At 63.0% G+C, this 57,032-nt stretch carries 50 protein-coding genes; 22 read left to right on the forward strand and 28 right to left on the reverse strand.

Annotated features, from left to right (window positions below; genetic code table 11):
* The first annotated feature begins 157 nt into the window (after positions 1-157).
* From P9250_RS27525 to lysS, 4 genes are all read left to right on the forward strand, one after another.
* On the forward strand, positions 158-1,246 hold the full coding sequence (locus tag P9250_RS27525) for a regulator (protein ID WP_244825610.1): 1,089 nt from the start codon (positions 158-160) through the stop codon (positions 1,244-1,246).
* Positions 1,247-1,258: 12 nt separating this feature from the next.
* Entirely contained in the window at positions 1,259-2,962 is a 1,704-nt protein-coding gene (recJ, locus tag P9250_RS27530) for a single-stranded-DNA-specific exonuclease RecJ (RefSeq protein ID WP_310396232.1), read from the forward strand.
* Positions 2,963-3,047: 85 nt separating this feature from the next.
* Positions 3,048-4,152 (forward strand): peptide chain release factor 2 gene (gene prfB, locus P9250_RS27535; protein WP_244825612.1). Its coding sequence is split into 2 segments (ribosomal slippage): positions 3,048-3,128 and positions 3,130-4,152, totalling 1,104 coding nucleotides; the frame shifts between segments, so codons are not numbered across the junction.
* 89 nt (positions 4,153-4,241) lie between these two features.
* On the forward strand, positions 4,242-5,768 hold the full coding sequence (lysS, locus tag P9250_RS27540) for a lysine--tRNA ligase (protein ID WP_244825614.1): 1,527 nt from the start codon (positions 4,242-4,244) through the stop codon (positions 5,766-5,768).
* Positions 5,769-5,820: 52 nt separating this feature from the next.
* On the opposite strand, the gene P9250_RS27545 is transcribed toward lysS, so the two are convergent.
* The 3 genes from P9250_RS27545 to P9250_RS27555 form a co-directional block, all read right to left on the reverse strand.
* Positions 5,821-7,413: a TrkA C-terminal domain-containing protein gene (locus P9250_RS27545; protein ID WP_310396235.1), complete on the reverse strand. Its 1,593-nt coding sequence runs from the start codon at positions 7,411-7,413 to the stop codon at positions 5,821-5,823.
* Positions 7,414-7,480: 67 nt separating this feature from the next.
* Positions 7,481-8,659: an acetate/propionate family kinase gene (locus tag P9250_RS27550; protein WP_310396238.1), complete on the reverse strand. Its 1,179-nt coding sequence runs from the start codon at positions 8,657-8,659 to the stop codon at positions 7,481-7,483.
* 8 nt (positions 8,660-8,667) lie between these two features.
* Positions 8,668-9,606, reverse strand: a complete 939-nt coding sequence (locus tag P9250_RS27555; protein ID WP_250465192.1) for a phosphate acetyltransferase — start codon at positions 9,604-9,606, stop codon at positions 8,668-8,670.
* A 795-nt stretch (positions 9,607-10,401) separates the two neighbouring features.
* On the opposite strand from P9250_RS27555, the gene P9250_RS27560 reads away from it, so the two are divergent.
* Positions 10,402-11,151 carry a glycine zipper 2TM domain-containing protein gene (locus tag P9250_RS27560; protein ID WP_244825622.1) on the forward strand — a complete coding sequence of 250 codons (750 nt, stop codon included), beginning with the start codon at positions 10,402-10,404 and terminating at the stop codon, positions 11,149-11,151.
* A gap of 146 nt (positions 11,152-11,297) precedes the next feature.
* Here the strand turns inward: P9250_RS27560 and pssA are convergent, their stop codons facing one another.
* From pssA to P9250_RS27585, 5 genes are all read right to left on the reverse strand, one after another.
* Positions 11,298-12,164: a CDP-diacylglycerol--serine O-phosphatidyltransferase gene (gene pssA / locus P9250_RS27565; protein WP_250465193.1), complete on the reverse strand. Its 867-nt coding sequence runs from the start codon at positions 12,162-12,164 to the stop codon at positions 11,298-11,300.
* 14 nt (positions 12,165-12,178) lie between these two features.
* Entirely contained in the window at positions 12,179-12,823 is a 645-nt protein-coding gene (locus tag P9250_RS27570) for a phosphatidylserine decarboxylase (protein ID WP_244825625.1), read from the reverse strand.
* A 213-nt stretch (positions 12,824-13,036) separates the two neighbouring features.
* Positions 13,037-14,053 carry a ketol-acid reductoisomerase gene (ilvC, locus tag P9250_RS27575; protein WP_244825627.1) on the reverse strand — a complete coding sequence of 339 codons (1,017 nt, stop codon included), beginning with the start codon at positions 14,051-14,053 and terminating at the stop codon, positions 13,037-13,039.
* 61 nt (positions 14,054-14,114) lie between these two features.
* Positions 14,115-14,606 carry an acetolactate synthase small subunit gene (ilvN, locus tag P9250_RS27580; protein WP_035939651.1) on the reverse strand — a complete coding sequence of 164 codons (492 nt, stop codon included), beginning with the start codon at positions 14,604-14,606 and terminating at the stop codon, positions 14,115-14,117.
* 107 nt (positions 14,607-14,713) lie between these two features.
* Positions 14,714-16,477, reverse strand: a complete 1,764-nt coding sequence (locus tag P9250_RS27585; protein WP_250465194.1) for an acetolactate synthase 3 catalytic subunit — start codon at positions 16,475-16,477, stop codon at positions 14,714-14,716.
* Positions 16,478-16,865: 388 nt separating this feature from the next.
* On the opposite strand from P9250_RS27585, the gene P9250_RS27590 reads away from it, so the two are divergent.
* The 10 genes from P9250_RS27590 (at position 16,866) to P9250_RS27635 (ending at position 24,070) form a co-directional block, all read left to right on the forward strand.
* Positions 16,866-17,429: an RNA polymerase sigma factor gene (locus tag P9250_RS27590; protein ID WP_244825631.1), complete on the forward strand. Its 564-nt coding sequence runs from the start codon at positions 16,866-16,868 to the stop codon at positions 17,427-17,429.
* Positions 17,426-17,884: a DUF3619 family protein gene (locus P9250_RS27595; protein WP_244825633.1), complete on the forward strand. Its 459-nt coding sequence runs from the start codon at positions 17,426-17,428 to the stop codon at positions 17,882-17,884. Before P9250_RS27590 ends, P9250_RS27595 begins: the two co-directional genes overlap by 4 nt.
* 52 nt (positions 17,885-17,936) lie before the next feature.
* Positions 17,937-18,704 (forward strand): DUF3106 domain-containing protein, encoded by a 768-nt coding sequence (locus P9250_RS27600; RefSeq protein ID WP_244825634.1) that lies wholly within the window; start codon positions 17,937-17,939, stop codon positions 18,702-18,704.
* The gene (locus P9250_RS27605) at positions 18,701-19,225 is read left to right on the forward strand and encodes an RDD family protein (protein ID WP_250465195.1); all 525 of its coding nucleotides are present in this window, start codon (positions 18,701-18,703) and stop codon (positions 19,223-19,225) included. The genes P9250_RS27600 and P9250_RS27605 overlap by 4 nt, the downstream gene beginning before the upstream one ends.
* Positions 19,226-19,304: 79 nt before the next feature.
* Entirely contained in the window at positions 19,305-20,231 is a 927-nt protein-coding gene (locus P9250_RS27610) for a UDP-2,3-diacylglucosamine diphosphatase (protein WP_250465196.1), read from the forward strand.
* 28 nt (positions 20,232-20,259) lie between these two features.
* Positions 20,260-21,291, forward strand: coding sequence for a glycosyltransferase family 1 protein (locus tag P9250_RS27615; protein WP_250465197.1), 1,032 nt, complete (start codon positions 20,260-20,262; stop codon positions 21,289-21,291).
* Positions 21,288-21,830, forward strand: coding sequence for a diacylglycerol kinase (locus P9250_RS27620; protein WP_244825638.1), 543 nt, complete (start codon positions 21,288-21,290; stop codon positions 21,828-21,830). Before P9250_RS27615 ends, P9250_RS27620 begins: the two co-directional genes overlap by 4 nt.
* A gap of 146 nt (positions 21,831-21,976) precedes the next feature.
* Positions 21,977-22,717, forward strand: a complete 741-nt coding sequence (locus tag P9250_RS27625; RefSeq protein ID WP_250465198.1) for a TetR/AcrR family transcriptional regulator — start codon at positions 21,977-21,979, stop codon at positions 22,715-22,717.
* Complete coding sequence (locus tag P9250_RS27630; RefSeq protein ID WP_250465199.1) at positions 22,717-23,301, forward strand: TIGR00730 family Rossman fold protein; 585 nt, start codon at positions 22,717-22,719, stop codon at positions 23,299-23,301. Before P9250_RS27625 ends, P9250_RS27630 begins: the two co-directional genes overlap by 1 nt.
* Before the next feature lie 22 nt (positions 23,302-23,323).
* Positions 23,324-24,070 (forward strand): SDR family oxidoreductase, encoded by a 747-nt coding sequence (locus P9250_RS27635; protein ID WP_250465200.1) that lies wholly within the window; start codon positions 23,324-23,326, stop codon positions 24,068-24,070.
* 421 nt (positions 24,071-24,491) lie between these two features.
* Here P9250_RS27635 and P9250_RS27640 read toward each other — a convergent pair whose 3' ends face one another.
* The 6 genes from P9250_RS27640 to sugE all read right to left on the reverse strand — a co-directional run bounded on the left by P9250_RS27640 (position 24,492) and on the right by sugE (position 30,242).
* The gene (locus P9250_RS27640) at positions 24,492-25,091 is read right to left on the reverse strand and encodes a DUF924 family protein (RefSeq protein ID WP_250465201.1); all 600 of its coding nucleotides are present in this window, start codon (positions 25,089-25,091) and stop codon (positions 24,492-24,494) included.
* Complete coding sequence (locus P9250_RS27645; RefSeq protein ID WP_250465202.1) at positions 25,088-25,819, reverse strand: alanyl-tRNA editing protein; 732 nt, start codon at positions 25,817-25,819, stop codon at positions 25,088-25,090. Before P9250_RS27645 ends, P9250_RS27640 begins: the two co-directional genes overlap by 4 nt.
* Positions 25,820-25,915: 96 nt before the next feature.
* Positions 25,916-26,338, reverse strand: coding sequence for a group II truncated hemoglobin (locus P9250_RS27650; protein ID WP_244825648.1), 423 nt, complete (start codon positions 26,336-26,338; stop codon positions 25,916-25,918).
* A gap of 21 nt (positions 26,339-26,359) precedes the next feature.
* Positions 26,360-28,849: an ABC transporter permease gene (locus P9250_RS27655; RefSeq protein ID WP_250465304.1), complete on the reverse strand. Its 2,490-nt coding sequence runs from the start codon at positions 28,847-28,849 to the stop codon at positions 26,360-26,362.
* Positions 28,850-28,959: 110 nt separating this feature from the next.
* Positions 28,960-29,598 carry a DUF4126 domain-containing protein gene (locus P9250_RS27660; RefSeq protein WP_310396250.1) on the reverse strand — a complete coding sequence of 213 codons (639 nt, stop codon included), beginning with the start codon at positions 29,596-29,598 and terminating at the stop codon, positions 28,960-28,962.
* A gap of 323 nt (positions 29,599-29,921) precedes the next feature.
* Positions 29,922-30,242, reverse strand: coding sequence for a quaternary ammonium compound efflux SMR transporter SugE (gene sugE, locus P9250_RS27665; RefSeq protein WP_250465203.1), 321 nt, complete (start codon positions 30,240-30,242; stop codon positions 29,922-29,924).
* Between the two features lie 222 nt (positions 30,243-30,464).
* On the opposite strand from sugE, the gene P9250_RS27670 reads away from it, so the two are divergent.
* Both P9250_RS27670 and cydB read left to right on the forward strand, forming a co-directional pair.
* Complete coding sequence (locus tag P9250_RS27670; protein WP_250465204.1) at positions 30,465-31,925, forward strand: cytochrome ubiquinol oxidase subunit I; 1,461 nt, start codon at positions 30,465-30,467, stop codon at positions 31,923-31,925.
* Between the two features lie 20 nt (positions 31,926-31,945).
* Entirely contained in the window at positions 31,946-32,953 is a 1,008-nt protein-coding gene (gene cydB, locus P9250_RS27675) for a cytochrome d ubiquinol oxidase subunit II (RefSeq protein WP_250465205.1), read from the forward strand.
* Between the two features lie 14 nt (positions 32,954-32,967).
* On the opposite strand, the gene P9250_RS27680 is transcribed toward cydB, so the two are convergent.
* The 3 genes from P9250_RS27680 to P9250_RS27690 are packed head-to-tail and all read right to left on the reverse strand — an operon-like array spanning position 32,968 to position 35,400.
* Positions 32,968-33,432, reverse strand: coding sequence for a hypothetical protein (locus tag P9250_RS27680; protein ID WP_250465206.1), 465 nt, complete (start codon positions 33,430-33,432; stop codon positions 32,968-32,970).
* Positions 33,433-33,479: 47 nt separating this feature from the next.
* Positions 33,480-34,052, reverse strand: coding sequence for a peroxiredoxin (locus P9250_RS27685; RefSeq protein ID WP_250465207.1), 573 nt, complete (start codon positions 34,050-34,052; stop codon positions 33,480-33,482).
* 52 nt (positions 34,053-34,104) lie between these two features.
* On the reverse strand, positions 34,105-35,400 hold the full coding sequence (locus P9250_RS27690; RefSeq protein ID WP_244825657.1) for an EAL and HDOD domain-containing protein: 1,296 nt from the start codon (positions 35,398-35,400) through the stop codon (positions 34,105-34,107).
* Positions 35,401-35,819: 419 nt separating this feature from the next.
* Between P9250_RS27690 and P9250_RS27695 the strand changes: the two genes are divergently transcribed.
* Both P9250_RS27695 and P9250_RS27700 read left to right on the forward strand, forming a co-directional pair.
* A complete protein-coding gene (locus P9250_RS27695) occupies positions 35,820-37,766 on the forward strand; it encodes a bifunctional diguanylate cyclase/phosphodiesterase (protein WP_310396255.1) in 1,947 nt (648 codons plus the stop codon).
* A gap of 103 nt (positions 37,767-37,869) precedes the next feature.
* Complete coding sequence (locus tag P9250_RS27700; RefSeq protein WP_310396257.1) at positions 37,870-39,339, forward strand: HDOD domain-containing protein; 1,470 nt, start codon at positions 37,870-37,872, stop codon at positions 39,337-39,339.
* Between the two features lie 10 nt (positions 39,340-39,349).
* Here P9250_RS27700 and P9250_RS27705 read toward each other — a convergent pair whose 3' ends face one another.
* Together P9250_RS27705 and P9250_RS27710 are read right to left on the reverse strand one after the other, a co-directional pair.
* A complete protein-coding gene (locus tag P9250_RS27705; protein ID WP_250465209.1) occupies positions 39,350-39,793 on the reverse strand; it encodes a hypothetical protein in 444 nt (147 codons plus the stop codon).
* Positions 39,794-40,070: 277 nt separating this feature from the next.
* Complete coding sequence (locus P9250_RS27710; RefSeq protein ID WP_250465210.1) at positions 40,071-41,735, reverse strand: methyl-accepting chemotaxis protein; 1,665 nt, start codon at positions 41,733-41,735, stop codon at positions 40,071-40,073.
* 288 nt (positions 41,736-42,023) lie between these two features.
* On the opposite strand from P9250_RS27710, the gene P9250_RS27715 reads away from it, so the two are divergent.
* A complete protein-coding gene (locus P9250_RS27715; protein WP_250465211.1) occupies positions 42,024-43,295 on the forward strand; it encodes an MFS transporter in 1,272 nt (423 codons plus the stop codon).
* Positions 43,296-43,440: 145 nt separating this feature from the next.
* On the opposite strand, the gene P9250_RS27720 is transcribed toward P9250_RS27715, so the two are convergent.
* The 5 genes from P9250_RS27720 to P9250_RS27740 form a co-directional block, all read right to left on the reverse strand.
* Positions 43,441-45,396, reverse strand: a complete 1,956-nt coding sequence (locus P9250_RS27720) for a propionate--CoA ligase (protein ID WP_284507734.1) — start codon at positions 45,394-45,396, stop codon at positions 43,441-43,443.
* Between the two features lie 145 nt (positions 45,397-45,541).
* The gene (locus P9250_RS27725; protein ID WP_284503157.1) at positions 45,542-45,952 is read right to left on the reverse strand and encodes a hypothetical protein; all 411 of its coding nucleotides are present in this window, start codon (positions 45,950-45,952) and stop codon (positions 45,542-45,544) included.
* Between the two features lie 77 nt (positions 45,953-46,029).
* Positions 46,030-46,317 (reverse strand): hypothetical protein, encoded by a 288-nt coding sequence (locus P9250_RS27730; protein ID WP_310396262.1) that lies wholly within the window; start codon positions 46,315-46,317, stop codon positions 46,030-46,032.
* Positions 46,318-46,571: 254 nt separating this feature from the next.
* Positions 46,572-47,324, reverse strand: a complete 753-nt coding sequence (locus P9250_RS27735) for a 5'-methylthioadenosine/adenosylhomocysteine nucleosidase (protein WP_310396264.1) — start codon at positions 47,322-47,324, stop codon at positions 46,572-46,574.
* Positions 47,321-49,684 carry a UvrD-helicase domain-containing protein gene (locus tag P9250_RS27740; RefSeq protein WP_244825671.1) on the reverse strand — a complete coding sequence of 788 codons (2,364 nt, stop codon included), beginning with the start codon at positions 49,682-49,684 and terminating at the stop codon, positions 47,321-47,323. Before P9250_RS27740 ends, P9250_RS27735 begins: the two co-directional genes overlap by 4 nt.
* Before the next feature lie 198 nt (positions 49,685-49,882).
* Between P9250_RS27740 and P9250_RS27745 the strand changes: the two genes are divergently transcribed.
* Together P9250_RS27745 and galU are read left to right on the forward strand one after the other, a co-directional pair.
* On the forward strand, positions 49,883-52,750 hold the full coding sequence (locus P9250_RS27745; protein ID WP_310396266.1) for a valine--tRNA ligase: 2,868 nt from the start codon (positions 49,883-49,885) through the stop codon (positions 52,748-52,750).
* A 100-nt stretch (positions 52,751-52,850) separates the two neighbouring features.
* Entirely contained in the window at positions 52,851-53,732 is an 882-nt protein-coding gene (galU, locus tag P9250_RS27750) for a UTP--glucose-1-phosphate uridylyltransferase GalU (protein ID WP_244825674.1), read from the forward strand.
* Between the two features lie 79 nt (positions 53,733-53,811).
* Here galU and P9250_RS27755 read toward each other — a convergent pair whose 3' ends face one another.
* The 4 genes from P9250_RS27755 to P9250_RS27770 form a co-directional block, all read right to left on the reverse strand.
* Positions 53,812-54,039, reverse strand: a complete 228-nt coding sequence (locus tag P9250_RS27755; RefSeq protein ID WP_062601442.1) for a sulfurtransferase TusA family protein — start codon at positions 54,037-54,039, stop codon at positions 53,812-53,814.
* A 66-nt stretch (positions 54,040-54,105) separates the two neighbouring features.
* Positions 54,106-55,122 (reverse strand): Gfo/Idh/MocA family oxidoreductase, encoded by a 1,017-nt coding sequence (locus tag P9250_RS27760; RefSeq protein ID WP_310396269.1) that lies wholly within the window; start codon positions 55,120-55,122, stop codon positions 54,106-54,108.
* A complete protein-coding gene (iolG, locus tag P9250_RS27765; RefSeq protein ID WP_310396270.1) occupies positions 55,119-56,123 on the reverse strand; it encodes an inositol 2-dehydrogenase in 1,005 nt (334 codons plus the stop codon). The genes P9250_RS27760 and iolG overlap by 4 nt, the downstream gene beginning before the upstream one ends.
* Positions 56,113-56,994, reverse strand: a complete 882-nt coding sequence (locus tag P9250_RS27770) for a MurR/RpiR family transcriptional regulator (RefSeq protein WP_310396272.1) — start codon at positions 56,992-56,994, stop codon at positions 56,113-56,115. Before P9250_RS27770 ends, iolG begins: the two co-directional genes overlap by 11 nt.
* Between the last annotated feature and the right edge of the window lie 38 nt (positions 56,995-57,032).

Consider the following 57,032-nt stretch of genomic DNA (forward strand, 5'->3'; position numbering starts at 1 on the left):
GCGGATGCAGCGCGACGCGAGCGCGAAATTGGCGAAAGTTTGCCATATTAGGACAATTCAAAGGCGCGGCGCAGGTCCGATCGATGTCCGGCGACGAAGAAATCGCTTCTTCCAGGGCGATGGCGAGCACCGATGCCGCGTGCGCCTTTGCCCTACAATGCCGACCATCATGCCCGTTTCCGACCTCCATCTTCTGCTCCCCTTCGCGCTGCCTGCCGCAGCAGACGCCGCCACCGCGCTACACGGGCTGCAAAGCGCGGCGCTCGACAAACTCCTTGCGCGCGCGACGCTGGAAGAACGGGTGATCGGCGAAGACTTTCAGCGCACGCTGCCGCACGAGCGCTGGATCGCGCAACGTTTCGATGCCGCCGCGCCAAACTCCGACGAAGCGCCGCTCGCACCCTACATGCTGCTCGCCGATGGCGGCACGCCCGGCGATGCGCTCTGGGCCTGTATCGAGCCGGTTCACGTGCGCATCGCGCACGACCATCTCGTGCTCATCGATCCGGCCACGCTCGGCGTGCGCACGGAAGAAGCCCGCACGCTCTTCGATACGGCGCGGCCCGTGATCGAAGACCTCGGCATCACGCTGCAAGCGCCCACACCGTTGCGCTGGTATGTGTCTGGCGGCGCGCTGGGCGCGCTCGCGGGCGCGTCGCCGTTGCGCGCGACGGGACGCAACATCGAAATCTGGCTGCCGCACGAAGCCCGCACGGGCGAACGTTCGCGCGCGTGGATGAAGTTGCAGAACGAAATCCAGATGGCGTGGTTCGAACATCCGGTCAACGAAGAACGCGAGTCGCGCGGCCTGCCTGCGATCAACTCCATCTGGCTGCACGGACAAGGCACGCTGCGTCCGGTCAAGAGCCCGTTCGCCCGCATCATGTCCGACGCCGCCGCCACGCGCGGTCTCGCGCTCGCCTCGAACATCGCGCCCGAAGCGCCAGCCGACTCTTTCGCCGCGCTCGCCAACGGGCGAGAAGCGCAAGAAGGCACGACGCTCGTCGAACTCGATCCGTTCTCGGCGCCGTTCATCGAACAGGACTGGGCGCGCTGGAACGACTCGTTGCAGGCGCTCGAAACCGCGTGGTTCGCGCCCGCGCTCGACGCGCTCGCGAACGGCACGCTCAAGAAACTCGGTATCACGCTCTGCGGCGATACAGGCTCGGTGACGCTCGGCGTCACGCGCTCGGACTTGCGCAAGTTCTGGCGACGCCGGCCGATCGCGGCGCTTTTCATCGAATAGGTCACTGACAGCATGACGCGTATCGTTACCCGCGCCGCCTCCCCCGCCGATGCCGAAGCCCTCGCGCGCCACGGCCTGCATCCCGTCATCGCGAGGCTGTATGCGTCGCGCGGCGTCACGTCGCCCGACGAAATCGAAACCGAGTTCAAGCGCCTGCACGCGCCCGTCGGCCTGAAGGGTTGCGATGCCGCCGCCGTCGTTCTCGCCGATGCGCTCGCAGCGAACAAGCGCATGCTCGTCGTCGCCGATTACGACTGCGACGGCGCGACCGCCTGCGCCGTCGCCGTGCGCGGGCTGCGCATGTTCGGCGCGGACATCGACTATCTGGTTCCGAACCGCTTCGAATATGGCTACGGGCTCACGCCGGAGATCGTCGAACTGGCGGCGCGTTCGCCACGCGGCGTACCCGATCTTCTGATCACGGTCGATAACGGCATTGCCAGCGTGGATGGCGTCGCGGCCGCCAATGCGCTCGGCATGGAAGTCGTCGTCACCGACCATCACTTGCCCGGCGACGAGTTGCCCGCCGCGCGCGCGATCGTCAATCCGAATCAGCCGGGCTGCGCGTTTCCGAGCAAATGCATCGCGGGCGTGGGCGTGATGTTCTACGTGCTGCTCGCGCTGCGTGCCGAACTGCGGCGTCGCGACACCTATGGCGATGGCCGCCCCGAACCGCGTCTCGACGGCCTGCTCGATCTGGTCGCGCTCGGCACCGTCGCGGATGTCGTGAAGCTCGACGCCAACAATCGCATTCTCGTCGCGCAGGGTTTGAAGCGGATTCGCTCGGGCCGCATGCAGCCGGGCATCGCCGCGCTTTTCCGGGCCGCGAGCCGCGATGCGCGCACCGCTTCCGGCTTCGATCTGGGCTTCGCGCTCGGACCGCGTCTGAACGCGGCGGGACGGCTGTCGGACATGTCGCTCGGCATCGAATGCCTGACGACCGACGATATCGGCCGCGCGTGGGAACTCGCGCAACAACTCGACGGCATGAACCGCGAGCGCCGCGAGATCGAAGCGGGCATGCAGCAGCAGGCGCTCGCCGAGTTGCAGACGCTCGACGCCGGCGAGCGCGCCACGCTCACGCTCTACGACGCGAGCTGGCATCAGGGCGTGATCGGCATCGTCGCGGGGCGGCTGAAGGAGCGGTTTCATCGGCCGTCGTTCACCTTCGCGCACGCCGACGACAGCGGCGTGCTCTGCAAAGGCTCCGGCCGCTCGATTCCGGGCTTTCATCTGCGCGACGCCGTCGATCTCATTTCGAAGCGCGAACCCGGTCTCATCCACAAATTTGGCGGTCACGCGATGGCGGCGGGCCTCACGCTCGCCACCGCAGACATTCCGCGCTTCACGGCCGCGTTCGAGGCCATCGGACGCGAATGGCTGACGGCCGACGCGCTTTCACGCACCATCGAAACCGATGGCGAACTGGAGGACGCGTATTTCACGCCGCAATTCGTCGAATTGATCGATGCAGCCGTGTGGGGACAAGGCTTTCCGGCGCCCACGTTCTCCGGCGAGTTCGAGGTCGCGTCGCAGGCGCTCGTCAAGGACAAGCATCTGAAGCTGCAACTTCTGCGCGGGCGCCAGCGCTTCAACGCGATCTGGTTCAACCATGTCGACCCGCTCCCGGCGCGCGCGACGGTCGCTTACCGGCTCGTCAGCGATTCATGGAACGGCGTGGCGCGCGTGCAGCTGATCGTCGAACACGCGGGCTGAAAACCCGCCGGAACGGCCCGCTCGAAGCGGGAAAACCCGGTCGATCGGCTATAATTGCACCTTTTTACGAAGCCGAAGATCGACAATGGAAGCGGAACGTCTCAACGCGATCGAAAGCCTTCTGGCCGACCTGCGCCGTCGCGCGGGCGAGCTACGGGGGTATCTTTGACTACGACGCCAAGTCAGCGCGTCTAGCCGAAGTCAACAAAGAACTCGAAGACCCGAACGTCTGGAACGACTCGAAGAACGCGCAAGCGCTCGGTCGTGAGAAGAAGCTGCTGGACGGCGTGGTGTCGAAACTCACCGCGCTCGACAACGACCTGCGCGACGCCAGCGATCTCTTCGAGATGGCGCACGAGGAAGGCGACGAAGAAACGCTCGTCGCCTGCGAAACCGACGCGGAAGCACTGCGAGTGCGCGTCGAAGACACGGAATTTCGCCGGATGTTCTCGAACCCGGCCGACCCGAACAATTGCTTCATCGACATCCAAGCGGGCGCGGGCGGCACCGAGGCGTGCGACTGGGCGTCCATGCTGCTGCGCCAGTATCTTCGCTATTGCGAACGCAAGGGCTTCAAGACCGAAGTGCTCGAGGAATCCGAAGGCGACGTCGCCGGCATCAAGAGCGCGACCATCAAGGTGGAAGGCGAATACGCCTACGGCTATCTGCGTACCGAGACGGGCATTCACCGCCTCGTGCGCAAATCGCCGTTCGACTCGTCGGGCGGGCGGCATACGTCGTTCTCGTCGGTGTTCGTGTATCCGGAAATCGACGATTCGATCGAGATCGAAATCAATCCCGCCGATATCCGCACGGACACGTATCGCGCTTCGGGCGCGGGTGGCCAGCACATCAACAAGACCGACTCCGCGGTGCGTCTCACGCACGCGCCGACTGGCATCGTCGTGCAGTGCCAGAACGACCGCTCGCAGCACCGCAACCGCGCGGAAGCCATGCAGATGCTGAAGGCGCGTCTCTACGAATTCGAGATGCGCAAGCGCCAGGCCGAACAGGACAAGCTCGAATCGAGCAAGACCGATGTGGGCTGGGGCCATCAGATCCGCTCCTACGTGCTCGACCAGAGCCGCGTGAAGGACCTGCGCACCAGCGTGGAAATGAGCAACACGCGCGCCGTGCTCGACGGCGACCTCGACGACTTCATCAGCGCGAGCCTGAAACAGGGCGTTTGAGTTTCGCGGCGCGGATCCCGGCTTTCGGTATCCGCGCTTTCGTCTGGCCCTCGCCGCGCCGCATCCCACCGTATCGAAAGCTACACATCATGACCGAACCGACTCAAGCGGGCGCCGCGCCCGAACTGGAAGAAAACCAGATCATCGGCGAGCGTCGCGACAAATTGCGCGCGCTGCGCGAGCAAGGCGTCGCTTATCCGAACGACTTTCGTCCGACGCATCAGGCCGCCGCGCTGCAAGGCGAATTCGCCAATACCGACAAGGAAGCACTCGAAGCCAATCCCCTGCCCGTGGCGCTTGCCGGCCGCATGATGCTCAAGCGCGTGATGGGCAAGGCCAGCTTCGCGACGGTCCAGGACGGCAGCGGCCAGATCCAGTTCTTCATCACGCCCGCGGACGTCGGCGCCGAGACTTACGACGCCTTCAAGAAGTGGGACCTGGGCGATATCGTCGCCGCGCGCGGCGTCCTGTTTCGCACGAACAAGGGCGAACTGTCGGTGCGCTGCACGGAACTGCGCCTGCTTTCGAAGGCGCTGCGTCCGCTGCCCGACAAGTTTCACGGCCTTGCCGATCAGGAAATGCGCTATCGCCAGCGTTATGTCGATCTGATCGTCACGCCGGAGTCGCGCAAGACCTTCATGGCGCGGACCAAGGCGGTCACTTCCATTCGCAATTTCATGGCGCAGGCGAGCTTCATGGAAGTCGAAACGCCAATGCTGCACCCCATTCCGGGCGGCGCGGCGGCCAAGCCTTTCGTTACGCACCACAACGCGCTCGACATGCAGATGTTCCTGCGCATCGCGCCGGAGCTGTATCTGAAGCGGCTGATCGTCGGCGGCTTCGAGCGTGTGTTCGAGATCAATCGTAATTTCCGGAACGAAGGCGTGTCGCCGCGACACAACCCGGAATTCACGATGATGGAGTTCTACGCCGCATACACGGATTATCACTGGCTCATGGACTTCGTCGAGCAACTGATCCGCCAGGCGGCAATCGATTCGCTCGGCACCGCGAGCATCACGTATCAGGGCCGCGAACTCGATTTTTCGAAGCCGTTTCATCGGCTGACGATCAATCAGGCTATTCAAAAATACGCGCCGCAATACACCGACGCGCAACTCGGCGACGCCGCGTTCCTGCGCACGGAATTGAAAAAGTTCGGCGTTGATACGACGCAACCGGCGTTTTTGAATGCGGGCATTGGCGCATTGCAATTGGCGCTTTTCGAAGAGACGGCCGAATCGCAACTGTGGGAGCCGACATATATCGTCGATTATCCAATCGAAGTGTCGCCGCTCGCGCGTGAGTCGGACAGCGTGGCGGGCATCACGGAGCGCTTCGAGTTGTTCATCACCGGCCGCGAGATCGCCAACGGCTTTTCCGAATTGAACGATCCGGAAGATCAGGCCGCGCGCTTTCAGAAGCAAGTCGATCAGAAAGACGCTGGCGACGAAGAAGCCATGTTTTTCGATGCCGACTATATTCGCGCGCTCGAATACGGCATGCCGCCGACAGGCGGCTGCGGAATCGGCATTGACCGGCTGGTGATGTTGCTGACCGACAGCCCGAGCATCCGCGACGTAATTTTGTTCCCGCATCTGCGTCGCGAGGACTGAGCTGAGTGGCGCTGACAGTGATGTCAGCGCTGTCTTGCAGCATCGCTTCTGATCAATGCCCCATCAACACGGCGGCAATCTGCGCGAACAGAATTTTCAGAATGGTCATCGACGGGAAAATCATGGCATAGCCGATATCCGGTTTATCCGTTGGCGTCACGCGATTGGCAAACGCGAGAATGGCGGGATTTCCCGTAGCGCCGCTGAGAACGCCAATGGTGGTATCGAACGGCAGCTTGAAAATCACCATGCAGAAAAACGCCGTCACGAGCACTAACGCAATCAGAATCGCCGCGCCGTAAAGCAGGAGCGAAACACCCGTCGCTCCTACTTCCGCAAAGAATTTCGGTCCGGAAGCAATCCCGACCTGCGCCAGAAAAATGGTCAACCCGAAGTTCCGCAGAACCAGATTCGCCGACAATGGCACGCTCCAGATAAATGGCCCCGAGCGACGAATCTTCCCGAGATAAAGCGCGGTCAAAAGCAGCGCCGCAAGCCCGAGCGTCAGTTTTCCCACGCCGGGCACGGGAATCGGAATCATGCCAATGAGCAAGCCAATCGCGGCGCCAACGCCAATCGAGATGAAGCTGAGTTCGGCCGTCCCTTTGATCGAGTCGCCGAACAGTTTGCGAACCGCTTTGGCATGCGTCCGATTCACCAGCAACCCGACCCTGTCTCCGGATTCCAAAATCAGATCGACGTGAGGCAACATATCGGCGTCGCCTCTGCGCACATGAGCAATCGAGCAGACGACGCCATCGGGAAATCGAATGTCCCCAATGCGCTGCCCGGTCATGACCCGGCTCGATACGAACACGCGCAGGTAATCCAGATCTTCCCGATGCCGCGTGATTCTGCCCGGCTGAACCTCGCCGATGAGTGTGGCCGCGTCCTCCAGCGCGGCCGGCTCCAATGCCGTTGCCAGCAGGACATCGCCGGTTTGCAGAACGAAATCCGCGGTCGGCAGCCGGTTGCGATGCGCGCGGCGAACGGCGGCAATGGTCACGCCATCCGGCAACTCCGCATGAAGTTCGACTGCGCTGAGACCGACGAGCGCGGGATTTTGCAGGGCGATCTCCGCCGTCTCGATGTTGCTTTCGGGCGGCGCCTCGATCTTCACTTTGAGCAACGCGCCGAGGGCGTAGATCATCAGTATCGGACCGGCGACGCCGAATGGATAAGTCACGCTGTAGCCCACGGCGGCGCCATCGCTATGCAAGGTTGAGATCACGGCTTGCAACGTCGCCGTACTGGTTCCCGAGCCCGCGAACAAGCCGAGCGTTTCGTCGAGCCTGAGACCGAACGCCGGCACCAGCGAAAGCGACACGAAACCCGCCGCGACGACGCCAAGCGCCGCTGCCGCGTTGGCCCGCAATCCTTCCGCGCTCGTCAGTCCCTTGAAGAATTGCGCGCCGTATTGAATGCCGATGCCGTACAGAAACAGCAACAAGCCGAGCGTGCCGAGCAGCGCGGGCGGCAAGGCTTTCGGCGCGAATCCGCCGATTGCCAAGCCGACGAAAAGCACGGCCCCCGATCCGAGCGAGACGCCTTTGAGGCTAATCTCGCCAATCACATAGCCGAGCGCGATCGTGAGGAACAACGTGAAGAGCGGCTGAGCTTCGAGCAGCGTCCTGATTGCGTTCATAACGTCCTCTTGTCGATGTCCGCCGCGCCACGCATCGTCTTTCCGCTGGCAATGCGCCCGCCGACGTTCAGCTTCCCAGCAGCCTTAACGCGTGACGGGCAATCATCAATTCTTCGTTCGTCGGGATGACACAGACATCGACTGCGCTCGTCGAATCGTCGATGCGCCGTTCGTGGCGTGCATTGGCCGCGTCGTCGAGCGACACGCCGAGCCATGCCGCCGCGCGCCCCACGCGCTCGCGCACGGGCGCCGCACGTTCGCCGATGCCGCCGGTAAACACGAGCGCATCGAGCCCGCCGAGCGCGGCCGCAAGCGAGCCGAGTTCGCGCGAGATTCGATAGCAAAACAGATCGACCGCTTCGGCGGCAGCGGGTGCATCGCTCGCGAGCAGCGTGCGCATATCGCTGGAAATACCCGACACGCCGAGCAGACCGGAGCGCTTGTAGAGCAGCGTCTCGATGGCATGGGCGTCCATGCGCGCTTCCTGCATCATCCATAGCAGCACGCCGGGATCGATGCTCCCGCAGCGCGTGCCCATGACGAGCCCTTCGACGGCCGTGAAGCCCATCGTATTGGCGATGCTCTTGCCTCGATCGAGCGCCGTCATGCTCGCGCCGTTGCCAAGATGAAGCACCACGCTCTTGCCATTGGCGGCCTTCGCGCTGTATTGCGGCAGAACGCTCGCGATGTACTCGTACGACAGCCCGTGAAACCCGTAGCGCCGCACGCCGCGTTGCGTGATCTCGGGCGGCAGCGCGAAGCGCGTCGCCGCTGCGGGCTGCGTATGGTGGAAGGCCGTATCGAAACATGCGATTTGTGGCACCTGCGGATTGCGCGCTCGTATCGCGCGGATCGCTGCGAGGTTATGCGGCTGATGGAGCGGTGCGAGCGGAACGAGCGCTTCCAGTTGCGCGAGCACGTCCGTATCGACGCGCACCGGCGCTGCAAATCGTTCACCGCCATGCACCACACGATGACCCACGGCAAGCAGTTTCGCGCCGGAAGAGCGTTCACGCAGCCAGTTCAGCAAGAACGTGATCGCATTGTCGTGCCCGAGTTGTTCGCCTTCGGGCCAATGCTTTTCGTCGATGAGTTCGCCGTTCGGCCGCCTGGCCTCGAAGTACGGCTTGCCGTAGATCTCTTCGAGCTTGCCGCCGGCGACAGGATCGAGGCTGCCTTCCGTCTCGACGTATGCATGAAACTTGATGCTGGACGACCCCGCGTTGATGACCAGAACGACGTCCATACATCCCTCTAGACGATCGCGGCCGAAGGATTCTCGCGCCGCGCGAGCGCCACGAGCGAGGCCACCGCGCATGATGCGAGCCGCGTCATGATCGAATCCGCACGGCTCGTCAGGATGATCGGCACCTTCGCGCCCAGCACGATGCCCGCTGCATCCGCGCCAGCGAGAAACGACAGGCTTTTTGCCAGCAGGTTTCCGGATTCGAGGTCCGGCACGACGAGCACGTTCGCGCGCCCCGCCACCGGTGATTCGATCCCCTTGATCCTTGCGGCTTCCTCGCTGATTGCGTTGTCGAGCGCGAGCGGGCCGTCGAGAATGCCGCCCGTGATCTGCTGGCGATCGGCCATCTTGCAGAGCGCGGCGGCATCTAGCGTCGAGGGCACCTTCGAATTGACGGTTTCCATCGCGGAAAGAATCGCTACCCGCGTCTCGGCAATGCGCAATGCGTGAGCGAGATCGATGGCGTTCTGCACGATGTCGCGCTTCTGGTCGAGCGTCGGTGAGATGTTGACGGCGGCGTCGGTGATGATCAGGGCGTTTTCGCGGCCGGGAACATCCATCACGAAACAGTGGCTCACGCGCCGCCCGGTGCGCAAGCCGTTACGCGTGACCACCGCGCCCATCAGTTCGTCGGTGTGCAGCGAGCCTTTCATCAGCGCTTCCGCGCGCCCTTCATGCACGAGTTGCACCGCGACTTCCGCCGCCGCGTGGCTGTGCGGAACGTCGATGATGGGTAGATCGCCGAGATCGAGATTGCACTCGCTGGCGACCGCTTCGAGTTTGCTGCGCGAGGCCACGAGAATCGGCGCGACGAGCCCGAGCCGCGCCGCTTCGATGATGGAAGACAGAGAGTCGTGGTCGCATGGGTGAGCGACCGCGGTCGGCAGCGGCGGCAAAGTGCTGGCGAAAGCGAGCAGCCGCTCGTATTTTTCGCGTTTGAATTCCATTTCATGCCCTCGATTGGCGTGAACTGCTGGCGCTTGGCGATGCACGATGAGTCGAGCACCGGCATCGATGCGCGTCGTGTGACTGCTTCGCGCCGCTGCCACGTTCGATCGCGCTGCCGCTTCTCGCCGTGCCGGATCGTGGCCACGGAGCGTCTCTCTGTGCGGGTCTCGTAATCAACGGGAGGCATCGATCCTCGCGTCTGCCTTCGCGCGGCTGGGTCAGCATACGCTGCGCGAATTCGCCGGAACACACTCGGTTAGAGAACGGCCGACGCGCATCTCTGAAACGATCAGCATGGCGAATAAACGCGAAACGGCATCGACGATTGGTTATGTCGATGGGGCTTCTTGCGTCGTTGTGTTGCAAGCGATTTAGCGTTTTGCCGGGCGGTTACGGCAATGGCATTCCACGCGTTACGCGAAGACTTTCTCTTTGTGTGAGGCGCAACGCGGGAACAAGAGACCGTTCAAGAAGTGGCGGCGCCTACGCGCGAGGAGCGCCCCGCTGACGATCAGCTAATTTCCAGCCGTTTTTGCCCGAGGCATCATCTTTTTGTAACTACTGGTAAAGGTTGAGCGGGTGTTCATAGCGTCAAATCGCCTTCGGACAGGGCGGATCACGTTTGGCATTATTTGTGCTTAACACTTTGTGCCTAGCGGCCGAGCATTTGTTACAACCGCTTAAGCACGAAATCCGGGTTTCCCCGAGAATCGTATTGCACAGACGGCATCGGCAGTATGCCGCTTATAGTCAGCGCATCTGCGCTTCCAAAGCCTCGGTACGGAGGTCCAAAAATGGATAACGGGAACAGTAAATTTACGCCGGCCACTTCGCCCTCGACAGGCAATGGTCAACCGCCACAACGGCGTCTGCATCCGCTCATCGCCACGGCGGCGGGCGCGGTGATCGTCGCGAGTCTCGTGGCCACGGCTGCGATGACGGGAATCTTCCCGCGCGCATCGAGCAATTCGGCGGATACAGCGCAGACACAGGCGGCAGCCGTCGCGCAGCAGCAACCCAGCGCTGCGCAACAAGCCGCACAGCAGCAAGCGGCGCAACAAGCACAACAGCAGGCAGCGCAGCAACAAGCCGCTCAACAGCAAGCCGCGGAACAAGCCGCGCAGCAACGGGCGGCCCAGCAGCAAGCTCAGCAACAGCCGCCTGTTCAGCAACCGTCGTATGCACAACAGCCTCCCGCGCATCCGGCTTATTGCTCGACCTGCGGGACGGTTGAAGCGATCTCCGCCGTTCGTCAGGAAGGACACGGTACCGGCATCGGTGCGGTGGGCGGCGCGGTGGCGGGTGGCGTCGTCGGCAACCAGTTCGGCCGTGGTGGCGGACGTACCGCAATGACGCTCCTGGGCGCGCTTGGCGGCGGTCTGGCAGGAAATTCGGTCGAGAAACACGTTCGCAGCGAGACGGACTATTCGGTGCGCGTGCGGATGGAAAACGGCAAGACGCGCTACTTCACGTATAAGCAGCAACCGCCGTTCGGCGAAGGTCAACGCGTACGGGTGCAGAACGGCACGTTAGTGGCGGGTTGAGCCGTCCGCGAACACCTGCACTAGTCGCGTCGACTCGCGACAATATCCGCGCGCGCTGTTTGTCCTTGGACACTGTCGGCAAGCAAAAAGGCGGCGATCTTTCAAATCGCCGCCTTTTCTTTTTCTCACGATGACAGTGATGCCCCTCAACCATCCCGCTGCGAGCTACGCGCCGGGTTCGGCCGCCCGCGTATCGCCATATATCCCCACCAGAAGTAGCCCGAAAAGCCGTACAGGACGAAGAGGCAAAACAGCATGACCGGCGGATCTGACGACACCAGCACGAACGCCACCACGACGAGCAACACGCCCGCGAATGGCACGCGATACCGCACATCCAGCGCCTTGCCGCTGTAGAACGGCGCGTTCGATACCATCGTCACGCCCGCATAGACAGTAAGTGCAAAGGCCACCCACGGCAGCCACACGAGCTTGAGCGGCACGCGGTTATCGGTCGCGAGCCACACGAAGCCCGCGATCAACGCAGCCGCGGCCGGACTCGGCAAGCCCTGGAAATAGCGCTTGTCGACCACGCCCACGTTCGTATTGAAGCGCGCAAGCCGCAACGCCGCGCCGGAGCAATACACGAAGGCCGCGAGCCAGCCCCAACGGCCGAGATCCTTCAAAACCCATTCATACATGACGAGCGCCGGCGCGACCCCGAACGACACCATGTCCGAAAGACTGTCGAATTGCTCGCCGAACGCGCTCTGCGTGTGCGTCATGCGCGCGACGCGTCCGTCCATGCCATCGAGCACCATCGCGACGAAAATGGCGATGGCCGCGATCTCGAAGCGAACGTTCATCGCCTGGACGACAGCGAAGAAGCCGCAAAAGAGCGCCGCCGTGGTGAACGCGTTAGGCAGGAGATAAATGCCGCGTTTGCGCAGGAACTGCTGCCGCTTGGCGCGCCGCGTTTCCAAGGCGCCGACGTCCTGCGCGGCCTTGTTGCGCCGGAAGGCACGCGGAGTCGCGCCGTTCATACGGTTACGGCGCGGTTTGAATGCCGCCATCGAAACCCCCGGCGTTATTCCGCGAACTCGGCGAGGATCGTCGACGATGCGGACACTTTCTCGCCAATCGAGACACGCGGACGGCTACCAATCGGCAGATACACGTCGACGCGCGAACCGAAACGAATGAAGCCATAGCGCTGACCGCGCGTGAGCGGCTCGCCCACATGCACATAACAGAGAATACGTCGCGCGATGAGGCCCGCGATCTGCACCGACGTCACGGTATGACCGCTCGCCGTCTGCAGGACGATGGCATTGCGCTCGTTCTCCGTCGATGCCTTCTCGACCGCCGCATTCAGATACGCGCCCGGGAAGTACTGAACCTTGCTGATGGCGCCATCGACCGGCGAACGCTGCGAATGCACGTTGAAAACGTTCATGAACACGCTGATCTTGAGCGCCTCACGGCCCGCATACGGATCATGCGCAGTTTCGACCGCGACAATGCGCCCGTCGGCCGGACACAGCACGGCGTTGGCCTGCGCGGGAATGGGACGCGGCGGGTCGCGAAAAAACTGGACGACGAAGATCACGATCAGCCAGAAAATCCAGGCGAAGCCGAAGCCGCCGAGCGCCTGCACGAGAATCGCAACGACGGCCGCGATGGCGATGAACGGCCAGCCTTCGCGGGCAATGATCGGATGAGGATAGTTCATGAACGAGTTCGATGTTTTATTAAAACCGTAGGATAGCAAAAGCCGCCCGGAGCACAGGGCATCCGGACGGCTTTAGTTTCAGCAAGAAACGTGCTGCAAACATCGATCTCCACGCATGCGGAGAAAATGGCGCAAGCAGCAGGCCCCTCGGAAACGCGGTCTATCTCCGCGCAAACGGAGAAGGGGCAAGTTACGAACCCCTCGAAGCAAGACTTAGTTCTTCGACTGATCGACCAGCTTGTTCTTCGCGATCCACGGCATCATGGCGCGCAGCTTCTCGCCGACCTGCTCGATCTGATGCTCGGCCGTCAGACGGCGACGCGATTGCAGCGTCGGCGCGCCAGCGCGGTTTTCGATGATGAAGCTCTTCGCGTATTCGCCGGTCTGGATGTCTTTCAGCACGGCCTTCATCGCCTTCTTCGTCTCTTCCGTGACGATGCGCGGACCCGTTACGTACTCGCCATACTCGGCGTTGTTCGAGATCGAGTAGTTCATGTTGGCGATACCGCCTTCATAGATCAGGTCGACGATCAGCTTCAGCTCGTGCAGGCACTCGAAGTACGCCATTTCCGGCGCGTAGCCCGCTTCCACCAGCGTTTCGAAGCCAGCCTTGATCAGGTCCACCGTGCCGCCGCACAGCACGGCCTGCTCGCCGAACAGGTCGGTTTCGGTTTCTTCGCGGAAGTTCGTTTCGATGATGCCGGCACGTCCGCCGCCGTTGGCCGCCGCATACGACAGCGCCACGTCGCGGGCCGAACCCGACTTGTCTTGTGCCACCGCGATCAGGTGCGGCACACCGCCGCCTTGCTGATACGTATTGCGCACGGTGTGGCCCGGCGCCTTCGGCGCGATCATGATGACGTCCAGATCCGCGCGCGGGATCACCTGGCCGTAATGCACGTTGAAGCCGTGCGCGAACGCCAGCGCCGCGCCTTCCTTGGCATTGGCGTGGACTTCGTTCTTGTAGACTTCGGCGATTTGCTCGTCGGGCAGCAGCATCATGACGACATCCGCGCCCTTCACGGCTTCGGCCACTTCCTTGACCTTCAGGCCCGCGTTCTCGGCCTTGCTCCACGAAGCACCGCCTTTACGCAGGCCGACCGTCACGTTCACGCCGCTTTCCTTCAGGTTCAGCGCGTGCGCATGGCCTTGCGAGCCATAACCGATGATGGTGACTTGCTTGCCCTTGATGAGGGAGAGGTCGGCGTCTTTGTCGTAGAAAACTTTCATGGTGGTTCCTTGAGGTCTGTCTCCGCGCAGGCAGAGAAAACTAGTCGAAATGAGTGTAGGTTTAAACCTTCAGAATGCGCTCGCCCCGGCCGATGCCGGAACTGCCCGTGCGAACCGTTTCCAGAATGGCCGTGGCGTCGAGCCCCTGAATGAACGCGTCGAGTTTGTCGGATGCGCCTGTCAGTTCCATCGTGTAGGTCTTTTCGGTCACGTCGATGATGCGGCCGCGGAAGATATCCGCCATGCGCTTCATCTCTTCGCGTTCCTTGCCGACAGCTCTTACCTTGATGAGCATCAGCTCGCGCTCGATGTGGGCGCCCTCTGTCAGGTCGACCACTTTCACCACCTCGATCAGGCGGTTCAGGTGCTTCGTGATCTGTTCGATCACGTCGTCCGAGCCAATCGAGACGATGGTCAGCCGCGACAGCGAACTGTCTTCGGTCGGCGCCACCGTCAGCGTTTCAATGTTGTAGCCGCGCGCGGAAAAGAGCCCGACGACACGCGATAACGCGCCCGGTTCGTTTTCCAGCAGTACGGAGATGATGTGTTTCATGTCTTTTCCCGAGGTTTATCCAGTTGGCGTCTGCTTCGAAAAACCCGTGCGCGGCGCTCGTCCTTTGTGAAGACGGGTGCGCCCGGGCCTCGCGAGTCAAAGCCGCGTTATAGATCTTCCGAGCCGAGCAGCATTTCCGTGATGCCCTTGCCTGCTTGCACCATGGGAAATACGTTTTCGGTGGGATCGGTCTGGAAGTCGAGAAATACGGTGCGATCTTTCAGGCGCAGCGCTTCCTTCAGCGCCGGCTCGACGTCCGCGGTCTTTTCGACGCGAATGCCGACATGCCCATACGCTTCGGCGAGCTTCACGAAGTCAGGCAGCGCGTCCATGTAGGAACTGGAATAGCGCTTCTTGTATTCGATCTGCTGCCACTGGCGCACCATGCCGAGATAGCGGTTGTTGAGCGAGATGATCTTGACGGGCGTGTTGTACTGCTTGCACGTCGAGAGCTCCTGAATGCACATCTGGATGGAGCCTTCGCCCGTGATGCAGACCACTTCCTCGTCGGGAAAAGCCATCTTCACGCCCATGGCTGCCGGCAAGCCGAAACCCATGGTGCCGAGACCGCCCGAGTTGATCCAGCGGCGCGGCTTGTTGAACGGATAGAACTGCGCGGCCCACATCTGATGCTGGCCGACATCCGAACAGACGAAGGCGTTGCCGTCGGTCAGTTCATGCAGCTTCTGGACGACATATTGCGGCTTGATGATCTCGCTTTTGCGGTCGTAAGCGAGGCAGTCTTTCGAGCGCCAGGCTTCGATCTGGTCCCACCACGACTTGAGCGCCTGCGTGTCCGGGCCGTGTTCCGCCGTCTGTAACTGCTCGATCAACTCCTTCAGCACTTCCTTCACGTCGCCGACGATGGGAATGTCCACCTTCACGCGCTTGGAAATGGACGAAGGATCGATGTCGATGTGGATGATCTTGCGCGGCGACGATGCGAAGTGCGCCGGGTCGCCGATCACGCGGTCGTCGAAGCGCGCGCCAATGGCGATCAGCACGTCGCAGTTCTGCATGGCCATGTTGGCTTCGTACGTGCCATGCATGCCGAGCATGCCGAGGAATTTCTTGTCGCTCGCGCGGTAACCGCCCAGACCCATCAGCGTGTTGGTGACCGGATAGCCCAGCAAATCGGCGAATTGGTTCAGCTCGCGCGATGCATCCGCGAGAATGATGCCGCCGCCGGTATAGATATACGGGCGCTTGGCCGAAAGCAGCAGTTGCACCGCCTTGCGGATCTGGCCGGAGTGGCCCTTCGTCACCGGGTTATACGAACGCAGCGACACGCTCTTCAGCGGTTCGTACTTGCACGGCGCCTTCGACACGTCCTTCGGAATGTCGATCAGCACCGGACCGGGGCGACCCGTGCGAGCAATGTAGAACGCTTTCTTGACGGTGGCGGCGAGATCGCGCACGTCCTTCACGAGGAAGTTGTGCTTGACGCAGGGCCGCGTGATGCCGACGGTGTCGCACTCCTGGAACGCGTCGAGGCCGATGGCCGCGGTCGGAACCTGCCCGCTGATGATGACGAGCGGAATGGAATCCATATAGGCCGTGGCAATACCCGTCACCGCATTGGTGACGCCGGGGCCGGAAGTCACGAGGCACACGCCCACGTTGCCGGTCGAGCGCGCATAGGCGTCGGCGGCGTGTACGGCGGCCTGTTCGTGGCGCACGAGAATGTGCTGGATCTGGTCCTGCTTGTACAGCTCGTCGTAGATGTAGAGTACCGAGCCGCCGGGATAGCCCCAAATGAACTCGACCTTCTCGTCAGCGAGCGCGCGCATGAGCACGGTGCCGCCGATGGAGTCAGCTTCGTGAGGGGGAGTCGTATCCGACGTGGAGAATTCCGCGCTGGGCATGTTCATTCATCACCTTTCGAATTTTCGGCAAAAAATTGATCGGGTGCTCTCTGCCGGGCTTGTGGCTCGGGTTCAAGCGGCGCGTCTTGAATTGACTGGCGTGCTTCTTGGGCTCGCCTCAAAGCAGACATTTCACTTTATGATGCGAGTCGGAAAATGTAGCCCGGCGCGCGCAACGGGTCAAGAAAAAAGTTTCGGAAATCTCCGATCCGACGCTTTTCGGAAAAAGCTCAGATTTAGCACAACGTTTGACGCTTGGAGCAGCGAGTACGTAAATCGGGCAACAAATCGTCCCAAATCCTCCCGGCGTGGCGAAAATTTGCTAGCATCCGCAGGTCTTCCTAGAACCCACGATCCCTTTCGACGCAAATTCGTTGCGCCGGGCTCCCAACGGATGGCATCAGACAAGGAACTTGCCGATTTCCTGGCGGGCGTCGAACGACGCGCGTTCAAACAGACCGTGTACACCGTCCGCGACGACGACGCGGCGCTGGACATCGTGCAGGACGCCATGATCAAACTGGCGGAAAAATACGGTGACAAGCCGCCTTCCGAGCTTCCGCTGCTTTTCCAGCGTATCCTCCAGAATGCGACGCACGACTATTTCCGTCGCCAGAAGGTGCGGAACACGTGGGTCAGCCTCTTTTCGTCCTTCGGAAACGCGGACGACGACGAGTTCGACCCGCTCGAATCCTTCGAATCGCAAGACGGCGCACTCGGCAGCGAGAGCAGCGAGAACAAACTGGAACGCGAACAGGTACTCAACCTGATCGACGCGGAAATCCAGAAATTGCCGGCACGTCAACGAGAAGCCTTTCTCATGCGTTACTGGGAAGATATGGATGTCGCAGAGACGGCCGCCGCCATGGGCTGCTCCGAGGGCAGCGTCAAAACGCATTGTTCACGCGCCACGCACGCCCTCGCGCACGCCCTGAAAGCCAAAGGGATCACGCTATGAGTTCCGTTCTTGATTCAAAGGAAAACGAGTTCGCGCTGAAGGTAGTTCGCGCGCTGGACGAAAGTACATCGACTATTCCGGCCGCCGCGGTCGACCGGCTCGCCGAGGCGCGCCGGGCTGCTATCGCGCGCAAGAAGCCGGAGAAGGTCGCCATGACCGCGCCCGCGTTCACGCCGGCTTTGGCCGGAGCAGGCGCGAGCCTCTCGGCGGGCGGCGCGGGTCACGACGGCTCCGAGACGCGAGGGCCGAAGGGCCTGTTCGCGCGGCTCGGCGGCTTCGGCCTCGTGTGGCCGGTGTGCGCGCTGGCTATCGGTCTGGCTGGCATCGCTTACTGGGAAGATCAGGAGCGCCGTGCCGAACTCGCCGACATCGACGCGGCCATGCTCTCCGACAGCTTGCCGCTCGACGCCTATCTCGACCACGGCTTCAACGCATATTTGACGCGTAATCACTAACGCGTATTGTCGAATCTTTCAACTGACATCAAACCTGGCGGGGAGTTTTCGGGTGAGTTACAAGCGCGGTCTCGCGATTGTCTTTAGTTGCGCGATTGCGAGTCTGGTCGCATTCGCCGCGACTTATCCGCGCTTTTACCCGGCCACCGCCGCCTTGCTCTCGACCGCCGCCGCGCCCAACGGCGCAAGTTCGGGCGCCGATTCCGGCCTTTCGCTTTCGGCGCTCTCTTCCGGCAGTCCGCTCTCGTGGAATCGTCTCACCGAAGCGCAGCACGTCGCGCTCGCGCCGTTCTCCACGCAATGGGATTCCTTCAGCGAAGAGCGCAAGCAAAAGTGGCTGAAGATCGCATCGCGCTATCACCGCATGTCGCCCGAGGCGCAAAAGCGTCTGCATCAGCGCATGGAGGAATGGACGCGCATGACGCCGGACCAGCGCAAAGTCGCGCGCGAGAACTATCAGGTTTCGAAGTCCGTCGCGCCGGAGAATCGCGAAAAGGCGTGGGATGCTTACCAGAAGCTTTCCGAAGAGCAGAAGAAAAAGCTCGCCGCCACCGAGCGCACGCGCCGTCCCACGGTCGTCAGCGCGCCGCCGACCGGCAAGAGCGAAGTGAAGGACATCAACCGGCTCGTGGCCGCGCGCGAGCAAGGCCACGGCGCGGGACATGCCGAAGGCGGCTCCGGTGCGCCGGCTGCATCGCCCTCGTCCACCTCAACCGCCTCGCCCGCCACGCCCGCGATTCCCAACGCCGCGAGCGTCGTGCCGGCAACGCCGATTCCCGTCTCCCCGCAGCAAGCGCCTTCCATGTACAACGGCTCATGAGCGCGTCCGCTTCCACCACCACGCCTCTCTCGCCGCTTTACGCGCCCACGCTGCGCCGCCGGCTCGCGACGATGGTCTACGAAGGCGTCATTCTGTTCGGCGTGGTGTTCATCTCCGGATATTTGTTCAGCACGCTCACTCAGCAGAAAAACGGCCTTACGCATCACAACTGGCTGATGACGTGGATCGGTCTCGTGCTCGCCGCGTATTTCGTGTGGTTCTGGACCCACGGCGGCCAGACGCTGCCAATGAAAACCTGGCGCCTCAAATTGGTCGATGCCCACGGTGAGCCCGTCACGCCTGGCCGGGCGCTCGCGCGCTACGCGCTCGCGTGGCTGTGGTTCCTGCCGCCGCTCGCGCTGCATCCGCTGCTCGGGCTCGCCGTGCCGCAGACGCTCGCCGTGTTCGCGGCCTGGATCGCGCTGTGGGCGGCCGCCGTCCGGCTCGATCCGGCGCGGCAGTTTCTGCACGATCGCCTGGCTGGCACGCGCATCATCACGGCGCCGACTCCCTACAAGTAATAAGAACTTCTCGTGACTGTCACGGCTCGGTCACGGCCGCATGGCGCAATGCGCATATCGAAACCCGATACGCGAGCCCATGACCTTCCACTCGACCGTCACGCAGGCAATCGAAGCGTCTTCCGCTTATCGTTTTCGGAGCGCCGATCTGCGCGGCGCGACGCATGAAGCCGCCCTGCCGCTGCCGGCGAACCCGGGCGTCGACGACGACAGCGAATCCTCCAGCGCGCCTCAACGCTATCGCGCGATCTGGCTGTCGGACATCCATTTGGGCTCTGGCGGCTGCCAGGCGCTCTATCTGCTCGATTTTCTGCGCCACAACGAGTCGGAGTATCTGTATCTCGTCGGCGACATCATCGATGGCTGGCAACTGAAGAAAGGCTGGTTCTGGCCGCAGGCGCACAACGACGTCATTCAGAAAATACTGCGCAAGGCGCGCAAGGGCACGCAAGTCGTCTATATCCCCGGCAATCACGACGAAGCCGCGCGCCAGTACTGCGATCTCGCGTTCGGCGACATCCACGTGCGCGGCGAAGCCTTCCATACGACGTTCGCGGGCAAGCGTCTTTGGATCGTGCACGGCGATCTCTTCGACGGCGTGATCCAGCATGCGAAATGGCTCGCCTATCTCGGCGACACCGCCTACACGATGATCCTGCTGCTCAACCGCTGGTTCAATCGCGTGCGCACGAAGCTCGGCTTCGACTACTGGTCGCTCTCGCAGTATCTCAAGCATCAGGTCAAAAACGCGGTCAACTTCATTTCGCAGTTCGAACGGGTCATGACCGACGAAGCCCGCCGCCGCGGCTGCGATGGCGTGGTGTGCGGGCATATCCACAAGGCCGAGATACGCGATATCGACGGCATTCTCTATTGCAACGACGGCGACTGGGTGGAGAGCCTCTCCGCGCTCGTCGAGACCCAAGACGGCGAACTGAAGATCGTCTACTGGACCGTCATGCACTCCCCGGAAGCGCAACCGAACCGCGTGCGCGCCACCGTCTGAACCGCATCCTCACCCGAGCCGAAATCCGATGAAAATCATGATCGTCACCGATGCATGGGAGCCGCAGGTCAATGGCGTCGTGCGCACGCTTACGCAGACGAGCCGCGAACTCACGGGCCTCGGGCATCGCGTGGAATTGCTCACGCCGCTCGAGTTCAAAACCATTCCGTGTCCGACTTATCCCGAGATTCGCCTATCATTAATGCCGGGCCGGCACGTGGCGAAGCGTATCGACGAATTCGCGCCGGACGCGCTGCATATCGCGACCGAAGGCCCGCTCGGCATGTCGGCGCGTGCCTATGCGCTGCGTCACAAACTGCCGTTCACGACCGCTTATCACACGCGTTTTCCCGAGTACGTGAAAGCGCGCTTCGGTATTCCGCTCGCCATGACTTATCGGTTTCTGCACTGGTTTCATCGGCATTCGCAGGCGGTGATGGCGCCTACTCCGGTCGTCAAGCATGACCTGGAACAGTACGGCTTCACCAACGTCGTGCTGTGGACGCGTGGCGTCGATCTGGACATCTTTCATCCGATGGACTCTAAGGTGCTCAACACCGCGCGGCCCATCTTTCTGTATGTCGGGCGCGTGGCCGTGGAAAAGAACGTGGAAGCGTTTCTGAAGCTCGATCTGCCCGGCTCGAAGTGGGTCGCGGGCGAAGGACCGGCGCTCGCGGAACTGAAGTCGCGCTATACGAACGTCAACTATCTCGGCGTGCTCTCGCAGACGGAACTGGCGAAGGTCTACGCCGCCGCCGATGTCTTCGTGTTCCCGAGCCGCACCGATACCTTCGGCCTCGTGCTGCTCGAAGCGATGGCCTGCGGCACGCCGGTCGCCGCGTATCCGGTCACGGGTCCCATCGACGTGCTAGGTGAACACGGTCCCGGCGCGCTCCATGAAGATCTGCACGAAGCCTGTCTGCAAGCGCTCAAGATCGAACGCGCCGATGCCCGCGCGTGGGCCGAGCGCTTCTCGTGGCGCGCGGCCTCCGAGCAGTTCGCCTCGCATTTGCGCCAGGTCGAACCACGCGCGCCGAGCACCGACCGGGCCGCCGCATGACGCGAAAGAGGCTCGCCGAGCAACGCGCCGAAGCTCACGCCCGTGCGGCGCCTCGTCCGCTCGAGTCCAAGCGCGATGGCGATGTCGAAGCCAATGAGGAAAACGAACCGCTAGGTCCCGACGATCCGCTCGCGCCGCTGCCCTTCAACCCGTATAAAGGCAATCGCGGCTTCACGCGCGCCTGGCACGCGATGAAGAACTCGCTCAACGGTTTTCGCGTCGCCATTCGCGAGGAAAGCGCGTTTCGTCAGGAACTCACGCTCGCCGCGATTCTTCTGCCATGCAGTCTTTTCGTGCCGGTGGCGCCCGTCGAGCGCGCGGCGCTGATCGCATCCGTGCTGCTCGTGCTGATCGTCGAATTGCTCAACTCGAGCGTGGAAGCGGCTATCGACCGCATCTCGCTCGAACGTCACGAACTTTCGAAGCGCGCGAAGGATTTCGGCAGCGCGGCCGTGATGGTCGCGCTCGGCGTTTGCCTCATTACGTGGGCGTTGATTCTCTGGCCGGTCGTGTCGAATTGGCTCGCTCGTATCCCATAAAAGATGAATGTCACCTGAAACGCAGCACTGTCGCGCCGAACGACCGGTTTATAATCGTCCGACATTCTCAAAAATAGCAACGGAAACCGGTCGCGCGAACGTTTTGGAGTTTCGAGCGCCGCCACCGGAAGCCAAGGTCGGACGACATGGAAGCCAAACCTCCCCGCCGTACCCGCGAACGGATTCTCGAGCTGTCGCTGAAGTTGTTCAACGATATCGGCGAGCCGAACGTCACCACCACGACGATCGCCGAGGAAATGGAAATTAGTCCAGGTAATCTGTACTACCATTTCCGGAACAAAGACGACATCATCAACAGCATCTTCGCGCAGTTCGAGCAGCAGATTCAGAAGCGCCTGAAGTTCCCGGACGATCATCGTCCGACCATAGATGAAATGTGGTCGTACTTACAGTACATGGCCGATTTCCTGTGGGCGTATCGCTTTCTCTATCGCGATCTGAACGATCTGCTCGCGCGCAATCGCACGCTCGAAACGCACTTCAAGCAGATCATCACGCACAAGGTGCGCTTCGCCAGCCAGCTATGCGAAGCGCTCGTCGCCGATCAAGAAATGGTCGCGACGCCTGCGGAGATCGAAGTCATCGCGACCAACATGGGCGTGATCTCGACCTACTGGCTTTCGTACCAGTACGTGATGAACCCGCGCAAGTACAACGATCAGGAAGCGATCCGCACGGAGTTGCATCAGGCGAGTCTGCATATCATTTCGATCATGGCGCCGTATCTTCGCGGACGATCGCGCCAGCTCTTCGACGACCTCGTGTCCGGTAAACTGCCGAAGCGCCAGTACGCCGACTTCCTGCCGCCGCGCGAGGAAGCGCCGTCGGGCGCGCCGAAGAACGTAACACCGAAGGATTCCCGATAATGAAGGCTGTTTGTGTCTATTGCGGCTCCGCGAGCGGAGCCCGCCCTGTGTATGCCGAAGCGGCCAAGGCGTTCGGCCGCGCGCTCGTCGAGGCCGACCTCTCGCTCGTGTATGGCGGTGGCCGCGTCGGTTTGATGGGCCTGATCGCCGATGAAGTGCTCGCCGCCGGCGGACGCGCAATCGGCGTCATTCCAGAGTTGCTGCTTGCGAAGGAAGTGGGCCATACGGACCTCACGGAACTGATCGTCGTGCCCGACATGCACGAGCGCAAGAAGCGCATGGCCGATCTCGCGGACGCGTTCGTCGCGATGCCCGGTGGTGTCGGCACTTTCGAGGAATTTTTCGAAGTGTTCACGTGGGCGCAGCTTGGTTATCATCAGAAGCCTGTTGGCCTGCTGGACGTGAACGGCTATTACGACCCGCTCATGGCCATGTTGCGCCATACCGTCGACGAAGGCTTCATGCGCGAGCAGTATCTAGAGCTCATACAGATTGCGCGCGAGCCCGGCGAGATGATCACGAAGCTGCAGCACTACACGCCCCGCACGCTCGACAAGTGGAACGAAAAGCGCGACGCGGTTTGATCCATTCCTAACGGTCGACACGATGTCCAAAGTCATCCTGATTACGGGCGCGAGCCGCGGCATCGGCCGCTCGGCAGCGCTGCTCGCGGGCGCGCGCGGCTGGTCGGTCGGCGTGAACTATGCGAATAACGCCAGTGCCGCCCATGAAACCGTCGCCGCGGTGCAAGCCGCTGGCGGCAAGGCGATCGCCATTCAGGGCGACGTGTGCGACGAGGCGGCGATCATCGCGATGTTCGATGCCACCGAGAAGGCGTTCGGCAAGCTCGATGGCGTGGTGAATAACGCGGGCATCGTCGCGCCCGGCTCCATGCTCGCGGACATGGATATCGAGCGCATGAAACGTATTTTCGATACCAATGTGCTCGGCGCGTTTCTTTGCGCTCGTGAAGCGGCGCGGCGGCTTTCCACTTCGCGTGGTGGCAAGGGCGGGTCGCTCGTGAATGTTTCTTCGGCGGCCGCCAGATTAGGCGGCCCGGGGGAGTATGTCGATTATGCGGCTTCCAAAGGGGCTATCGATACACTCACCATCGGGCTTTCCAAAGAGCTCGGGCGCGAAGGGGTAAGAGTCAATGCCATTCGGCCAGGTCTCATCGAGACCGAGATTCACGCTAGTGGTGGTAAGCCCGATCGGGCTCAGGTGCTGGGTGGGCAGACGCCTATCGGGCGCGCCGGGTCCGCCGATGAAGTCGGCGAGGCTATCGTCTGGCTGCTCTCCGATGCCGCTTCTTATGTCACCGGGGCTTTGATCGATGTCGCCGGTGGGCGGTGAGTGCTTTCTTTTTTTTCTTTTGCTGCGTTTTGTTCAGTAGCCGCCTCCCCGGCGGAGGGGTAACTTTCTTTGCTGCTGCAAAGAAAGTCACCAAAGAAAGCAGCTTAGGAACCGGCTTCTGAAGCACAACTGGTTCCCCGCTATTTACCACAAACCCTTTGAGCACTTCCCCTTTCTCACGCTCGTAGTCGTTCGCAGCTGATGATTCTCTTCGAGCGCTTGCCCTGCAATGGGCCGTTGTCTGCGAATTTTTTTGTCACCTCTCCGCAGTTGATGACCTTCTTTGCGGCCCGCTGATCGAAGCCTTGTCTTTGCGCAGTTCTACTCGAGCACTCACATTGACTACCGGTCTTAATGCTCTTCGGACCTCCTAGCCACGCCTTTCTGACTCGCTGCGCGCAATCATCGGGTTCGCCTCCCTCTAAAAGCCGCCGCGTGTCATCAGCCACGTTTCTTCTTCCTTCGTCGTCGGCCTGCCCAAAATTCGGTTGCGATGCGGAAAGCGCCCGAATCGTTCGATGACTTCCGCATGCTTCATCGCCGATTCATGGAAGCTCGTCACGCCCTCTTCTTGCTCTAATTTCCCAAACAATTCAACCGCGAGAAGCTGGCTCTCCATCGTCTCGTCATGCTCGAATGGCATATACGCAAACGCACGATGGTATGCATCGGCCAAGCGCAAATCATCGCCGGAATCGACCAGCGCTTTCGCCAACGCCAACGCACGCTCGTCGCCCGCAAACGCGCGCGGCGTATGCCGATAACAGTTGCGCGAGAACTGGTCGAGCAGCACGATCAGCGCAAGCGCACCCGAAGGCGTGCGCTCCCATTCACGCAAACCGCCCGACAGCGCTTCTTCGAGCACCGCGCCGAAGCGCTCGCTGATCTGCGCATCGAAGGCAGGCTTCTTTTTCCACCACAGCTTGCGTTCCGTCCCGGCCTCAGGCGAGCCGACCGCGCCGAACCAGAATTCGAGTATCGCGCTCGCGCGCGGATCGAGTGCTTCCGCTCGCGCGTTCAAACCAGCTCCAGCACCAGTCGCCGCGTGCGCGCGCTCTTCTTCTCCAGCTTTGCAATCCGCAAGCCGCCGATCTCGCCGGTATTACGCACATGCGTGCCGCCGCATGGCTGCAAATCCACGTTCTCGATGCGCAAAAGGCGCACGCGGCCAAGGCCCATCGGTGGCTTTACGCTCATCGTGCGGACGAGTTCAGGGCGCGCGGTCATCTCGTCGTCGGTGATCCATTCGGTATTCACGTCGTGCGCGCCGCCGATCAGTTCCGCCAGACGCGCTTCCACGCGCTCACGTTCGATAGGCTCGACCGTCGCGAAGTCGAGGCGCGCATAGTCTCTCGTGATGCTGCATCCATCCACCGGATACGGCAGTACCGCGCACATCAAATGACTCGCCGTATGCAGCCGCATATGCCGATACCGCCGCTCCCAGTCGATCTCCGCGCTCACTTTGTCGCCAACCTTCAAAAGCGAAAGCGCTTCTTCTTGGCCGGGCGCGGGCACATGCACGGCGTCGTCGGGCGTGGCGCCTTCGAACTTCGCCTTGCGCGTGTCGGCAATGACGATCTTCGTGCCGTCGGCAAGCGTCAGCGTGCCCGCATCGCCGGCCTGGCCGCCGCCGAGCGGATAAAACACGGTTTGATCGAGGTGGATGCCCATTTCGTCGATAGCCGTGACGCTCGCCTCGCACTGTGTGCGATAAGCGTCCTCGCGAAAGAGTGCGCGTGTGCTCATGTCTTGTCCTTGCAATGTTTCGTGGGGCGGCAAAAAGCCGTTCCGCAGATCATGCCGCACGCGCCGCTGCCTTGGACCGATACAAAAGCGCGCGAATCAGCCGGGCCGGTTGCGCATCCAGTCGGCGGTATCGAAGAAAGAGGTGAGAAGGCGCTCGCGCAAAGGCTCGTCGAGGCCGATGTCCTGCATCGCCCACGCCATGCAGCGCAACCATTGATCGCGCTCGGCCGTTGCAATGGCGAACGGCATATGCCGCGCCCGCAAACGCGGATGGCCGAAGCGGCTGATGTAGTGATCCGGTCCGCCCATCCAGCCGCACAGGAACCAGAAGGTCTTGTCGCGGGAGTTGTCGAGTGTCGGCGGATGCAGCGCGCGCAAGCCCGCGAATTCAGGTTCGAGGTCCATCAGATCGTAAAAGCGATCGACCATCGCGCGCAGACGTTCCTCGCCGCCGATCAGTTCGAACGGCGTGGGCTTTTGGACTTCATCGTCGGAAGGTTGGGAATTGACTTCGCTCATTGCTTTTGGACAACAGAAAACTCAGGCGTCGCGCAGCGATTGCAAGGCCGGACGCGCCAGCACGCGCCGCAGGCTCATCCAGCCGCCGAGCGCCGCGCAAGCAACGCCCGCGACGATGCCAACCGGCACGAGCCACGGGTTGAACTCGATATGAAACTCGAACACGCGCGATGCAAGCACGTAACCGATGCCCTGCGCACCGAGCGCCGCCATCAGGCCGGACAACGCGCCGACCACGACGAACTCGGCGACCTGCACCGAACGAATCTGCCGATGCGATGCGCCCAAAGCCCGCAACAGTGCCGACTCGCGCATGCGTTCGTCGCGCGTGCCGGCAAGCGCCGCGTAGAGCACCAGCACGCCGGCCGCGAGCGTGAAGATGAACAGGAACTGCACCGCGCCGATCACCTGGTCGAGCGTGCGCTGAATCTGCGCGAGGATCGGCGCGGTATCGATGGCGGTCACGTTCGGATAGGCGGCGACGAGGCCGTCGATGGTGCGCGCCTGTTCCGGCGGCAGATGAAAACTCGTGATGAACGTCGCGGGAAGGTCGGCCAGCGTCTCGGGCGGCATCAGCACGAAAAAGTTGACCTTGAACGAATTCCAGTCGACCTTGCGCACGCTCGTCACCGGTGCCTCGACCGGCATGCCGGCGACATCGAAACGCAGCGTGTCGCCCATCTTCACGCGAATGGTCTTCGCGATGCCCTCTTCTATCGACACCGCCGGCTGCGCGTTCTTGCCGAACCACGTGCCCTGCGTCACGCGGTTATCGCCCGGCAATTCGGTGGTGTAAGAAAGATTGAATTCGCGATCGACGAGCCGTTTTGCATCCGGCTTGTCGTAGCTGTCCGGATTCACCGCCTTGCCATTGATGGCGACGAGACGCGCGCGCACCATCGGCGAGAGCGCGGCATCGGGTTGGCCATGCCCATGCAGATACGCAAGCACGCCTTCGCGCTGATCCGGCTGGATGTCGATGAGAAACTCGTTGGGCGCATCCGGCGGCGTGGCGGCGCGCCAGCCCTTGATGAGGTCGTCGCGCGTCATCGCTATCAGCAACAAACACATGAGGCCGATGCCGAGCGCCGTGATCTGCAACGCGCTGGCGCCGCTGCGCCGTTCGAGCGACGCCAGCGCATAACGCCAGCCCACGCCCGCGCGGCTCTTTTCCCGCCGCACGAAGCGCGCCGCCGCCCACAACGCCGCGCGCGCGATCACGCCGAAGATCAGGAGGCCGGCCGCGAATCCGCCCGCGACGATGCCGCCGAGCTTCAACTCGCCCGCCGCGACGATGAGCAACGCCGCGAACAGCACGACGCCGACGCCGTAGGCCGCATAAGCGACGCGGTTTGCATCGCCGAGTTCACGGCGGATCACATGCACAGGCGGCACGCGCGTGAGCGGCAAAAGCGGCGGCAGGGCGAAGCCGAGCAGCAGCACGAGGCCCATCGCGATGCCTTGCAGCGCGGGCCAGACGGAGGGCTGCGGCAAATCGACATCGACGAGCGAGCCCAGCCAGTTCAGCAGCACGAGATGGCCGCCGAAACCGAGCACGACGCCAAGCGCGCTGCCGATCACGCCGATCGCCAGGAATTCGTTCAGAAACAACGCGCGCAGCGTGCGCTGACTGACGCCCAAGCAACGCATGGTGGCGCAGCCGTCGAGATGCCGCCGCGCAAAACGATGCGCGGCCATGGCGATGGCTACCGCCGCGAGCATCGCCGTCAGCAGCGAAACGAGCGTGAGAAAGTGGCTCGCGCGATCGATGGTCTGCCGCACTTGCGGCTGCCCGTCCGACAGCGATTCGAGTCCGACGCCGCGCAATTTGCCGCCGTCGGTCTTATCGCGGGCGAATTGCGCGAAGCGCTCGATCTGCGCATCCGGTCCCGCGACCAGCAAGCGGTAAGTCACGCGGCTGCCGTAGCCGAGCAATCCCGTGGCGGCGATTTCATCGGCGCGCATCATGAGGCGCGGCGAGAAGTTGACGAAGGAAAAGCCGCGATCCATCTCGCGCGTGATGATGCCCGCCACCTTGAACGTGCGCGTGCCGACCTTCACCGTGCCGCCGGGCTGCGTTTTCAGCGCATCGAGCAGGGACGCATCGACCCAGACGGTGCCGGGCGCGGGAATGCCGTTGACGGGCGCGTCGGGCTTGCCGGGCGCCGACGCGATACGCAGCGCGCCACGCAGCGGATAACCTTGCGTCACGCCCTTGATCGCCGCGAGCCGCGAGGCGGGCTGCGCCGCGGTCGAGCTGATCATGCTCGGGAAGATCGTGGTCCCAGCGGTTTCGAGGCCGAGCGACCTGGCTTGGTCGGTGAACATTGCATCGACGGGATGATCCGAGCGCACGACGAAGTCCGCCGCGATCATCTGACGGCCGTCGCGCACGAGCCCTTGACGCATGCGGTCGGAGAGAAAACCGACGCTCGACAGCGCCGCCACCGCCAGCACCAGCGCGAGCAGCAGCATGGTGAGTTCGCCCGCGCGCCAGTCACGCGCGGTCATGCGCCACGCCTGACGCGCGGTCTGCAGAAAATCGAGCCGGACAGGAGGATGCGTGCGGTCGGCTTTGAGCGCGGCCTTGGAGGGAGTGGAGTCGTTGCGCGCCGCGGTGCTCAATCGTGCTTGCTCCGCAGGCTCGTGATCGACGTTTGCGGCGCGCCGCTGCCGGGCAGCATGTGCTTGGCCATGCGCGATATGCCGCCGTGCACGCCGCGCACGAGGCGCGGCAGCGCCCAACCGGCGATGACCAGGAACGCAATCAGCATGACGAGGAACAGCACCGGCACGAAGAGCGCGAGCGTGATGCCGAGCAGCACGCCGATGTCTTCCGTCGCGGATGCCGCCCAGTTCGACACCGGTTCGGGCGAGAGATTGATCAGCGCGCGCGTGCCCGCCTTGGCGAAATGCGAGGCGCCGGCAAGCGTTCCGCCCGCCAGCGCCGCGATGGTGAGCATGGCCGGATCGGCATGACCGAGCGTGCCGGCGGCAAGCACGGCGCCCGCCGGAATGCGGATGAACGTGTGAATGGCGTCCCACAGCGAATCGAGCGCGGGAATCTTGTCGGCGAGAAATTCGACGACGGCGAGCACCGCCGCCACGCCGATCACCCACGGCGAACCGAGCACCGCGAGCGAATCAGGGAGATGGATGAAACCGATGCGTTCAAACAGACCCGCGATGAAGACCGTGAGATACAGGCGCAACCCGCTCGCCCATGACAGGCCCGCAGCGAGCGAAAGTGACTCAAGCATTGCCGCCTCCTTGGTGCGCCAGCAACCCGGCCAACCGTGTGCGCCGGTCTGAACGTCGCTTCTTTCCGGCCCGGATGCCGGAAGAAGCCGCCCATATCAACGAGGATATCGAAAAAAGCCTCGTGACGCAGGCGGAAAGATAAAACGGTGCGGCTCGCCGAGTGATGTTATCTGCAATCGGAGATTGCTGAAAATCGGAAATGCCTTCAGACCATTATATCCATGCAAAAGGAAGCGGTGCAGCAAGGCATCCGGCGAATGCCGCCCGAAGTGCGCTGCCGCTCGCACCGCGACCATTGCGGTGGCGCCGGTGCAACAGCGCGTCAATGTCCGGACGAAAGCTTGAGTCCGATGAGCCCCGCGACGATCAGCGCCGCGCTGCCGATACGCGCCGCCGTCAACGCCTCGCCCAGAAACACGATGCCGAAAATAAACGCGCCGACCGCGCCGATTCCCGTCCAAACAGCGTAAGCGGTGCCGAGCGGCAACTGGCGCATGGCCATGGCAAGCAAGACGAAGCTGCCGATGGCCGTCACCAGCGTGAACACCGACGGCCAAAGCCGCGTAAAGCCTTCCGATGACTTGAGCCCGGCGGCCCATGCCACTTCGAGCAAACCGGCGATAAAAAGAAGAATCCAGGACATGAGGTGACTTCCTCGAAGGAACGGGGCCGTCCCCGGTAACAAGAAGCGCGCGCGGTCGTCCACGCGGCGAAAGCAGACCGTAATTATACCGATTTGGTGCAGCAAGGCTTTTCGCTCCTCGTGCCGAGCGATGTAAAACCGTGTATTAATGGAGCGCGCGCCACCAGTGTGCGACCGTGCACCCTTCGCCCCGCCCTTTACAGAAACACAAAAGGAGCGCTCATGGATGTCGATTCGGTCCTGCTTTCACGTTTCCAGTTCGCCTGGGTCGTCGCGTTCCACATACTGCTGCCCGCGTTCACGGTCGGCCTGTCGTGCTTCATCGCGACGCTCGAATTCAACTGGTGGATCACCAAGCGCGATGTCTACCGGCGCCTGTCCGCGTTCTGGCTGAAAATCTTCGCGGTGTCGTTCGGCATGGGCGTGGTGTCGGGCATCGTCATGCCGTTTCAGTTCGGCACCAACTGGAGCCGTTTCTCCGATGCCACCGCCAATGTCGTCGGCCCGCTGATGGGCTACGAAGTGCTGACGGCGTTCTTCCTCGAATCGGCGTTTCTCGGCGTGCTCCTGTTCGGACGCAAGCTCGTGCCGCAATGGGCGCACGTCATGTCCGCGATTTTCGTCGCGGCGGGCACGGTCATCTCGTCGTTCTGGATTCTCGCCGTCAATAGCTGGATGCAGACGCCGCAAGGGCATCGCATGTTGCCGGACGGCCGCTTCGAAGTGGTGAGCTTCTTCGACGTGATCTTCACGCCGTCGTTTCCGTACCGGCTTGGGCATACGGTGAGCGCGTTCCTCGTCACGACGGGCTTCGTCATTCTCGGCGTCGGCGCCATGTATCTGCGGCAAAAACGCGCTGTCGAGGAAAGTCGCGTGATGCTCAAGATGTCGCTGATCTTTCTTATCATCATGGTGCCGATCCAGATGGTGATCGGCGATTCGCACGGTCTGAACACGCTCAAATATCAGCCCGCCAAGCTCGCGGCGATGGAAGGTCTGTGGGAAACCGGCTCGCGCGTGCCCGCGAATCTCTTCTCCATTCCCGACGAAAAGGAAGAGCGCAACCGCTTCGAGATTTCGATTCCCGTGCTCGGCAGCCTTTACCTCACGCACGATCCGAACGGAGTCGTGCGCGGGCTGAAGGACTTTCCGCGCGAAGACCGCCCGCCTGTCGCCGTGGTGTTTTTCGCCTTTCACATCATGGTCGGGATCGCGCTTCTGATGTTCGCGCTCGTGCTGTCGGGCATCGTGCTGTTCGCGCGCGGCAAGCTGGAACAAAGCACGCGCTGGCTGCGTTGCGCGACGTTCGCCATGCCGCTCGGCTTCATCGCGGTGATCGCGGGCTGGACCACCACCGAAGCGGGCCGTCAGCCGTGGACGGTGTATGGCATCCTGCGCACGCGCGATTCCGTCACGCCCTCGCTCACCACCGCCGACGTCGGCCTGTCCTGGGCGCTCTACATGCTGGCTTATCTCGTGATCTTCGGCGCGGGCTTCGTGCTGTTGCGGCGGCTCGTGCGCATCGGGCCGACCGACGCGTCGCGTGACCATGAGAACGAATCGCTCGATACGAAGACGCGCGCGGCGCGGCCGCTGTCGGCGGTATCGGCGGTCACGGCAGGCGGCGACGGCGGCGCGCGCACGGCGAATCGCGACGACGTCGTCCCGCCGCATCGCCCATAACAAGTCAACCGGAGACCGCGATGCTCGATCTCGTGCCTTTGTGGGCCGCCATCCTCGCGCTGGCCGTGTTCATGTACGTGCTGCTCGACGGCTTCGATCTGGGCGTCGGCATGCTGTTCCTGCTGCGCCGCGATCCCGACGAACGCAACTTGATGATCCACTCCGTCGCGCCGGTGTGGGACTTCAACGAAACCTGGCTGATCCTCGGCGGCGGCGGCTTGTTCGCGGTGTTCCCGCTGGCCTTCGCGATCATCGTGCCGGCGGTCTACTTTCCGATTCTCTTCATGCTGCTCGGGCTGATCTTTCGCGGCGTCGCGTTCGAATTCCGCGAGGTCGAGGGCGCGCGCCGATGGCTGTGGGATGGCGCGTTCGGCTACGGCTCGCTCGTCGCGACCTTCGCGCAAGGCACGGTGCTCGGCATGTTCATCCAGGGCTTTCCGATCCACGGCCGGCAGTACGCCGGCACGAGCTGGAACTGGGTGGCGCCGTTTCCGCTACTCGTCGGCGTCGGGCTGATCTTCGGCTATGCGTTGCAGGGCTCGACCTGGCTCGTGCTCAAGACCGAAGGCGAGTTGCAGGCGTGGGGTCGCAAGATGGCGCGTCATGCGCTGCTCGGCGTGATCGCGTTCATCTTGCTGATCAGCCTGTGGACACCGCTGAAAGATGCGCGCATTGCGGCGCGCTGGTTCGGCTTTCCGCAGAGCTTCGCGTTCACGCCCGTGCCGGTGTTGACCGCGCTCCTTGCGTGGACGTTGTGGTCGAGCTTGCAAAAAGGCCGCGAAGTGCTGCCCTTTCTGTGCTCCGTGGGCCTCTTCTTCCTCGCGTTCACCGGGCTCGTGATCAGCCTGTGGCCGTTCATTGCGCCGCCTTCGGTGACGCTGTGGGACGCATCGGCCGCACCGTTATCGCATCAGTTTCTGCTGATCGGCACGATGTTCCTGCTGCCGGTCATCATCATCTACGTGATCTGGTCTTACTGGGTGTTTCGCGGCAAGGTGCGCGGCGATCTCGGCTATCACACGCAATAGCCGCTTGGTCATGACTAAAGCTTCTGGCGCGTGGCGAGCGTGAGGATGCGCGTCCACTTGCGAGCATCGGCCGGATCGCTGATGGGCAGACGCCATTCGGGATGTTTCGAATCCGCGACGGTGAGGACGACCGCGTTGCCCTGCTCCTCGCGCGCGCCGCGCAGATCGGCAAAGATATAGCTGCCCGTCGCTTCGCCCACGCGCACTTCCAGGAGCCGCTTGCCCGCGGCGAGCCGCAAGCCGCCCCAGTCGCGTTTGAGTTCGTGAGTCCAGTCGCCGCCAGCCGAGCGCGGAATGTTCGCCGCGACTTCACGGCGCCGCGCGAGCCAGTAAGCGACGCCCGCCGCGATTGCCGCAGCCGCCACCACCGCCACGCCGACTGCGACACCAAGCCCGAAGTGCGCGTGCAGCGCGTTGAACGACCAGACGGCGCCATAAATGAGCGCGACGAGAACCGCGAGGGCGACAACGATCGGCATCTGACTTCACACCTTGTTCTTTGAACGACGAATACGGAACGACAAGCTCATTGCGCCTTGTGTTTTGCGTTCCAGTCACGCAAGGCCTGCAAGGTGTTCGCGACATGCTGATCCGGCGAAAGGCTCGTGTATTCGTAGATCACCTTGCCGTCCGGCGCGATCACGTAGGACACGCGATTGGCCATCGAACTCTTCATGGGCAGCGAAGCGTCGTAGGAGCGGATGATCTTCGAATCTTCATCCGCCGCAACCGGGAACTTGCTGCGGCACTCGCTCACGGAAAACTTCTTGAGCGTGTCGATGTTGTCGTGCGACACGCCGATCACGGTGGCGCCCTGCGCCTTGTATTGATCGACCGCCTCGGCGAATTCGTGCGCTTCGATCGTGCAGCCCTTGGTGAACGCCGCCGGATAGAAGTACAGGACGACGGGGCCTTTCTTGAGCGCGTCGGCGAGCGAGTACTGATACACATCGCCGCCAAGCGATGCCTGGGCGACGAACGACGGCGCGGCGTCGCCCGGTTTGAGCGTGGCGCTCGCGGCAGTCGAATACACCACGGCCACGCAAGCCGCGGTTGCGGCGGCCAGGCCGGCGACGGTCGCCAGAATCTTTTTCTTCATATGCACTCCGCTTGAGGGCAGCAAAAATGTCGCGAGACGAGCGGCAAGCGCCTCAGCCTTGCGCCTCGTCCTGATCCAGCCGGCTCTCGGTGAACCACGCCGCCGCTTCGACCTGCATTTGCGAGAGCGTGGCGGGCGTGAGTTCCGCGAGCGCGGGATCGGCCAGCCGGCTTGCATCGATCGCGGCGGCATCGCCTTGTTCGGCCGCTTTCGCGATGGCCAGCAGCGCACCGAGCGCGCCCTCGCCTTCGAGGATCGCCGAGCGGATCTCCGCCGTGAGGTGAAGCTTATCGACAATTTCTTCCGGCTGCATGCCGAGCACGACATGCACGAGCGAAAAGATGCCCGTCATGAAGGCGGCATCGGCAAAAGGCTCGTCATCCGGGCGCAGCACGCCGGCCGCGAGTTCCATGAAGCGCGCGCGCGTGCCGACGAGTTGGAGGAGCGGGTCCGAGCGCCACGGCAGACCGCTGCCGTCCGCATAGAGCAGCAGTTGGGTCCAGCGCATCAACTGACGTGTGCCTGTCGACGCGATGGCCTCGCGCAACGACGACACGCGCCGTCCGCGCGCATGCGCGCTGGAATTGGCCAGACGCAGCAGTTGCACGACGATGTCCGGATTGCGCTTGAGTTCGGTCTCGAGCTCGCGCAAGGCCGGGTCGCCGCCGAGCACGGCGAGCAACCGCAGCAGCGCACCGCGCGCCGGACTCGCGCGCCTTGCCGAGAGCACTTGCGGCCGCGCGAAGAAATAGCCCTGAAAGAAGTCGAAGCCCAGGCGCTTGGCTTCCTTGAAGTCGTCGAGCGTCTCGACCTTCTCGGCGACCAGCAACTTGCCGCGCGTCTTGAGCGTCGTGGCGAGCTTCGGCAAGTGCGCGCGGTCGGTGGACAGAAGATCGATCTTGACGATATCCACGGATGGCAGCGCGGCAAGGAGCGCGTCGTCCAGACGGATGACATCGTCGAGAGCCAGGCGAAAGCCTGCGTTACGCAACTGGCCGCAGCGCCGGAAGATGGACTCGTCGAACTCGATGCTCTCCAGCAATTCGAGCACGAAGCGCTCGGGCTGCATGATGTGGACGATGTCGTCGAAGAGCAATTCGCGGCTCATGTTGACGTAGCCGGGATGGTCGCCCAGCACGGCCGACACGCCGATCTCGCCGACCGTGCGCGCCACCACGTGCGCGGTGGCCTGCACGTCGTCCGCTATGCGGGCGCGATTGTCGGGGCTGTCGCGAAACAGCAATTCGTAGGCAGCCAGCGCGCCGTCGCCGTCGAGAATGGGTTGACGGCCGACATAGACACTGTGTTCGCGCCGGGAGGGCGCGGGCTTTAGCGGGGAATCGGCCATGACGGGAAGCTCGGAAGTGCCCAGCACGCTGCCTCGCAAACGAGGCAGGCCGGCAATCTATGGTGGGTCATGGGATTGAACAACTCAAGCGAATTTTCCGGTCGACGGTCAACGGTCATGCAAGCGGACATCGCAGCCGGCACTGCAGGTGCAATTGCAGGTGCCATCGCAGGTGGCATGATACGCAAGTTTTGTACGACAAATAACCTCGACGCGTTAGGCCATATAGCGCGGCACCGTCGCTCCAGCTAAAGAAACCGTCCCATGGGCCGATAACTCGCCTGATAGAACGTGTCGCGCGTGTGCCGGCACGTACCCGACGAAAGCGTCCGCAAGACGTTTTTCGAGCGCCGCAGTGTCCCCTCGCCGTTGCTTATTCGGCCGCGGAACACCGGCGCCACGCACCACTCGACCACAACATGCAAGCGAATCGGATCACCGCCTCCCGCCGCGCACCGTGGCGCATCGTTCGCGATGCGCTCGGCCGCGCATGGCGAAGCGCCGTGGCGAGCCGCCGCGAAGCCGTGAGCGCCGCGCCCGGCGTCGCCGCCGTGCAAGCGCAGGCACAAGAGCCGGTACAGCCGGAAGCACAAGCGCAAGCACGCGCGCCCGCTTCTTCGAGCGCAGTCGCGGCGCACGGCTTCGACAAGGATCAGTCGGTGCTCATGCTGGCGCTCGGCGCGGTCGATTTCCTCGCGCAACTCGACGATGCCCTGCGCTTCCGGCAGGTGTCGGACGCGAGCATCGAGTTCATCGGGTATCACCGCGACTATCTGAGCATGCTGACGCTGCACGATCTCGTGCCGTCCGAGGAAGCCGACGAACTGCACGCGCTCATTGCTCGCGCGCGAGCGAGCGGCAAGCTCGAATCGGCGACGCTCAACGTGGTGAAGTCGTTGACCATTCCGATCTGCGTCGAGTTGCGGCTCATGTCCACCGCCGCGCTCGGCACGCCGGGCTTCGCGCTCGCCGCGTTCGATGTATCGCACTGGCGCGAGCGTGAGGATTCGCTGCAACACGCGCTGCATCACGATGCGCTCACCGGACTCGACAATGCCGCCGCGCTCGATACCGCCATGAGCGCAGCGCAAGCCGAAGCCGAACTCACGCGCACGCAGGCGGCGCTGCTCGTGCTCGATATCGACGATTATCAGCGGATCAACCGCGCGCTCGGTTACGACACCGGCGACGACATGCTGCGCGAGACGGCGCGGCGCATTCAGCACACCGTCGCGCCGGGCGAGCGCGTGGCGCGCATTGCGAGCGACGAGTTCGCCGTGCTGCTGCCCGCCGGCACCACGCTCGAAGCCGCCGAAAGCCACGGCAAGCGTCTGCTCAACGCGATTGCGCAGCCGTATCGGCATCGCGGGCAGCATACGCATTTGTCGGCGAGCGTGGGCATTGCGATGTACCCGGATCACGCCGCGCTCGCGGACAAGCCCGTCGAGCGCAACGGCAAGCACGGCGTTCAGGCGAGCCTGTTGCGCATGGCCGATCACGCGCTCGCGCAGGCGAAGGCTGCGGGCGGCAATACGCTCGTGTTCCACGCACCCGACGACGACCCCGCCGACGCCGAACGCCTCAAGCTGGAAGCCGAGCTATACGAAGCGGTGCGCAACGGCGAATTCTCGCTGTACTTCCAGCCGATCACGAAGATCCGCACGGGCGCGGTGGTCGGCGTGGAAGCGCTGATGCGCTGGAATCATCCGCTGCACGGGCTCGTGCCGCCGACGGTGTTCATTCCGCTCGCGGAGTCCATCGGTCTCATCAACTATCTGGGCAACTGGGTGTTGAAGGCGGCGTGCATGCAGCTCGCGCAGTGGGACGCCATCGGCATCCGGCTGGATTACGTGGCGATCAACGTGTCGCCGCAGCAGTTCCGGGACAAGCGTTTTGCCTCGGCGGTCAAGGAAGCGCTGGCGCTGACGGGCATCGGCGCGCGCCGCATCGTGCTCGAAATCACCGAGAGCGTGCTGATGCGCGATCCCGAGGAAGCGACTTGCCTGCTCGAAGCGCTGACTTCGGTGGGCATTCGCTTCGCCGTCGACGACTTCGGCACCGGCTATTCGAGCCTCGCCTATCTGCAGCGGTTTCCCTTGTCGAAGCTCAAGATCGACCGGAGCTTTGTCGAGAACCTGATTACGTCGCGCAACAATCGTGCGATCGTGAGCGCCGTGGTCGGGCTCGCGCAATCGCTCGGGCTGGAACTCGTCGCCGAGGGCGTCGAAACCGAGGAGCAGCGCGACCTGCTCGCCGAGATGGGCTGCGACCATATTCAAGGCTGGCTGATCAGCCGCGCGCTGCCGTCCGACGAGCTGGCGTCGTCGTTCCAGTCGCATTCGCTGGTGCTGCACGAGACATTATGAGAGAAGGCGTGTTCGTGTTCTAATCGAACGACACGTCATGAGAAAGAAGGCTGCGAGGGCCGATTGGAATCGATCCTCGCGCAACGAAGGGTTCTTATCACGGATGGCAGTCAAGGCCGAAATTATGGACAAGCTGTGGGCGCGCATGAGCGAGCGCGGGGATTTCCCCATGCTGTCTCAGGCGCTGCGCACGACCGTGTCCGCGATGAGCGATAACGACCTCGACTTCACGTCCCTCGTGCAAGTGGTGCTGTCGGACTTCGGCCTCACGCAGAAGGTGCTGCGTCTCGCCAATTCCGCGATGTACGTGGCCTTCGGCGGCAACATCACCACCGTCACGCGCGCGCTGATGGTGCTCGGCATGGACGCCGTCGGGCATCTCGTGGTCGGGCTCAAACTCGTCGATCACTTTCATCACAGCGCGCCACGCCGTATCGACGCCAAGCTGGAACTCAACCGCAGCTTGCTCTCCGGCGCGGTCGCGCGGCAGATCACCGAGCGCACTGATCTGCGTTCGGCGGAAGAAGCCGTGGTCTGCACGCTGATGCGGCAGATCGGCAAGCTGCTCGTCGCGTTCTATCTCGAACACGAGTGGGATCAGTTGCGGCGCAAGGCGGCGGCGGACAACATCAGCGACAGTCACGCGTGCGCCGCGCTGCTCGGCGTGACCTTCGACGAAATCGGCATGGAAGCGGCCGACCGCTGGCGCCTGCCCGAGACGATCCGCGCCGGCATGCAGGCGAGCGACCCTGAAGCGCCGCCCGACGAAAACGTGCCGAAGCACGTGCGCTGGCTGCAGGCCGTCACCAACTATTCGACCGAAGTCGCCGACGCGCTCACCGCGCAGCATGTCGAAGCGAGCGGCCGCGAGTCCTTGCTCGTCGATATCGCCAATCGCTATAGCGACGCGCTCAGCACCGACGCCGCGACGCTCGCCTCGATGAGCCTCGCGCTTGCCAGCGAAGAAGGCAGCGACTCGGTGATGCGCGAGATCAGCGAACTGCAGGCCAATGCGGATGCCATCGCGCGGGCGGGAATATCGGCGGAAGCGCGCATTGGCGCGAGCCTCGAAGACTTGCGCTCGTTGCCATCGAAGAATGCGCTCGCGCCCGTGCTTGCGCTTGCCTCCGAAGCCGTGCTCGCGGGGCTCGGCTTGTCGCGCGCGGTGGTATTCGTGCGCCAGGCCGACAACGAGTTCCAAGCGCGGCTGGGACTTGGCGCCGGCGTCGAAGCGATCCTGCCCGAGCTGCACTTTTCCGCCGACTTCAAGCCCGACGTGTTCCATCTGGCGATCACGAATCCGGTGGGCATCTTTATCGAGAACGCGCACGATCCGCGTATCGACGCACGCTTGCCGCGCTGGTACAAGGAGACGCTCGGCGAGGCGCAGGCGTTCGTGCTGCTGCCGGTGAAGTCGGATGCATCGACGGTCGCGCTCGTCTACGGCGACTGGACGCATCCGCAACACGTGCGCAAGATCGCGCCATCGGAAATGAGCGCGCTGAACGAACTCACGCGCGAACTCAGCCGCTTCTTTTCCAGCGCGAACTGGAAAGAAGTCGAGCTGATCTGATTCCTCCTTCCTATTCGCGCTTCAGAATAGCCACGACCTGCTCGCCATATGGGACGAGATAGCCGCCGTTGGCGCGCTGCCAGGCGAGCGCGTCGGCTTCGTTGGCGAACCAGTTGCGCTCGAAGTCGTTGAACGCGCCGGCATCGAGCCGGTATCGGTCGATGCGCGCGGCGGGTTCTGTGTCGATATCGTTCTTGCAGGCGTCCCAGCTTGAATAACCGAGTTCTTTGGCGAGCATGGCGAGCACGTGCTTGAGTTGCAGCGCGTCGCGCTTCGCGTGGAGATCGGTGAGGCGCGAGGCGCGCGTGATGTCGGCGGATTGCAGCCGTCGCAACACGGGCAGCGCGGCGCTCGAATCGCCATCCCTCGCCTGACGCAAGAGCCGCCGCGCGTGTTCGCGCAGATAGTCGCTATTCGAAGCGGGAGGGGAAATTGGACAGGATGTGGACCACATGACGTTGTTCCTTTGTTTGCGCCGTTCTCGCGTGCGGCTGAAAAGGTTCGACGTTGCGGTTCGTGACTTGGGCGCGTTGACTGCGCTTTGGACTGCAAGACGTGGCAGGTGTGGATGACTTTCGCGAGAATGGGCGCCCTGCCGGCGCCCGAGTTCGCGGATTTTAGCTTGAGGTTGCGGCTTTGAGCAAGCGCGAAGAGTACGCGTACTCAACGATTGCGCTTGCCGTGCAAATCGGGTCGAGGGGCTTCTTCACCGTCACCCGACGCCACGCGAATCAGGCAAGTTGGAACTTCCCGACCAGCGCATTCAACCCCTTCGCCTGATCGTCGAGCGATTGCGCCGCCGCGGCCGCCTCTTCCACCAGCGCCGCGTTCTGCTGCGTGCCCGCATCCATCTGCGCGACGGCGTGGCTGATCAGTTCGATGCCCGTCTTTTGTTCCGCCGATGCCGCCGAAATCTCGCCCATGATGTCGGTCACGCGCCGCACCGCGCGCACGACTTCTTCCATCGTCGCGCCCGCTTCCTGCGCGAACGACGAGCCGTCCGACACGCGCGCCACCGATGTATCGATCAGGCTCTTGATCTCCTTCGCCGCCGCCGACGAACGCTGTGCAAGACTGCGCACCTCGCCCGCCACGACCGCGAAACCGCGCCCTTCCTCGCCCGCGCGCGCCGCTTCGACCGCTGCGTTCAACGCCAGAATGTTGGTCTGAAACGCGATGCCCTCGATCACGCCGATGATGTCGCCAATACTTTTCGCGCTCGCATCGATCCGCTGCATGGTTTCGACCACGCGGCTCACTACCGCGCCGCCCTTCTCCGCAATCGCCGACGCGTTGTTGGCAAGCGTGCTCGCCTGCATCGCGTTATCGGCGTTCTGGCGCACGGTCGACGTGAGTTGCTCCATGCTCGAAGCGGTCTTCTCGAGCGCCACCGCCTGTTCCTCGGTGCGGCGCGACAAGTCGACATTGCCCGTCGAAATCTCGCTCGATGCCGACGCGATAGCCTGCGCGCTCACCGCGATCTCGCCGACCGTCGACGACAGGCCCGCCTGCATCTCCGACAAAGCCGCCAGCATGCTCGCGTCATCGCGACGCGCAAGCGCGATGCGATTGGCCAGATCGCCCGAGGCGATGCGCCGCGCGATATCCATCGCGTAAGCCGGCTCGCCGCCGAGTTGTTTCGCGAGCCGCCGCACGACCCATTCGCTCACGGCAATAGCCAGCCCGAGCAGCGCGAGCGTCAGCACGGAAACCATCACGAACGAAGAATGAAAGATGAACGCGGCGGCATCGATGGTCGCCTTTGCGGCCGCGCCGCGCCGCGCGACGAGTTCATCGACCATCTTTTCGAGCTTGCCGGTCTCGACCAGCAGCGAAATGTCCTGCGTGCCGACTTGCCAGTTCATCTGCGAAAGATCGAGCGGCTGCTCCTTCACGAGTTTCACGAAGCCGCGCACGTTGCCACTCCACGCGGCGAGCGCCGTGTCGAAACGCTTTTGCTGCGCGAGTGCGTCCTGGTCCGCGTGATCGACGTATTGCGCGAGTTGTCCCTGTTCCTTGCCGATGGCCGCGAGCGCCTCCTCGATCTGCGCGCCGAGATCGTCGCGCTCTTTGGCGGTCGTCGCGGTGAGCAGCATCTTTTGGGAGCGGCTCGCGCGCAGCAGATAGCCACGCGTTTCTTCCGCCGCGCGGCTCGCGACGACGCCCTGCGTGTAAATGGATTCGGTCGCGCCGTTCAGACGGCTGATCTGCATCAGCGATATCGCGCCGATGGCAAGCGTTCCTGCAAGCACGAGTCCGAAGGCAAGACGCAGCGTCGCCTTGACGCTCAACCCTCGCCTGGCGGAATCGGCCGCGCGTGGATGGTTGCTGGCGACGTCCGGCAGGAAGGCCGCGTCGCTCGTTGCGCGTACGCCGCGTAGCGAGAACAGTTTCATGGTGGATCCCCGAAGTGTTTGCTGGACGGCCGCGTCTATCGCGCGGCACGTCTGTATCGCTGGTCTACGGCAAACATTTGGCTTTCTTTAATCCGTTTGTGTACGGACGTTCGTCTCTCGCGTGGCCGACGAGATCACGCCGACGATGTCCGATTCGCGACGAACCTTGGCAGGACAACGACTCGCGGACAGCCTACACTTGTCAGAAATTCAGCTTGCGCATAAATGTCGCAGGCGAATACAAGAATTGGGACAACCGTTTTTTCCACGCGTTTTACGCCATCCACCATGCAAACAAGTATCGATAAAGGCGCGTTTCCGCCTTCGGGCAGCGCGTCGGTCGCCAGTACCGCGACTGCGGGCGCGTTACCGGCCACCACGCCTGCCGTTCAGCGCACCGTGTATTCGGTGCTGGGCGCGGTCAGCTTCGCGCATCTGCTGAACGACATGATCCAGTCGCTGATCCTGGCGATCTATCCCATGTTCAAGAGCGAGTTTTCGCTCTCGTTCGGGCAGATCGGCCTGATTACGCTGACTTATCAGATCACCGCATCGCTTCTGCAGCCGCTCGTCGGGCTCTACACCGACAAGCATCCGAAGCCGTGGTCGTTGCCGGTCGGCATGGGTTTCACGCTGTCTGGTCTCTTGCTGATGTCGGTGGCGGGCAACTTCGGCACTTTGCTGATCGCGGCGGCGCTGGTTGGCTGCGGATCGTCGGTGTTTCATCCGGAATCGTCACGCGTTGCGCGCATGGCGTCGGGCGGCAGGCACGGCCTTGCGCAATCGCTCTTTCAGGTGGGCGGCAATGCGGGTTCGTCGCTCGGGCCGTTGCTTGCGGCGCTGATCGTGATTCCGCACGGACAACGCAGCATTGCGTGGTTTTCGGTCGCGGCGCTCGTTGCCATGTTCGTGCTGGCGAATATCGGCCGCTGGTACAAGCGTCATCCCGCGACGAAGAAGGGTCGCGGACAGGCTGCGCATCATTCCTTGCCGCGTCAAAAAGTCATGATGGCGATGAGTGTGCTCGTCCTGCTCGTGTTCTCGAAGTACTTTTACCTGGCGAGCATCACGAGTTACTTCACGTTTTATCTGATCAGCAAGTTCGGCGTGTCGGTGCAGAGCGCGCAGATTCACCTGTTCGTGTTTCTGGCGGCGGTGGCGGCGGGGACGATCATCGGCGGGCCGGTTGGCGACAAGGTCGGACGCAAGGCGGTGATCTGGGTATCGATTCTCGGTGTCGCGCCGTTCACGCTGCTCATGCCTTACGTGAATCTGTTCTGGACGGGCGTGTTGTCGGTGATCATCGGGCTCGTGCTTGCATCCGCGTTTTCGGCCATCCTGGTCTATGCACAAGAGTTGATTCCCGGCAAGGTCGGGATGGTGGCGGGCCTCTTCTTCGGCTTTGCGTTCGGCATGGGCGGCGTAGGCGCGGCAGTGCTCGGCCATCTCGCGGATGTGACGAGCATCGACTTCGTTTATAAGCTCTGCGCGTTCTTGCCGTTGATCGGCGTGCTGACGGTGATGTTGCCTAAGATGAGCGAGGAGCGGGTGAAGGCTTGAGGTTCAACAGGCCATAAATCCCTTTAACGGGCGCGTCGATGCTTCGAGAGATCACGCGCCCGGTGTGCTTTAAGTGGCGATGCAGCTTAGTTCGTTCCGGTGAAGGTGCAAGCGCCCTTGCGTATTCAAAGCCCGCTGCTCGCGCTCACGATTCCAACGCCGCCTTCACCAACCCCAACGCACTCGGGTCCTCGATAGTCGGCAATTCCCCCGGATCGCGCCCCTCGGCCAGCGCCGCGATCGCTCGGCGCAAGAGCTTGCCCGAACGCGTCTTCGGCAGCATCGACACGAAAAGCACGCGCGCCGGACGCGCAATCGCGCCCAGTTGCGCATCCACCGCGTGACACAGCTCCGCCTCCAGCCCGGCGCGCGCACCGGGCGCATCGAGACGGCTTGCATCGCGCAGCACGACGAACGCAGCGGCGGCCTGGCCCTTCACGGCATCCGTCACGCCGACGACCGCGACTTCCGCCACCGCCGGATGCGCGGACAACGCCTCCTCGATCTCGCGCGTGCCCAGCCGATGCCCCGCCACGTTGATCACGTCATCGGTGCGGCCGAGAATCGACACGTAGCCGTCCTCGTCCTGCACGCCCCAGTCGAAAGTCGAATAAACCAACTGGTTCGGCACGCTAGTCCAATAGGTGTCGATGAACCGCTGATCGTCGCCCCACACGGTCTGCATGCAGCCCGGCGGCAACGGATAACCCAACGCGACCACGCCCTTCTCGCCCGGCGCGCAAATCTCGCCGGTCGCCTCGTTGCGCAAGGTGAGGTTGAAGCCCATCGACGGCACGCCCGGCGAGCCGAGCTTCGAGGGCAACGCCTCGATGCCGCGTGGAATCGCGATCATCGGCCAGCCGGTTTCCGTCTGCCAGTAATTGTCGATGACGGGCTTTCTCAGCGCGCTCTGAATCCATTGCGCGGTCGGTTCGTCGAGCGGCTCGCCCGCCAGAAACAGCGTGCGCAGGCTGGACAGATCGGCGTCTTGCATCAGCGCCGGGTCCTGCTTCTTAAGTACGCGGATCGCGGTGGGCGCGGTGAACATCAGGTTGATGCGATGCTGCTCCACGAGCCGCCACCAGATGCCGCCGTCCGGACGAACCGGGGTGCCTTCGTACATGACCGTGGTCAGGCCCGCGATCAGCGGCGCATAGATGATGTAGCTGTGCCCCACGACCCAGCCGATGTCGGACGCGGTGAACATGGTGTCGCCCGGCGCGCCCTGAAAGATATGCTCCATCGATGCCGCGAGCGCGACCGCATAACCGCCGACATCGCGCTGCACGCCCTTCGGCCTGCCGGTCGTGCCGGACGTGTACAGCACGTACGAAGGCTCGTTCGATTCGAGCCATTCGCACGGCACGTGAGCATCGAAAAATTTTTCGCGCAAGGGTTCGTAGGAGACGAGATAGCTCGCCTGCAGCCGCTCGGGCGCCAGTTGCCGGTCGATCAAAAGCACTTGCGGCACCTTGAATTCAGCGCGCGAAAGCGCCTCGTCGACGAGCGGCGTGTAGTCGATCACCTTGCCCGCGCGCGCGCCGGCATCGGCGGTGACGATGAGCGCGGGCTCCGCATCGTCGATGCGCGCCGCCAGATTAGGCGCCGCGAAGCCGCCGAACACCACCGAATGCACCGCGCCGAGACGCGCGCACGCGAGCATCGCGAAGAGCGCTTCGGGGATCATCGGCATATAGATGAGCACGCGGTCGCCCTTCTTCACGTGCAGCGAGCGCATGACGGCGGCCATGCGGTTCACTTCCGCGTGCAGTTCGGCGTAGGTATAACGGCGCTCGATGCCCGTTTCCGTCGATACATACACGAGCGCGTTTTGCTGCGCGCGCGAGGCGAGATGGCGATCGACCGCGTTATGACAGAGATTTGTCTTGCCGCCGACGAACCAGCGCGCGAACGGCGGGTTGCTCGCATCGAGCACCTGCGTGAAAGGCGTATGCCAATGGATGCGGCGCGCCTCATCGGCCCAGAACGCCTCGGGTTCCTCGATCGACCGGCGATACGCTTCTCGGTAAGTCGGCATGCGCGTCCTCTTTGAGCGAAGTGCGTGGCTGTGCTTGTCTCTGTGCGTCCGCCAACGCCGCATGCGCCCACGTCGGGCGGCCGCGTTGACATCTCTTCATCACGAAGACAGAGCATAGAGCAGCCCGCAAACCCTTGCTAGACAGGGCGCGCCCTGATCGGTGTCATCGATTCAGGCGCGCTTCGCCTCTCCGAACGCTTCGGACGTTTCAGACCGCGCGGCTCTTCGACACCGGCGCTGCCGCTTCGCCCGAATGCTTGAGCAACACGGGCGCGAGTTCGCCGGCCACGCGCATGCTCGATACCACGACCGTGCGCACGCCGCTGCCCTCGGTCGAATGACGCAGCGCTTCACGCGTGGTCGCGCGCGCCTCGATACGCGGCTCGATCACGACGATGCCCCGGCAATACGCCGCGAGTTGCACGCGCTGATTGCGCAGCCACGCGGTGCGCAGGCGAATGTCGTCGGCGGTTTCATCGGCGTCGTGCTCGGCGACGATCACGAAGGGCGTGTTGAGCGCAAGCAGGCGGCGCATCTGCGCGCACCATGCAAACGCGTAGCCCGGCTTGACGGCGCGTCGGCGCAGGCGCACGAGCGGAAAGCGGCTGGCGTCGAACATGCGGACATCGAGACCGAGATCGGGAAGCGGGACGGACGATGAAAGCGACTCGCGCTTTGAATGGAGATTGGCGGCATTCACAGAGGTTTTGGACTCCAGTAATTCAGCGCGGCAACCAGGCTCGGCCAGCGCGACTGTCGCGGCACGACCCGCTTTTTCGGTTTCGTGGCGCGCGGCAACCGGCGCGCGGCTTCTTTCGGTGCTTCCGATGCCTGGCTCCACGCGTGACGCGTGGTTTCGAGCACTTTTGCGGCGTTGGCCGCGACCGCGCATTCGTTGCGCGCCTCGTGAATTTCGCCTGCCTCGGATACGCCGCCCCGCTCGCGCGTCAAGCCGATGGCAGTGGGAATGGAATCGTTGGTCATGTATGTTCGGGCCTCGTTGGTCGGACGACGCCGGCGTTTTCACGCCGGCTTCGGCTCCGATGCAAAGCTACGGATAAGCGCTGACGGCAGCGCTGTGTCTCGGATCAGGCCGGGATGGCGGTCGTCGAAGCAGCGGTTCGCGCTTCTTTGCGGCATGCCGATATCCGCGCTTGCGATGCATTGTATTGAGAATCATTCTCAATTACAAGCGGCAAATTGTCTGGTGGCAGAAGGGGAAACCCCGAGAGTCGGAGCTAATGCACAGACCGAAGAAACCGCACCAGAATCCCCGACGAATACGCACCCGCGATCGCCACGAGAATCTCCGCGAACGATTCAGGCGCGGCGGCATCGGCGCTATCCGAGATGGTGCGCACGACGGCGCACGGCACTGCGTGTTCGAAACAAACCTGCGCGAGCGCCGCGCCTTCCATTTCGACCGCGAGCGCATCGGGCAAAGCGTCGCGCAGCGCCAGCACGCCTTCGTTGCTCGCGACGAAGCGATCGCCACTTACGATCAACCCGCGATGCACACGCGGCGCATGCACCGCGAAGCGCTCGGCAAGCGCGCGGCCCTCATCGACGATGAAACTCGCGGCGGCCAGCGCGAGCGCATCGGAAAAGCTGGGATCGGCGGCGAAATGAGAGCGGGCCAGAAGCGGCACTTCATAGCGCGGAAAAAGCGGCGAGGCATCGAGATCGTGCTGCAGGAGCGTGTCGCCGATGACGATGTCGCCCACCCGGACATTTGCATGCACGCCGCCCGCGACACCCGTGAAGACGATCGCATCGACCTTGAACACGTGAATGAGCGCGCTCGCCGTCGCCGCCGCCGCGACCTTGCCGATGCGCGCGAGCGTCGCCACCACGCGCACGCCATGCGCGTGGCCGACGTGATACTCGCGCTGACCGAGCGTCACCGTCTCGACTGCGCCCGCCGCATGCATCTGCGCGACGAGATCGCCCAGTTCCTGCGGCAGCGCCGCCATGATGCCGAGCATCGTCATTCGACCGCTTGCAGTTTCGCCACCGCGAGCGCGAGCCATTTCTCGCCGTGCCGCTTGAAGCGAACCTGCGCGCGCGCATCGCCGCCGGAACCTTCGAGCCCGATCACCGTGCCCTCGCCGAACTTCGTGTGGAACACCGCTTGTCCGACCTTGAAGCCGCTTTCCGCCGCGCGCTGCTCGTTGGCGAACGACGGCAACGCCGGTGCGGACGCGGCGGAACCGCCGTAAGCCGAACCGCCGCGCTCCTGGCCTGGGCGCGCGAACCAGTCGCGGCCCCAGCCGGCGTTATCCGCGCGCCCGCCCCAACGCGCGCCCGGCTCGATCTTCGGCGTGAGCCACTTGAGCGAGCCTTCGGGCAATTCGTCGAAAAAGCGCGAGCGAATGTTGTAGCGCGTCTGTCCATGCAGCATCCGGCTCTGCGCGAACGACAAATAAAGCCGCTCTTTCGCCCGCGTGATCGCCACGTAAGCGAGCCGCCGCTCTTCTTCGAGGCCGTCGGTTTCCTGCGCGCTGTTCTCGTGCGGAAAGAGCCCTTCTTCCAGTCCGGTGATGAACACCGCCGTGAATTCCAGCCCTTTCGCCGCGTGCACGGTCATGAGTTGCACGGCATCCTGGCCGGCCTGCGCCTGGTTGTCGCCCGCTTCGAGCGATGCATGCGAGAGAAACCCCGCAAGCGGCGTCATGGTGTCGGGGTTCTGCGCGGGATCGGCAATGCCGGGCGCGTCCAGCACTTCGATCTCGCCGTCCTCGCTCACGATTTCCGGCGCCGCCGTCGCGCCGGGGCGCAGCGGCACGGACCGCGCGGGGGTATCGAGCCCGTAGCCTTCCTCGCTCACGAACGCCGCCGCCGCGTTGACCACTTCCTGCAAGTTCTCCAGACGGTCCTGGCCTTCGCGCTCGGTCTCGTAGAACGCGGCGAGACCGCTCGCGCGCACGACGTATTCGACCGTTTCCGGCAGACTCATCTGCTGCGTTTCGGCGCGCATCTTCGCGACGAGCGTGGCGAATGCGCCGAGGCTCGAACCTGCCTTTCCCGTGACGTAGGGCACGGCGGCGGCCATCGAACAGTTGTAGAGACGCGCGGCATCGGCGAGTTGCTCGATGGAGCGCGCACCGATGCCGCGCGTCGGGAAATTGACCACGCGCGCAAACGCCGTGTCGTCGTTCGGGTTGTCGATCAGACGCAGATACGCGAGCGCATGCTTCACTTCCTGACGCTCGAAGAAGCGCAAGCCGCCATACACGCGATACGCAATGCCCGCGTTCACGAGCGTGTGCTCGATGGTCCGCGACTGCGCATTGCTCCGGTACAGCACCGCAATCTCCCCGCGCGCGAGTCCCGTATTGATGAGCGCCTTGATCTCCTCGACGATCCAGCCCGCTTCCTGCGAATCCGTCGCGGCTTCGTAGACGCGCACCGGTTCGCCGTGCCCCGCATCCGTGCGCAGGTTCTTGCCGAGCCGCCGCGAGTTGTTGGCGATCAGGAAGTTCGCGGTATCGAGAATATGGCCGTGCGAGCGATAGTTCTGCTCCAGCTTGATGAGATTGCGCACGCGGAACTCGCGCTCGAAGTCGTGCATGTTGCCGACGTTCGCGCCGCGAAACGCGTAGATGGACTGGTCGTCGTCACCGACCGCGAAGATGGCGTTGCTCTCGCCCGCGAGCTGCTTGAGCCACGCGTACTGCAGCTTGTTGGTGTCCTGAAATTCGTCGACGAGGATATTGCGAAAGCGCGCCTGATAATGCGCGCGCAGCGGCGCATTGAACGCGAGCAGTTCGTGGCAGCGCAACAGCAGTTCGGGGAAATCCACGACGCCTTCGCGCTGGCATTGCTGATCGTAGGCTTCGTACAGTTCGACGAACTTGCGGTTGAAGGCGTCCGTGGCGTCCACGTCCTTCGGACGCAAGCCCTGCTCTTTCGCGTTGTTGATGAAGTACTGAAGGTTCTTCGCCGGATATTTTTCGTCGTCGACATTGAGCCCTTTCATCAGCCGCTTGATGGCGGAGAGCTGATCGGCGGTGTCGAGAATCTGGAAAGTCTGCGGCAGCCCCGCGTCGCGATAATGCGCGCGCAGCATGCGGTTGCACAGGCCGTGGAAGGTGCCGATCCACATGCCGCGCGTGTCGATGGGCAAGAGCGCCGAGAGCCGCGACATCATTTCGCGCGCGGCCTTGTTCGTGAAGGTCACGGCGAGAATGGTCGGCGGCGACGCGTAGCCCTGCTGGATCAGCCACGCAATTCGCGTGATGAGCACGCGCGTCTTGCCGCTGCCCGCGCCGGCGAGAATCAGCGCGGGCTCGTTGGGCAGCGTCACGGCGGCGAGTTGTTCGGGGTTGAGGTTCGCGAGCAGGTCGGGCATGGGAGCAGGTGGACGGCGAAAAGCGGGCCAAAGTCTCTGGCGGCGGGCCGACCATTATAAGACCGCGCCGATGGCGTCGCCGGCGCCTGGCATCCGCGCTTGGCCGCAGGCCACCCCGAATTCGTCCGATTGACTCGCTCGAACCTTATAATCAGGGATTACCCCGCACTTTTCACGCATTTTTCGGCAGATTTCACGATGAGCGACAACACGCTTGCGAAGAGCTTCGAGCCTCAGAACATCGAGTCCCAATGGGGCCCGGAATGGGAAAAACGCGGCTACTCCGCCCCGACCTTCCAGGAAGGCGCGAAGAATTTCTCCATTCAACTGCCGCCGCCGAATGTCACCGGCACGCTGCACATGGGCCACGCGTTCAACCAGACCATCATGGACGGCCTGACGCGCTATCACCGCATGCTCGGCGAAAACACGCTGTGGGTGCCGGGCACGGACCACGCGGGCATTGCCACGCAGATCGTCGTCGAACGCCAGCTCGACGCCAAAAAAATCTCCCGCCATGACCTCGGCCGCGAGGAATTCCTGAAGCGCGTCTGGGCGTGGAAGCAGGAATCCGGCTCGACCATCACGAATCAGGTACGGCGTCTGGGCGCTTCCATCGACTGGTCGCGCGAATACTTCACGATGGACGACAAGATGTCCGCCGCCGTGCGCGACGTCTTCGTGACCTTGTACAAGCAAGGGCTCATCTATCGCGGCAAGCGGCTCGTGAACTGGGACCCGGTGCTGGGCACGGCCGTGTCCGACCTCGAAGTCATCAGCGAGGAAGAAAACGGCAGCCTTTGGCATATCAAGTACCCGCTGCCCGACGGCTCGGGCCATCTGACGGTCGCGACCACGCGGCCCGAAACCATGCTCGGCGACGTTGCGGTGATGGTGCATCCGGAAGACGAGCGGTATCGGCATCTGATCGGCAAGACGGTCGTGCTGCCGCTTGGCGACCGCGAGATTCCGGTTATCGCGGACGACTACGTGGACCGCGAGTTCGGCACGGGCGTCGTGAAGGTCACGCCCGCGCACGACTTCAACGACTACGCGGTCGGCCAGCGCCACAAGCTGCCGCAGATCGAAATCCTCACGCTCGACGCGAAGATCAACGACAACGCGCCCGCGAAATATCGCGGCATGGATCGCTTCGACGCGCGCAAGGAAGTGGTGAAGGATCTCGAATCGCTCGGCCTGATCGAGTCCGTGAAGCCGCACAAGCTCATGGTGCCGCGCGGCGACCGCACCAACGTGGTCATCGAGCCAATGCTGACCGACCAGTGGTTCGTCGCAATGACCAAGGCCGCGCCGGAAGGCACGTTCAATCCGGGCAAGTCGATCACGGAAACGTCGCTGGACGTGGTTCGCGGCGGGCAGATCAAGTTCGTGCCCGAGAACTGGACCACGACTTATTACCAATGGCTCGAAAACATCCAGGACTGGTGCATCTCGCGCCAGTTGTGGTGGGGCCATCAGATTCCCGCGTGGTATGGCGAAAACGGCGAGATCTTCGTCGCGAAGACGGAAGACGAAGCGCGCGCCGAAGCCGACGCCAAGGGCTACAAAGGTGCGCTGCGCCGCGACGAAGACGTGCTCGATACGTGGTTCTCGTCCGCGCTCGTGCCCTTCTCGTCGCTCGGCTGGCCGGACGAAACCAGGGAACTGAACGCGTTCCTGCCCTCCACCGTGCTCGTGACGGGCTTCGACATCATTTTCTTCTGGGTTGCCCGGATGGTGATGATGACCACGCACTTCACCGGCAAGGTGCCGTTCCACACGGTCTACGTGCACGGCCTCGTGCGCGACGCGGAAGGCCAGAAGATGTCGAAGAGCAAGGGCAATACGCTCGATCCCATCGATATCGTGGATGGCATCGAGCTCGAACCGCTCGTCGCCAAGCGCACCGCCGGCCTCATGAATCCGAAGGCCGCCGCGCAGATCGAAAAGAAAACGCGCAAGGAATTTCCGGAAGGCATTCCGGCCTTCGGCACCGACGCGCTGCGCTTCACGATGGCTTCCATGGCCACGCTGGGTCGCAATGTGAATTTTGATCTGGCACGCTGTGAGGGTTATCGCAATTTCTGCAACAAGCTCTGGAACGCCACGCGTTTCGTGTTGATGAATTGCGAAGGCCACGACTGCGGCTTTGCGAACCCCGGCGACTGCAAGCCGGGCGATTGCGGCCCCGGCGGCTACACCGATTATTCGCAGGCGGACCGCTGGATCGTGTCGCTCCTGCAGCGCGTCGAAGCGGAAGTCGAAAAGGGTTTCGCGGACTATCGCTTCGACAACGTTGCGAGCGCAATTTACAAGTTCGTCTGGGACGAATACTGCGACTGGTATCTCGAACTCGCGAAGGTGCAGATCCAGACCGGTACGCCCGAGCAGCAGCGCGCCACGCGCCGCACGCTGTTGCGCGTGCTGGAGACGGTGCTGCGGCTCGCGCATCCGATCATCCCGTTCATCACGGAAGCGCTGTGGCAGAAGGTGGCGCCGCTGACCGACGTTTTGCCCGAAGGCACGAAGGAAGGCGAGTTGTCGATCATGACGCAGGCCTATCCGCGCGCCGAGACGAAGAAGATCGACGAAACGGCGGAACAGTGGGCGTCCGAACTCAAGGCTGTCATCGACGCATGCCGTAATCTGCGCGGCGAAATGAACCTGTCGCCCGCGGTGAAGGTGCCGCTGCTCGCACATGGCGACGCCGCGCGTCTCCATACGTTTGCGCCGTACGTCGCCGCACTGTCGCGTCTTGCCGAAGTGAAGATCATCGACGACGAAGCCGCGCTCGACGCCGAAGCGGAAGGTGCGCCGGTGGCGATCGTCGGCGCGAACAAACTCGTGCTGAAGGTGGAGATCGATGTCGCCGCCGAACGCGAGCGTCTCACGAAGGAAGTAGACCGCCTGACTGTCGAAGCAGGCAAATGTAACGCGAAGCTCGGAAATGAAAGCTTTGTTTCAAAAGCGCCGCCCGCCGTCGTTGAACAGGAGCGAAAAAGGCTGGCAGAATACGAAACCACTATCGAGAAGCTTCGGGCGCAAATTTTGCGGCTGCCTGTCTGATTGGGCTGTCGTGAAGTAGCATCGCCGCGTGATCGGGGATGTTCGTCCGTTCGCCCAACTGCTCGACGTTCCAAATGATTAAGAGGATCAGGGTTATCACATGCTAAAAGTTACCAAAGCGGTTTTCCCCGTCGCGGGTCTCGGCACTCGGTTCCTCCCCGCGACCAAGGCGAGCCCGAAAGAAATGCTGCCCGTCGTCGACAAGCCGCTGATTCAATATGCGGTGGAAGAGGCAATGGCCGCCGGTATCACCGAAATGATCTTCGTGACCGGGCGCAGCAAGCGCGCGATCGAAGACCACTTCGACAAGTCTTATGAGATCGAAGCCGAACTGGAAGCGCGCGGCAAGGACAAGCTGCTCGAACTCGTGCGCAGCATCAAGCCGAGCCATGTCGATTGCTTCTACGTGCGTCAGGCCGAAGCGCTCGGTCTCGGCCACGCGGTGTTGTGTGCCGAAAAGCTCGTCGGCGACAACCCGTTCGCCGTGATCCTCGCGGACGACTTGCTGTACGGCAAGCCGCCCGTGATGTCGCAGATGATCGAAGTCTTCGACCACTATCACAGCTCGGTGATCGGCGTCGAGGAGATCCCGGCGGAAGATTCGAAGTCCTACGGCATCATCGACGGCAAGGAGTGGGAAGACAACATCTTCAAGCTCTCGGGTATCGTCGAAAAGCCGGAACCGGCCGTTGCGCCGTCGAACCTCGGCGTGGTCGGCCGCTATGTGCTGAAGCCCCGCATTTTCGATCACATCCGCTCGATCAAGCCCGGCGCGGGCGGCGAACTGCAACTGACGGACGCCATCATGTCGCTCCTGTCGGACGAACAAGTGCTCGCGTACAAGTACCACGGCACGCGCTTCGACTGCGGCAGCAAGCTCGGCTATCTGAAGGCGACGGTGGAATTCGCGCTGCGCCACCCGGAAGTGTCGAAAGACTTCGACGAGTATTTGCGCACGCGCTCGCCGAACCTGGCCAGCTGAGTCGAAGTAAGTCGAATTCGCCCGCGTCGGCAGGCGAAAAAAAAAAGCCCATCGCGTCATGTGATGGGCTTTTTCCTTTTCAGCGGCGTCGCATTAGAAAGGTGAACACTTTGTCCTGCGTGGTTACTTCGACGATCTCGTTGCCGGTCTGCCTTGCAAACGCCGCGAAATCGCGCTGCGATCCGGGGTCGGTGGCGAGCACCTTCAGAATCTGGCCGCTCGTCATGTCGGCGAGTGCTTTCTTTGCCCGCAGGATCGGCAACGGGCAGTTGAGCCCGCGCGCGTCGACTTCCTTGTGAACTTCCATCGCGATTTGAATTCCGTTAAGCCTTGCGTGTTGCGAAACATCGAAGGCCCGATTCTAACGCAGCGTTCACAAGTCCACCGGGCGCCCGGTCTCATATGCCTGCCGCATGGCGATGCCGATCCTCGTCGCCTCGCGCGCATCGTCGAGCGTGAGGCCGGTCGGCGTGCCATCTCGCACGAGCGCGACGAAGGCTTGCGCTTCGCGTAAAAACGCATCTTCGAAGCGCTCGAAGAAAGTCGGCGTGCAAACGTTTCGCATGCCGTGTGCATCGGCGATCTCGACGCGGTTCGCACGCGGATTGCGCCCAATGGCAAGCGCGCCCGCCGTGCCGATGACTTCTGTCTGCGTGTCGTGCCCATGAGCCATCGTGCGGGAAGCGTATAGCACGGCAAGCCGGCCATCGTCGAATTCGATCGTGCCCACGCCATTGTCGATATCGCCACATTCGCGCAAGCCTTCGTGGATTGCTATCGTGCCGCTCGCGAACACGCGCTTGGGCTTCGGATTACCGAGCATCCAGCGCGCGAGGTCGATGTCGTGCACGCTGCAATCGAGAAAGAGTCCGCCCGATGTCGGCGCGAAACGCACGAAAAAACCATCCGGATCATTCTTGTCGCAGGTCTGCGAGCGCACCATGAACGGCCGGCCGATCGAGCCTTCGCCAATGCGCTCGAAGGCATCTCGATAACTCGCATCGAAACGGCGCACGAAGCCGATCATTACATGCAGATGCGCATGCCGCGCGTGTTCCTCGATCACGCTGTCGCATTCGGCGAGATCGAGCGACAGCGGCTTCTCGCAGAACACATGTTTGCCCGCGCGCAACGCGGCGATGATCTGCCGCGCGTGCAGCGAAGTCGGCGTGACGAGCCACACGGCGTCGATGGACGGATCGGTCAGCAAGTCGGCGTAATCGGCATGGAGCGCGATTTCCGGCAGGTTGTCGCGAGCCCATTCGCGCTCTTGCTCAACCGGGCTGCACGCCGCGACGAGCCGCGCGCCCGGCACATGCCACGCGAGGTTTTCCGCGTGTCTGCGGCCGAGCCGCCCCAGCCCGACAATGCCCACCCGCACCGCGCTCATGCCTCGTTCTCCCCGAGCTTCACGATGCGCTTTTCGCGCCACGAAAGCGTCGCGGCCTCGGCGAGTTCGAGCGCCTTGAGGCCGTCGGCAACAGTGGTGCGCACGGGCTTGCCATGGGTCACGGCATCGAAGAAATGCGCGATTTCCGCGGCATACGCCGCGCGATACCGTTCGAGAAAGAACGCCTCGGGCACGTCGCTCGACACGCCCTTGGTCGAATATGCCGTCACTTCGGTCGGACGCACGTTGCCCGCTTGCAGCATGCCGAGACTGCCGAGCACCTCGAAGCGCTGATCGTAGCTGTAGCCCGAGCGCCGCGCCGTGTTGATCTGGCAGAGGCGTCCGCGTTTCGTGCGGATGGTGACGGCTGTCGAATCGATATCGCCGGCATCCGCGATGGCTGGATCGGACAAACAACTGCCCGTGGCATGCAGCGTGTCGGCTTCGTCGTCGAGCATCCAGCGGAAGATGTCGAAGTCGTGGATCAGCATGTCCTTGAAGATGCCGCCCGAATGCTTGATGTATTCCACGGGCGGCGCGCCCGGATCGCGGCTCGTCACGATCAGCATTTCCGGTTCGCCGATCTCGCCCGCTTCCACGCGCGCCCTCAATGCCGAGAAAGTTGGGTCGAAGCGCCGCTGAAAGCCGATCATGCAGACCACGCCCGCTTTCTGCACGGCATCGGCGCAGGCGCGCGCGCGTTCGAGCGTGAGGTCCACGGGCTTCTCGCAGAACACGTGCTTCTTTTGCGCCGCCGATGCGAGGATCAGGTCCGCATGCGTGTCCGTGCTCGAACAGACGACCGTCGCGCCGACCGAGGCGTCGCCCATGGCGGCATCGACATCGGCGACTTGCGCGCCGTATTGCGCAGCGAGCGCCGACGCGGCCTCGCGGTTCACATCGACGACATACTTGAGGCGCACGCCAGGCTGCCGCGCGAGATTGGCCGCGTGAATCTTGCCAATGCGCCCTGCTCCGAATACCGCCACGTCAATCGTCATAGCCGCCTGTCTCCTTGGATTCTTCTACGTTGAGTTCGAGCCGGTACGCGAGCGCGATGAACAGCGCCTGGCACAAGCAAATGGTGCTCGTGAGCGAGCGGAACGCGAACGCGCTGCCCTCCTTCACGAGCAGACTCGCGCTCGCGTGACGCGCGAGCGGCGAAAGCTGGCTGTCGGTGATCACGAGCGTCTTCGCGCCGTGATGCTGCGCGGCGCGCACGCAATACTGCGTTTCCTTGCCATAAGGCGCGAAGCTGATGGCCACGACCACGTCGCCCTTTCTCACGCTCTTGACCTGTTCGCGGAACATGCCGCCGATGCCGGAGATCAGATGCACGCGCTTCCTCGTGTGCTGCAGCGCGTAGACGATATAGCTCGCCACCGCGAACGAGCGCCGCACGCCGATCACATAGATGTTTTCCGCGTGTTCGAGCATTTCCACGGCGGCGTCGAACTGTTCGTCGTCGAGACCGGCTTCGAGTTCGTCGAGTCCCGTGCGGCTCGCCGCGATGAATTCGCGCGCCACGGACACACCGGAGGCATCGCCCGCCTTTTCGTCGATGAGTTTGCGAATGCGCTGCTGATAACTCTGCTGCGAGCCATTGCCGCCCGCGAACGCCTGCTTGAACACGGCCTGCAAGTCCGAGAAGCCCGAAAAACCGAAGCGCTGCGCAAAGCGCACCACGGCCGACGGATGCACGCCGCACGCGGTGGCGATATCGCTCGTACGATCCATCATCACGCTCGACCGATGCTGCTCGATATACGTCGCGACGTTCTTCAACTGACGCGGCAACGTGTCGTAAGCGTCGGTGATGCGCTGCATCAGATCGTCGACGCTCTGCACGTCGGTGCTGGTCTCATCCTGCATGGATAGCTCATGTCGATGGCGCCGCGAAGGCAGACGCC

It is taken from the genome of Caballeronia sp. LP006 (assembly GCF_031450995.1).
Lineage (GTDB): Bacteria > Pseudomonadota > Gammaproteobacteria > Burkholderiales > Burkholderiaceae > Caballeronia.

Excerpts from the sequence above, each read along its gene's own strand:
- P9250_RS27525 (WP_244825610.1), top strand. The coding sequence starts at position 158 with ATGCCGACCATCATGCCCGTTTCCGACCTCCATCTTCTGCTCCCCTTC.
- recJ (WP_310396232.1), top strand. The coding sequence starts at position 1,259 with ATGACGCGTATCGTTACCCGCGCCGCCTCCCCCGCCGATGCCGAAGCC.
- lysS (WP_244825614.1), top strand. The coding sequence starts at position 4,242 with ATGACCGAACCGACTCAAGCGGGCGCCGCGCCCGAACTGGAAGAAAAC.
- P9250_RS27545 (WP_310396235.1), bottom strand. The coding sequence starts at position 7,413 with ATGAACGCAATCAGGACGCTGCTCGAAGCTCAGCCGCTCTTCACGTTG.
- P9250_RS27550 (WP_310396238.1), bottom strand. The coding sequence starts at position 8,659 with ATGGACGTCGTTCTGGTCATCAACGCGGGGTCGTCCAGCATCAAGTTT.
- P9250_RS27555 (WP_250465192.1), bottom strand. The coding sequence starts at position 9,606 with ATGGAATTCAAACGCGAAAAATACGAGCGGCTGCTCGCTTTCGCCAGC.
- P9250_RS27560 (WP_244825622.1), top strand. The coding sequence starts at position 10,402 with ATGGATAACGGGAACAGTAAATTTACGCCGGCCACTTCGCCCTCGACA.
- pssA (WP_250465193.1), bottom strand. The coding sequence starts at position 12,164 with ATGGCGGCATTCAAACCGCGCCGTAACCGTATGAACGGCGCGACTCCG.
- P9250_RS27570 (WP_244825625.1), bottom strand. The coding sequence starts at position 12,823 with ATGAACTATCCTCATCCGATCATTGCCCGCGAAGGCTGGCCGTTCATC.
- ilvC (WP_244825627.1), bottom strand. The coding sequence starts at position 14,053 with ATGAAAGTTTTCTACGACAAAGACGCCGACCTCTCCCTCATCAAGGGC.
- ilvN (WP_035939651.1), bottom strand. The coding sequence starts at position 14,606 with ATGAAACACATCATCTCCGTACTGCTGGAAAACGAACCGGGCGCGTTA.
- P9250_RS27585 (WP_250465194.1), bottom strand. The coding sequence starts at position 16,477 with ATGAACATGCCCAGCGCGGAATTCTCCACGTCGGATACGACTCCCCCT.
- P9250_RS27590 (WP_244825631.1), top strand. The coding sequence starts at position 16,866 with ATGGCATCAGACAAGGAACTTGCCGATTTCCTGGCGGGCGTCGAACGA.
- P9250_RS27595 (WP_244825633.1), top strand. The coding sequence starts at position 17,426 with ATGAGTTCCGTTCTTGATTCAAAGGAAAACGAGTTCGCGCTGAAGGTA.
- P9250_RS27605 (WP_250465195.1), top strand. The coding sequence starts at position 18,701 with ATGAGCGCGTCCGCTTCCACCACCACGCCTCTCTCGCCGCTTTACGCG.
- P9250_RS27610 (WP_250465196.1), top strand. The coding sequence starts at position 19,305 with ATGACCTTCCACTCGACCGTCACGCAGGCAATCGAAGCGTCTTCCGCT.
- P9250_RS27615 (WP_250465197.1), top strand. The coding sequence starts at position 20,260 with ATGAAAATCATGATCGTCACCGATGCATGGGAGCCGCAGGTCAATGGC.
- P9250_RS27620 (WP_244825638.1), top strand. The coding sequence starts at position 21,288 with ATGACGCGAAAGAGGCTCGCCGAGCAACGCGCCGAAGCTCACGCCCGT.
- P9250_RS27625 (WP_250465198.1), top strand. The coding sequence starts at position 21,977 with ATGGAAGCCAAACCTCCCCGCCGTACCCGCGAACGGATTCTCGAGCTG.
- P9250_RS27630 (WP_250465199.1), top strand. The coding sequence starts at position 22,717 with ATGAAGGCTGTTTGTGTCTATTGCGGCTCCGCGAGCGGAGCCCGCCCT.
- P9250_RS27635 (WP_250465200.1), top strand. The coding sequence starts at position 23,324 with ATGTCCAAAGTCATCCTGATTACGGGCGCGAGCCGCGGCATCGGCCGC.
- P9250_RS27645 (WP_250465202.1), bottom strand. The coding sequence starts at position 25,819 with ATGAGCACACGCGCACTCTTTCGCGAGGACGCTTATCGCACACAGTGC.
- P9250_RS27650 (WP_244825648.1), bottom strand. The coding sequence starts at position 26,338 with ATGAGCGAAGTCAATTCCCAACCTTCCGACGATGAAGTCCAAAAGCCC.
- P9250_RS27655 (WP_250465304.1), bottom strand. The coding sequence starts at position 28,849 with ATGACCGCGCGTGACTGGCGCGCGGGCGAACTCACCATGCTGCTGCTC.
- P9250_RS27660 (WP_310396250.1), bottom strand. The coding sequence starts at position 29,598 with ATGCTTGAGTCACTTTCGCTCGCTGCGGGCCTGTCATGGGCGAGCGGG.
- sugE (WP_250465203.1), bottom strand. The coding sequence starts at position 30,242 with ATGTCCTGGATTCTTCTTTTTATCGCCGGTTTGCTCGAAGTGGCATGG.
- P9250_RS27670 (WP_250465204.1), top strand. The coding sequence starts at position 30,465 with ATGGATGTCGATTCGGTCCTGCTTTCACGTTTCCAGTTCGCCTGGGTC.
- cydB (WP_250465205.1), top strand. The coding sequence starts at position 31,946 with ATGCTCGATCTCGTGCCTTTGTGGGCCGCCATCCTCGCGCTGGCCGTG.
- P9250_RS27680 (WP_250465206.1), bottom strand. The coding sequence starts at position 33,432 with ATGCCGATCGTTGTCGCCCTCGCGGTTCTCGTCGCGCTCATTTATGGC.
- P9250_RS27685 (WP_250465207.1), bottom strand. The coding sequence starts at position 34,052 with ATGAAGAAAAAGATTCTGGCGACCGTCGCCGGCCTGGCCGCCGCAACC.
- P9250_RS27690 (WP_244825657.1), bottom strand. The coding sequence starts at position 35,400 with ATGGCCGATTCCCCGCTAAAGCCCGCGCCCTCCCGGCGCGAACACAGT.
- P9250_RS27695 (WP_310396255.1), top strand. The coding sequence starts at position 35,820 with ATGCAAGCGAATCGGATCACCGCCTCCCGCCGCGCACCGTGGCGCATC.
- P9250_RS27700 (WP_310396257.1), top strand. The coding sequence starts at position 37,870 with ATGGCAGTCAAGGCCGAAATTATGGACAAGCTGTGGGCGCGCATGAGC.
- P9250_RS27705 (WP_250465209.1), bottom strand. The coding sequence starts at position 39,793 with ATGTGGTCCACATCCTGTCCAATTTCCCCTCCCGCTTCGAATAGCGAC.
- P9250_RS27710 (WP_250465210.1), bottom strand. The coding sequence starts at position 41,735 with ATGAAACTGTTCTCGCTACGCGGCGTACGCGCAACGAGCGACGCGGCC.
- P9250_RS27715 (WP_250465211.1), top strand. The coding sequence starts at position 42,024 with ATGCAAACAAGTATCGATAAAGGCGCGTTTCCGCCTTCGGGCAGCGCG.
- P9250_RS27720 (WP_284507734.1), bottom strand. The coding sequence starts at position 45,396 with ATGCGGCGTTGGCGGACGCACAGAGACAAGCACAGCCACGCACTTCGC.
- P9250_RS27725 (WP_284503157.1), bottom strand. The coding sequence starts at position 45,952 with ATGTTCGACGCCAGCCGCTTTCCGCTCGTGCGCCTGCGCCGACGCGCC.
- P9250_RS27730 (WP_310396262.1), bottom strand. The coding sequence starts at position 46,317 with ATGACCAACGATTCCATTCCCACTGCCATCGGCTTGACGCGCGAGCGG.
- P9250_RS27735 (WP_310396264.1), bottom strand. The coding sequence starts at position 47,324 with ATGACGATGCTCGGCATCATGGCGGCGCTGCCGCAGGAACTGGGCGAT.
- P9250_RS27740 (WP_244825671.1), bottom strand. The coding sequence starts at position 49,684 with ATGCCCGACCTGCTCGCGAACCTCAACCCCGAACAACTCGCCGCCGTG.
- P9250_RS27745 (WP_310396266.1), top strand. The coding sequence starts at position 49,883 with ATGAGCGACAACACGCTTGCGAAGAGCTTCGAGCCTCAGAACATCGAG.
- galU (WP_244825674.1), top strand. The coding sequence starts at position 52,851 with ATGCTAAAAGTTACCAAAGCGGTTTTCCCCGTCGCGGGTCTCGGCACT.
- P9250_RS27755 (WP_062601442.1), bottom strand. The coding sequence starts at position 54,039 with ATGGAAGTTCACAAGGAAGTCGACGCGCGCGGGCTCAACTGCCCGTTG.
- P9250_RS27760 (WP_310396269.1), bottom strand. The coding sequence starts at position 55,122 with ATGAGCGCGGTGCGGGTGGGCATTGTCGGGCTGGGGCGGCTCGGCCGC.
- iolG (WP_310396270.1), bottom strand. The coding sequence starts at position 56,123 with ATGACGATTGACGTGGCGGTATTCGGAGCAGGGCGCATTGGCAAGATT.
- P9250_RS27770 (WP_310396272.1), bottom strand. The coding sequence starts at position 56,994 with ATGCAGGATGAGACCAGCACCGACGTGCAGAGCGTCGACGATCTGATG.